The following is a 56,892-nucleotide window of genomic DNA, read 5'->3' on the forward strand; positions in this document are numbered from 1 at the left end:
CCGGGCAGTACGCCAAGCCGCGCTCGGCCGATACCGAAACCCGCGATGGGGTGACGCTGCCCAGCTACCGCGGCGACGTCATCAATGCACCGGAGTTCACCGAAGCGGCGCGCCTGCCCGATCCGCGGCGGATGCTGCAGGCCCACGCGCATTCGGCGATGACGATGAACTTCGTGCGGGCGCTGATCGACGGCGGCTTCGCCGACCTGCACCACCCCGAGTACTGGAACCTGGACTGGGTGCGCCACTCGCCGCTGGCCAGCGACTACCAGCAGATGGTGTCCTCGATCGGTGATGCGGTGCGCTTCATGGAAACCCTGTCCGGTTCGCAGGTATACAACCTCAACCGGATCGATTTCTACACCTCGCACGAAGCGCTGCTGTTGCCCTACGAGCAGGCGCTGACCCGGCAGGTGCCGCGCCAGCACGGCTGGTTGAACCTGAGCACGCACTACCCCTGGATCGGCATGCGTACCGCTGCGCTCGATGGCGCGCATGTGGAATATCTGCGCGGGGTGCGCAACCCGATCGCGATCAAGGTGGGGCCGTCGGTGCAGCCGGACCAGCTGCTGCGCCTGATCGATGTGCTCAACCCGGAAGACGAACCCGGCCGCCTGAGTTTCATCCATCGCATGGGCGCGGCGCAGATCGCCGAGAAGCTGCCGCCGCTGCTGGACGCGGTCAAGCGCGATGGTCGCCGCGTACTGTGGGTGTGCGATGCGATGCATGGCAATACCGAAAGCACCAGCAACGGCTACAAGACCCGCCGCTTCGACAACGTGCGCGGTGAAGTGGAGATGTCCTTCGACCTGCACGCCGCAGCGGGCACCCGCCTGGGCGGTGTGCACCTGGAGCTGACCGGTGAGGACGTGACCGAATGCACCGGCGGCGCACGCGAGCTGACCGAGCGCGATCTCGAGCGTGCGTACCGTTCTTCGGTGGATCCGCGTCTGAACTATGACCAGTCGCTGGAGATCGCCATGGCGATCGTGCGCAAGCAGCAGCTCTACGCCGGTTGATCCCGGTCGCGCCCGGCCAGCAGGGGTCGGGCGCTAACGGTGTGGCCTGCCGTGCTTACGGTGGGCTGGTGTGCTGCAGCAGGGTGTCGGTCTTGAAGCGCGGCGGACGGCGCGCACGCGTGCGCTGCTCGTAGGCGTAGGCCAGTTCGATCAGCCGTGGTTCGCTCCACGCCGTGCCCATGAACAACAGGCCCAGTGGCAGGCCGTCCACATGGGCCATCGGCACGGTCAGGCTGGGGTAGCCGGCTACCGCGGCGGCGCTGTAGCTCTCGCCGGGGAAATCGTCCGGCGCACCGCTGCGGATCGGCCAGGCGGTACCAGTGGTTGGCCCCACCAGCGCGTCCAGCTGGTAGGCCCGCAGCACCGCATCGATGCCTTCCGGGCCGGCCAGGCGGCGCGCTTCGCTGCGCGCGCTGATGTATTCCGGGGTCCCCAGTCCGCCCACCGCGGCGGCGGTTTCCATCAGGTCCTGGTCGAACAGGGGCATTTCCTTGCCGGCGTGTGCGCGGTTGAACGCGATCACCTCGTCCAGGTCGCGCACCGGCGCCTTGTAGGTGGCGAAGTAACGCTGCAGGCCGGCCTTGAACTCGTGCAGCAGCACGATGCGTTCGGCATCCTGCCACTGGCCCTGGGTGGGAAGCGCGACCGGTACCACTACCGCACCGGCCTCCTTGAGCACCTGCAGCGCGTGCTGCAGCGCCGGCGCCACGCCCGGCACCTGCTCCAGCGGACCATGCAGGACGCCGATCCTGGCGCCGCGCAGGCCGTCCAGGTTCAATCGCGAGGTGTAGTCGTAGACCGCGCGCCCGGGCATGGTCGCCGTGGCCGGGTCGGCGTCGTCGCGGCCCGCCATCGCGGTCAGTAGTGCCGCCGCGTCGGCGACGCTGCGGGTCATCGGGCCGGCGGTGTCCTGGCTGAAGGAGATCGGGATGATGCCTTCGCGGCTGACCAGCCCGACCGTCGGCTTGAGCCCGACCACACCGTTGATCGCGGCCGGGCAGACGATGCTGCCGTCGGTCTCGGTGCCGACCGCGCCCGCGGCCAGGTTGGCGGCCACCGCCACGGCACTGCCGCTGCTGGAGCCGCAGGGGTTGTGGCTGAGCCGGTACGGGTTGCGGGTCTGGCCGCCGCGCGCGCTCCAGCCGGAGATTGAGCGGCTGGCGCGGAAATTGGCCCATTCGCTGAGGTTGGTCTTGCCCAGGATCAGCGCGCCGGCCGCGCGCAGCCGGGTGACCAGGTAGGCATCGTCCGGGCGGAATTTGGCCAGCGCCAGCGAGCCGGCACTGTTGCTCATCGGCCGTGCGCCGATGTTGTCCTTGAGCAGCAGCGGGATGCCATGCAGCGGCCCGCGCAGTTGCCCGCGCTTGCGCTCGGCATCCAGGGCGGCCGCTTCCTTGAGTGCATCCGGGTTGAGTTCGATCACCGCGTTCAGGCGCGGACCGGCCCGATCGAGCTGCGTGATGCGCTGCAGGTAGGCACGGGTGAGGGTGACACTGTCCAGCGCGCCGCTCGCCATCTGCGCCTGCAGGTCGGCGATGTCGGTCTCGGCATAGATGAAGGGGGTATCCAGGGGCTGTGCAGGTGACGCGGCGCGTGCCTCACTGGCATGCACGGGCGCCGGAGCGGGCGCGCAGCCGGACAACGTGATGACGCACACCAGCGAAGTCAGGGTCAGGCGCATCAGGGTGTTCCGGAAACCGGTGCTCAGGCTAACCAGCAGGGACCGCGCTTGGCAACTCAGGCCGACGGGTGGATCTTGCCGTGGCGCTTGCGGATATCGCGGGCGAGCACGCCGACCACGATCAGATTGATCACCAGCACCGACCACGAGGCCCAGCCAGGGTGGCGGATGATGGCGTAGATATCGAACGGCAGGTAGATGCCGGCGGTGACGCAGCCCAGCCAGGAGGCCCAGGCCTTGGCGCGCCACAGGCCCCAGGCTTCAAACAGATGCAGAACGCCGTAGGCGAGCATGGCCACGGCGGCCAGGTGCACCGCATCGGGGCTGATCATGTTCAGCAGCGAGGGCAGGGTGCCGTGATCCGGGTCCAGACTGAAACGCCGGATCAGGGCATTGACCCAATCGCGTAGCGGCTGCGGACCGAGAATTTCCAGTCCGGTGGCCGCCAACAACGCCAGTGCCGCCTTGCTGGCTTCCAGCAAGGCGATCACATGGAGACCCGGATGCTTGTGCGGATCCGGGTTGTAGGGCTTGTCGGTCACGACAAAGGTCCGATCAGCCGCCGCGCGATGCCTTCTTGCGGTCGCTTTCGGTCAGCCCCTTCTTGCGCAGGCGGATTTCCTTCGGGGTGATTTCGACCAGCTCGTCGTCTTCGATGAAGTCCAGGGCCTGTTCCAGCGAGTACTTGATCGCCGGGGTCAGCTGGATCGCATCGTCCTTGCCCGAAGCGCGCATGTTGGTCAGCGGCTTGGTCTTGATCGCGTTGACGGTCAGGTCGTTGTCCTTGGAGTGGATGCCGACCAGCTGGCCTTCATACACGTTGTCGCCTTCAGCAGCGAACAGCTTGCCGCGTTCCTGCAGCGGCCCCAGGGAGTACGCCGGGGTGGCACCCGGCGCATTGGCGATCATCACACCGTTCTGACGCTTGGCGATCGAACCCTGTTCCTTCGGGCCGTAATGGTCGAACACGTGGAACAGCAGGCCCGAACCCTGGGTCAGGGTCTTGAACTCGTTCTGGAAGCCGATCAGGCCACGGGCCGGGATCTGGTATTCCAGGCGCACACGGCCCTTGCCGTCCGGCTCCATGTTCTTCAGGGCGCCCTTGCGGGAGCCCAGCTTTTCCATCACGCCGCCCTGGTGCTGCTCTTCGATGTCCACCACCAGCTGCTCGATCGGCTCCATGGCCTGGCCGTCGATCTGCTTGATGATGACTTCCGGGCGCGACACGGCCAGCTCGTAGCCTTCACGACGCATGTTTTCGATCAGCACCGACAGGTGCAGTTCGCCACGGCCGGAGACCAGGAACTTGTCGGCGTCTTCAAGCTGCTCGACCTTCAGGGCCACGTTGTGGACCTGCTCGCGGTCCAGACGGTCCTTGATCTGGCGGCTGGTCAGGAACTTGCCACCGGACAGGTCCTTGTTGCCGGCGAACGGCGAGTTGTTGACCTGGAAGGTCATCGAGATGGTCGGCTCGTCGACGGTCAGCGCCGGCAGGGCTTCCGGGGTGTCCGGGTGGCACAGGGTGTCGGAGATGGTCAGCTCGGCGATGCCGGAGATGGCGACGATGTCACCGGCCTCGGCAGTGTCCTGCTCGATGCGCTCCAGGCCGAGGAAGCCCAGCACCTGGGCAACCTTGCCGTTACGCTTCTTGCCTTCACGGTCGATCACCGCAACCTGCATGCCCTTCTTCAGGGTGCCGCGCTGGATGCGGCCGATGCCGATCACGCCGACGAAATTGTTGTAGTCCAGCTGGCTGATGCGCATCTGGAACGGGCCTTCCGGGTCCACTTCCGGGCGCGGCGCGTGCTGCATGATCGCTTCGTACAGCGGGGTCATGTCGCCATCGCGCACGCTGTCTTCCAGGCCGGCATAGCCGTTCAGGGCCGAGGCGTAGACGATCGGGAAGTCGAGCTGTTCATTGGTGGCGCCGAGCTTGTCGAACAGGTCGAAGACCTGGTCGATCACCCACTCCGGACGCGAGCCCGGGCGGTCGACCTTGTTGACCACCACGATCGGCTTGAAGCCCATCGCGAAGGCCTTCTGGGTGACGAAGCGGGTCTGCGGCATCGGGCCGTCCATCGCATCGACCAGGATCAGCACGGTGTCGACCATCGACAGTACGCGCTCCACTTCGCCGCCGAAGTCGGCGTGTCCCGGGGTGTCGACAATGTTGATCCGGTTCTTGATACCGGTCTTCTTGTCTTCCCAGGTGATGGCCGTGTTCTTGGCCAGGATGGTGATGCCGCGTTCCTTTTCCTGATCATTGCTGTCCATCACGCGCTCGGCGAGCACGGTGCGCTCGGAGAGGGTGCCGGACTGCTTGAGCAGCTGGTCGACGAGGGTGGTCTTACCGTGGTCGACGTGGGCGACGATGGCGATGTTGCGAAGATTTTCGATAGACATGCGAAAGGGGGCCAGTCGGCGCCGGATTTGGAAAAAGAAGTCCAACATTATACGGCCAACATGACCAATCGCGAAAACGGCTGTTCGGGCCGGGCCGGGAGCCCATTCAGGAACGGGGTCGGAGGCACGCCGCGCGCCACCCGGGTGTATCCTATGCAACTACCGACAAACCCCCGTACCCCAAGGATTTGCATGTCCCTCATCGCCACTTTCGACACCACCCAGGGCCCGATCAAGGTCGAGCTGTTCGCCGACAAGGCCCCGCTGACGGTCGCCAACTTCGTGAACCTGGTCAAGCGCGGCTTCTATGACGGCCTGATCTTCCACCGCGTGATCCCCGACTTCATGATCCAGGGCGGTTGCCCCAAGGGCCAGGGCACCGGCGGCCCGGGCTACAAGTTCGAGGACGAGAAGAACGGCGTGAAGCACCAGGTCGGTTCGTTGTCGATGGCCAATGCCGGCCCGGCCACCAACGGCAGCCAGTTCTTCATCACCCACATCAAGACCGACTGGCTGGATGGCAAGCACACCGTGTTCGGCCAGGTGCTGGACGGCCAGGCCATCGTCGACTCGGTCAAGCAGGGCGACGTGATCCATTCGATCACCCTGGAAGGCGACACCGACGCCGTGCTGGCCGCCCAGGCCGAGCGCGTGGCGGAGTGGAACAAGATCCTCGCCGCCTGATCCAACACTCGAACGGCCCCCTGTAAAGGGGGCCGTTTCTGCGTTCCGGCCGCCCCGCCAGGTCTGTCCCCGCCCGCGCGGCCATCTCCCACACAGCTACTTATCCGGCCAGCGGCCGGCACTACGCTTCTTAGCAGAGGAAATCCCCATGAAAGCACCTGTTCGTGTTGCCGTGACCGGCGCCGCCGGCCAGATCGGCTACGCCCTGCTGTTCCGCATCGCCTCCGGCGAAATGCTGGGCAAGGACCAGCCGGTCATCCTGCAGCTGCTCGAGCTGCCGGTCGACAAGGCCCAGGCCGCCCTGCGCGGCGTGATGATGGAACTGGAAGACTGCGCCTTCCCGCTGCTGGCCGGCATGGTCGGCACCGATGACGCCGAAGTGGCCTTCAAGGATGCCGACGTCGCCCTGCTGGTCGGCGCGCGTCCGCGCGGCCCGGGCATGGAGCGCAAGGACCTGCTGCTGGAAAACGCCAAGATCTTCACCGCGCAGGGCGCGGCGCTGAACAAGGTGGCCAGCCGCAACGTGAAGGTGCTGGTGGTCGGCAACCCGGCCAACACCAATGCCTACATCGCCATGAAGTCGGCCCCGGATCTGAACCCGCGCAACTTCACCGCCATGCTGCGCCTGGACCACAACCGTGCGCTGAGCCAGCTGTCGTCCAAGCTGGGCAAGCCGGTCGGTGCCCTGGAGAAGCTGGTGGTGTGGGGCAACCACAGCCCGACCATGTACCCGGACTACCGGTTCGCCACCGTCGATGGCGCGTCCGTCGGCGATGCGATCAACGACCAGGAATGGAACGCCAACACCTTCATCCCGACCGTGGGCAAGCGTGGCGCGGCGATCATCGAAGCCCGTGGTTCGTCCTCGGCTGCCTCGGCCGCCAATGCCGCCATCGACCACGTGCGCGACTGGGTGCTGGGCAGCAACGGCAAGTGGGTCACCATGGGCGTGCCGTCCGACGGTTCCTACGGCATTCCGGAAGGCGTGATCTTCGGCTTCGCGGTGACCACCGAAAACGGTGAGTACACCCTGGTCAAGGACCTGCCGGTGGACGACTTCAGCCAGAAGTACATCGACAAGACCCTGGCCGAGCTGGAAGAAGAGCGCGCTGGCGTGGCCCACCTGCTGGGTTGATCCAACGCGGGCACAGGTGCCGACTGATGGTCGGTCACTGATCAAAAGAACGCCGGGCATTGCCCGGCGTTTTTTTTGCGCCTTCTCCCCAGTGGCTCCGCAAGCCGAGCCCCGTGGTGGCCGGCAGGCGCGCAGGTACCTGCCGGCCATCACGGGGCCCCGGACGCACGCGACGGCCGTGAACGAAGACACGTGTCCGGTGCAGCGGTGCCGCGCCTACGACCAAGGTCGGGCGGTTTGCGCGTCGCCGTCGGACTATGCTCGAAGCCATGGCTTTGTCTGGGAGGGCTGTCATGCGCTACGAAGAAATGTACCAACGCTCGGTGGATGAGCCCGAGGCGTTCTGGGGCGAAGAAGCCAAACGCATCTACTGGCATAAACCGCCGCAGCAGATCCTCGACTACAGCAACCCGCCGTTCCGGCGCTGGTTCGTCGGCGGTGAAACCAATCTCTGCTACAACGCCGTCGACCGCCATCTGAGCGACCGCCCCGACCAGCTGGCGCTGGTGGCGATCTCCAGCGAAACCGGCATCACCCGCGAAATCACCTACCGCCAGCTGTACCGCGAAGTGAATGCCTTCGCCGCCGTACTGCAGCGGCTGGATGTGCAGCGTGGCGACCGCGTCGTCATCTACATGCCCAACATGGCCGAAGCGGTGTTTGCGATGCTCGCCTGCGCACGCATCGGCGCGATCCATTCGGTGGTGTTCGGCGGCTTCGCCGCGCACAACCTGGCGCTGCGCATCGATGATGCCGAACCCAAACTGCTGATCACCGCCGACGCGGGCAAGCGCGGTGGCAAGGTGATTCCATACAAGGCGATGGTCGATGCGGCCTGCGCCGAAGCACACTCGCCGCCGCCGCACGTGCTGATCGTCTCGCGCGGCCTGGACCCGGCCGAACCGAAGGTGACCGGCCGTGATGTCGACTACGCCACCCTGCGCGACGAGGTGGGCGAGCAGGACGTGCCGGTGGTCTGGCTGGAATCCAGCGAGCCCAGCTACCTGCTGTATACCTCCGGCACCACCGGCAAGCCCAAGGGCGTGCAGCGTGATGTGGGCGGCTATGCGGTGGCGATGGCGCAGTCGATGCAGACCGTGTTCGACTGCCAGCCCGGCCAGGTGATGTTCTCCACCTCCGATGTCGGCTGGGCGGTCGGGCATTCCTACAACGTGTACGGCCCGCTGATCGGCGGCTGCACGTCACTGCTCTACGAAGGGTTGCCTACGAATCCCGACCCGGGCATCTGGTGGGCGCTGTGCGAGCAGTACGGCGTGCGCACGCTGTTCTCTTCGCCCACCGCGATCCGCGTGCTGAAAAAGCACGACACCGACTTCATCACCCGCCATGACCTGGACGCGCTCAAGTACGTGTTCCTGGCCGGCGAGCCGCTTGACGAACCCACCGCGCACTGGATCAACGATGCGCTGGGCAAGCCGATCATCGACAACTACTGGCAGACCGAAACCGGCTGGCCGGCGCTGACCCTGCTGCCTGGCGTGGACATGAAGCCGGTGCGTTTTGGCTCGCCCGGCTTCCCCAACCTCGGCTACAGGATGAAGGTGATCGACGAGAACACCGGCGAGGAAGTCGCACCCGGGCAGAAGGGCGTGCTGGTGATGACGCCGCCGCTGCCGCCGGGCTGCATGAGCACGGTGTGGAAGGACGACGACCGCTTCATCCAGAGTTATTTCAGCCATTTCAAGGAGCTGCTGTACAGCTCGCTGGACTGGGCCATCCGCGATGCGGATGGCTACACCTTCATCCTCGGCCGCACCGATGATGTGATCAACGTGGCCGGGCATCGGTTGGGCACGCGCGAAATCGAAGAGTGCATCTCCGGCCACCCCTTGGTTGCCGAGGCTGCGGTGATCGGGGTCAAGGACGAACTCAAGGGCCAGGTGCCGCTGGTGTTCGTCACCCTGCGCCAGGCGGTGGAGGGCGACGGCAGTGCGGTGATCACCGAGATGCTGCAGCGGGTGACCCAATCGCTGGGTGCGCTGGCCCGACCGGCGCATATCCACATCGTCAACGCGCTGCCCAAGACACGCTCGGGCAAGCTGCTGCGGCGCTCGCTGCAGGCGCTGGCCGAAGATCGCGATCCGGGCGATCTGTCGACCCTGGATGATCCGGCGGCGTTGGATGAGATCCGGCGCGCGCTGGGGAGCTGAGCCGCGGAACGGCCGATGTCGGTGCGTGTATGGCGTCCGCCGGGTGCGGCGCCATGCACCACGGTTGATTCTTCAACGGGCGTCACGCCGATTCGGAAATTTCATTTGCATGTGTCGCATCTGGATATGGAGCCTGCTGGTCGATTGCTCCAGGATCCACGGATGGAACGCCACAACATGACGGCGTTCGAGATCAGGAGCCGACATGAAGCGCGAACCCCGATGGATGTTGTGGCTGTGCAAGGCACTGGGCGTGGCGCTGCCGACGGATGGTGCCAAGCGCTCGTTCGGCCTCAATTGGGCGCTGTACGGCATTGAGTTCGGTGTCGTCTGGGGGGCTTTGATGGTGTTGCTGGACGCGGCCATGGGTGTCGAGCGGAGCGCTGCAACGGTCGTGCTGACGGCGCTGCTGGGCGGCCTGTCATTTGGCCTGCTGATGGCGTGGGCAAGGCGCCGATCGTAGCCAAGGGTGGGGCGACCTCTCGTCTGAGGAGCGCCGAAGGCCGTTGCTGCAGCGCATTATCGGCCGCCGGAATCGTCAGGTAAGCTGCGGAGGCAATCGTTTCAGGCTCATGGCCAATCGCCACGCGTCGGGGGACAGGGCGGAACGGTTGCAAGGGGGCACACGAGTACCCGTTCACTACGGCGGCCGTGTGTGGCATTGCACCAGGTGAGGGGGACACATGGCGTACATCCATGCCAAGACGGCTGCGGGCCGTCAGGAAATCGAAGACCGTGCGCGGCGGCTGCCGCCGGGACTGCGTTCCATTCTGCTGATGGTCGATGGTCAGCGCGATGACGATGCGTTGACCGCCTTGTTGCCGGGGCTGCGTGCGCCAGAGGATGCGCTCGCACAGTTGGTGCAGATGGCACTGATCGAAGTGGTCGGGGGCGCGCTCGCACCGCCCGCCGCGCGCGCGCTCACGGCCGGACGCGAGCAGGATCCGGATCTGTACAAGCGGTTGTACGACTGGATGAGTGAATCGGTGCGCCGGTATCTGGGCTTGAAGGGCTACTTCCTGCAACTGAAAATCGAACGCTGCACCGATGCGGCCGGGTTGGAGAAGCTGTGGCCGGACATGGCGGCGGCGGTGTCCAAGGCGAAGAGCCCGGCGTTGGCAAGCCGCTGGTTGAGCGATACGCATGCGCTGCTCGATGCACCCGCGTCCGCGGCAACACCGCGGGAGGACACGGCTGCCGCGGTTCCTGGCTGAATCATGGCGTTCGGGAAGGGTGGTGGTCGCCGCGCACCGGCGTTACCTTGCCTGGCTATACCCGCAGGAGCCACGCGATGGACCCCACGAAGGACGATGACGGCACCCCGGGCTGGGATGCCATCAACGCAGCCCTGACCGCGATCTACCCCGGCCAGGAACCGAAGCACTACGGCACGGCGCTGCCCTACACGCTGGGCGGCAAGGACCCGCTGGACGGCATCAGCGTGTACTGGGCCGACACCCCGCGCCCGCACTGGCACTACGTCACCTACGGTTTCTCGGAGCTGTACGACAAGCAGAGCGACGATGCGGCCGACAGCGGCTACGGCTTCGAGTTGACCTTCCGCCTGGCCGCCGCGCCGGGGCAGGGCGCAGACGACGCGCCGCCGGTGTGGCCGATGAGCCTGCTGCAGAACCTGGCGCGCTATGTCTTCAGCAGCGGCAATGTGTTCGAGGCCGGCCACCACCTGGATGCCAATGGCCCGATCGCGCTGGACACCGATACCGTGCTGCGCCACCTGGCGCTGGTCGAGGATCCACAGCTGCCGGCGCGCGACACCGCCAACGGCCGCGTGCGCTTCCTGCAGGTGGTGGGCTTGAGCGATGAAGAAATGGCGGCCGTGCGCCGCTGGTCGACCCAGGGCGTGCTGGACGTGCTGGCACCGGCCATGCCGCTGTGGGTCACCGACCTGCAGCGTGGCTCGCTGCTAGCCGATCCGGCGCTGGCGGCGGCGGTCGAAGCGGGCAGTGCCCGCGACGGGTCGACCACCGGCATGCTGTTTGTCGAGACCCTGGGCTGGGACACCGCAGGTGAGACCGTCGAGCTGGTGCTCGGCGCCGGCCAGGTGCCGGGTGTGCTGGAGCTGTTGCCACTGCGGCTGGACCACGGCCGTGCACTGACCCTGGCGGACCGCGAGCGAAGCTGGCGCTTCGAGCCGGGCGACGTCGATCATGTCGCGCTCGAGCAGGACAGCGCGCGCTGCGTACTGAGCCCGGCCACCCTGCGCGCGCTGCTGGCCCACGTGCATGCTCAGCGCGGCACCTACCCGCTGCCCGGTGGCCGGTTGCGCATCCGGGTGGAGCCCACCGAACTGCGCGATGCGCAGGGCAACGTGGTGCGAACCCTAGGGTAGCGCCACGCCACGCGTGGCTGCGCGCTGCAGGATCGGAATGCAGCCACGCATGGCGTGGCTGCACCCTTGGGCATACCGCCTCGAACGCCTCAGCTCAGGCCTTCGGCCTTCAGCGTGGCCTGCACGCCGGGATCGGCGTCCATGCGGGTCTTGAACGCGGCGATGTTGTCCAGGCCGCTCAGGTCGACCTTGGTGCCGGCCGCCCAGCGCAGGGTGATGTAGAAGTACGGGTCGGCGAAGCTGCGGAAGCCGGCCAGCCAGGGGCGGTCGGCGAGCTGCTTGTCGGCGCGCTCGAACAGCCCGCGCAGGCGCTTTTGCGCGGCGGCGCGCACGGCGTCGTACTGGCTGGGATCACCGATGAAGGCGCCCGGCCCGAACAGCGGGGTGAACGCGGGGTGCAGGTCCGAGTTGACGAAGGACAGCCAGCGGGTGGCCTCGGCGCGCTGCTGGGCGCTGCCGTCGCCGGCCAGGCCCGCCTGCGGGTAGGTGTCGGCGATGTAGCCCATGATCGCCGCGTTCTGGGTCAGGGTGAAATCACCGTCGACCACCGCCGGGACCGAGCCGGCCGGGTTGATCTTCAGGAACGCCGGCGCCTTCAAGGTGTCCTTGTCGAGCAGTTCCACCTCGAACGGCTGGCCGGTCCACTGCAGGGCGATGTGGTCGGCGGTGGAGCAGGCACCGGGCTTGCTGTACAGCTTCATGGGAACTCCATTGCGGATGGCGAGGGGAACAATCGCTCACTATTCCAGAGCGGCCCCCGCATCCTCAACGGTATTGCCGTAACAGACCGTTACGACGCGCGTGGCTTGAGTTTCTGCACGCGATAGAAGGTGTGGTCGCCGATCGTGGCCACCTGGTAGGCATTGCGCCAGCTCGGGTTGGCAATGGCCAACGCGGCGAAGTGGCTTGCACCCGGCACGATTTCCTTGCGCTCGCCCACCGGCAGCGCCCAGTTGCGCTCGGCATCGAAGGCCACGGTCATCGCTTCCTGCCACGCGTCGGCGTTGCCCAGCTGGGTGCCGGGGGCCACGATGGTCGGGGCGAACTGCTTGCGCGCGGTGACCACCTGGCACATCGAGTCGCCCCACAGGCCGCTGTCCAGGCGGCGCAGGGCCACCTCGGCAACGGCTTGCTGGCCGCGCAGGGTCTGGTCACGCGCTTCGAGGTAGACCGTCGTGCTCAGGCACAACGAATCGGCGGCCGGCTGCGGCAACAACTGCGACAGCCAGAGAATCCAGGCCAGTTTCATGTATCTCCTTGCTCCGTGTGGGCCGCACCTGGCTGTGCATCCGATCATTCGGACGACGGCGGGGCACGACTTGGCGTCATGGGGAGGCGACCATCGGGGTCGCCCCGGGGGCGGTCCCAAACAAGAAGGGGGGACCGCGCGCTCACTCGAACTGGGTGGTGAGCGGGAAAGTTGGCGCACGATAGGGGGCCATTTCCCAATGCGTCCTGAACCCGGAAGCTTGACATTCAGCTTCGGGGTAGGGGCCGGATCAGTGATCTGGACCCCTATTCATGTTGTCATCGGCCGGGTTCAGAGCCCAGCGGCGAGGGTGCTGCCCTGCTTGATGGCGCGCTTGGCGTCCAGTTCCGCGGCCACGTCGGCACCGCCGATCAGGTGCGCGTTGATGCCGGCGGCCAGCAGTGCGGCGTGCAGGTCGCGGCGCGGTTCCTGGCCCGCACAGACCACCACATGGCTGACCGTCAGGGTCTGTTCCTGGCCATCGATGCGGATGCGCAGCCCCTGCGCGTCCACGCCCAGGTACTCCACGCCGCCGAGCATCTTCACGCCCTTGGCCTTGAGCGTGGCGCGATGGATCCAGCCGGTGGTCTTGCCCAGGCGGGCGCCCGGCTTGCCCGGGCTGCGCTGCAGCAGCCAGACCTTGCGTGCGGGGGCTTCCGGGGCCGCCTTGGCCAGCGCGCCACGGCTTTCGAAGCTGGGGTCCACGCCCCATTCGGCCATCCAGCGCGCCGGGTCCAGCGCGGAGGAGTCGCCGCCTGCGTGGACCAGGAATTCGCCGACGTCGAAGCCGATGCCGCCGGCACCGATGATCGCCACCTCGGCGCCCACCTGCACCTTGCCCAGCAGCACGTCCAGGTAGCTGACCACCATCGGATGGTCGGCGCCGGGGAAGTCGACCCGGCGCGGGGAGATGCCGGTGGCCACCACCACTTCGTCGAAGCCGGCCAGGCTGGCGACGTCGGCGACGGTGTCCAGCTTCACCTCCACCCCGGTCTGCGCCAGCTGGTGGCGGAAGTAACGCAGGGTCTCGTGGAACTCTTCCTTGCCCGGGATGCGCTTGGCGACGTTGAACTGGCCACCGATCTCGCTGCCCGCATCGAACAGGGTGACGGTGTGGCCGCGTTCGGCGGCGACCGTGGCGCAGGCCAGCCCCGCCGGCCCCGCGCCCACCACGGCGATGCGCTTGGCGCTGGCAACCGGGCGGTAGACCAGTTCGGTTTCATGCACGGCGCGCGGGTTGACCAGACAGCTGGCGGTCTTGTTCTCGAACACGTGGTCCAGGCAGGCCTGGTTGCAGGCGATGCAGGTGTTGATCGCCTGCGGCCGCCCGGCGCGGGATTTGTTGGCCCATTCCGGGTCGGCCAGCAGCGGCCGCGCCAGCGACACCATGTCCGCGCCACCGCTGGCCAGGATGCGTTCGGCGACGTCGGGCATGTTGATGCGGTTGGTGGCGATCACCGGCACCTGCACATGCGGTTTGAGCTTGGCGGTGACCCCGGCGAAGGCGGCACGCGGCACCGAGGTGGCGATGGTCGGGATGCGCGCCTCATGCCAGCCGATACCGGCGTTGATCAGGGTGGCACCGGCAGCTTCGATCGCCTTGGCCTGCTGCACGATCTCGTCCCAGTTGCTGCCGTCCTCGACCAGGTCGACCAGCGACAACCGGTAGATGATGATGAAATCCGGCCCGCACGCCTCGCGGATGCGGCGCACGATCTCCACCGCAAAGCGCATCCGCTGCGCGGCATCGCCGCCCCAGCGGTCGCTGCGCTTGTTGGTGCGCGGGGCGATGAACTCGTTGATCAGATAGCCTTCCGAGCCCATCACCTCGACGCCGTCGTAGCCGGCCTCACGGGCCAGCCGCGCGCTGCGCGCGTAGTCGGCAATGTGGCGCTCGACGCCAGCGGCCGACAGCGCGCGCGGCGTGAACGGGTTGATCGGCGCCTTGCGCTTGGATGGCGCCACCGACAAGGGGTGGTAGGCGTAGCGGCCGGCATGCAGCAACTGCAGGCAGATCTTGGCGCCGTGTTCGTGCACCGCCGCGGTCACCTGGCGGTGCGGGCGCACTTCCCAGGGCCAGGACAGCTTGCCGCCGAACGGCTTGAGCCAGCCGACCACGTTCGGTGCGAAGCCGCCGGTGACGATCAACCCGACCCCGCCGGCGGCACGCTCGGCGAAGTACGCGGCCAGACGCGGGAAATCGCGGGCGCGGTCCTCCAGGCCGGTGTGCATGGACCCCATCAGCACGCGGTTGCGCAGCTGGGTGAAGCCCAGGTCGAGCGGGGCGAACAGATGGGGGTAGGCGGAGGATTCGGCGGCTGGCGACATGTCGATACGCTTGCGTACGGAAGCGCGAAGGGTGCCGCGAATGCCCCCTGCACGCAAGGGGGGGGCATTCGCGGCACCCTTCGCGCTTGCCCAAGGTTTGCGCCGCAAACCTTGGGCCCCATCCTTCTCTTCCAGACCCCCGCCGCTGCGCGGCGCCCCCCTGACTCAGGGGGGCTCCTGGTCTGATGGATGCGGGGTGTCTGATGGACGAGCGGTGGGTGCCGACCGTTGGTCGGCACACGCTCTACGGGGTGGCCGGCCGCGGCGCTTGCACCGCCTTGCGGATCCCGAACAAGGGCAGGGTGTAGCCGCACAGCGGCCCGATCAACAGGGCGAAGGCCAGGGTGCCGACGCCGACGTTGCCGCCGAGCTGCCAGCCGATCAGCAGCACGGTGCCTTCGATCAGGCTGCGCACGATCCAGATCGGCCAACCGGTACGGGCGTGCAGCCCGGTCATCAAGCCATCGCGTGGGCCGGGGCCGAGCCGCGCGCCGATGTACAGGCCGGTGGCCAGGGCCACCATCAGCAGGCCGAGCACGAACACCGGTACCTGCCAGGCCAGCCCCTGCACCTCCGGCAGCAGCCACAGCCCGAACTGCGCACTGGGGCCGATCAGCAGCACGTTGAGCACGGTACCCACGCCGGGCTTCTGCCGGATCGGCCACCACAGCAGCAGCACCAGCGCACCGATCACGTTGGTGGCCAGCCCGAACGACAGCGGCGTCTGTGCGGCGATGCCCTGCGAGAGCACATCCCACGGTGCCACCCCGATCGCGGCACGGATCATCACCGCCGCGCCGAAGCCGTACAGGAACAGACCAAGCAGCAGTTGCAACAGGCGCAGGGGCAGGGAGGTGGGCATGTCGGATTCATCGGAAGGGGCCATCGACTGTAGGCCGCCCCGGAGCACGCCGACAGATACAGATGCAGGCCAATGCTCGCCTACAATCCGGGCTCGTTCGATCCTGCAGGAATGACCGCAATGCGCTTCAGCGACGATGTCTGGCAACACAACCTCGGGCTGTACGAGCGCATCCGCACGATGCCGTTCAACCAAGGCCTGGCCGATGGATCGCTGGCTCCGGCGCGTTTCCGCCAGTACATGATCCAGGATGCGCACTATCTGATCGCGTTCGGCCGCGCGCTGGCGCTGGCGGCGGCCAAGGCCGACCATCCCGATGCGATCGTGCAGTTCGCCGAGGGCGCCAAAGTGGCCATCGTGGTCGAGCGCAGCCTGCACGACGGCTTCATGCGCGACTTCGGCATCGATGCCGCCACCTTCAGTGCCACGCCGCTGTCGCCGGCCTGCCACCACTACGTGCACTACCTGCAATCGACTGCCTGGAGCGCGCCGTATCCGGTGGTGCTGGCGGCACTGCTGCCGTGCTTCTGGATCTATGCCGAAGTGGGGCGTGACATCCATGCACGGGCGAGCGCGGGCAACCCGTACCAGGCCTGGATCGATACCTATGCCGGTGAGGACTTCCACCGCGCGGTGCGGGCGATGATCGCCACCCTGGATGCAACCGCAGAACGGGTCGATGCCGACACGCGTGACCGCATGCAGCAGGCCTACACCACGGCGGCAACGCTGGAGTGGATGTTCTGGGATTCGGCGTGGCGGCTGGAGCAATGGCCGGTGTGATGTGCCCCGGCCCGGTTCCGCGGCCGCCTACGCCCAGCCGGACAGCACCAGCTTGCCCACCACGCCGCCGCTTTCCAGCTGCCGGTGGGCCTCGCGCAGTGTGGCGGCAGAGATCGGCCCGAGATGCGCACTGACCGTGCTGCGCAGTTCGCCGGCGTCGACCAGGCTGCCGGCGCGGTTGAGGATGCGGTGTTGTTCGATCCGGTCCGCGGTACGGAAGCGCGCCCGGGCGAACATGAATTCCCAATGGATGCCGATGCACTTGGCTTTGTAGGGATCGCCGATGCGCAGTGCGCCACGCGGCTCCACGATCAACCCGACATGCCCCTGCGGGGCCAGCAGCTCGCCGAGCACGTCCCAATACTGGTCGGTGTCGGCCAGGTTCAGGGCCACCTGCACCTCGCTGATGCCCAGCGCCTGCAACTGCGCCGGCAAGGGCTGGCGATGATCGATCACGTGGTCGGCCCCCATCTGCCGGCACCACTGCTGCGAGGCCGCGCGTGAGGCGGTGGCCACCACCGTGAAGCCGGCGTGGCGGGCGAGCTGGATCGCGATCGAGCCGACGCCGCCGGCCGCGCCGATGATCAGCAGCGTCTGCCCGACATGACGGCGGTCATCAAACTGTAGTGGCATGCGCTGGAACAGCAGTTCCCAGGCGGTAAGCGTGGTCAGTGGCAGTGCGGCGGCCTCGGCGAAATCCAGCGTGGCCGGCTTGCGCCCGACCAGCCGCGCATCCACCCAGTGCCACTGCGCGTTGCAGCCTGGCCGGGTCACATCACCGGCGTAATACACCTCATCGCCCGGTGCGAATGCGGTGACGTCCGGCCCCACGGCTTCCACCACGCCGGCGGCGTCATAGCCCAGTATCCGCGGCGGATCTTCGCGGTGCGCGCGCGGCGCCCGCTGCTTGGTGTCCACCGGATTGACCGAGATGGCCTCCACCCGAACCCGCAGGTCGAACCCCTGTGGTGGGCCGGGATCGGCGACGTTCAGATCCAGCAGCGCGGCGGGGTCGTCGATCGGCAGGTAATGCGTCAAACCCACGGCTTTCATGGCAGCTCCGGTGGTGGATACACCTTCATCATACGGGTGCTGACAAACCTGTTCTTGCGCTGAATCAAGGTGTGGGAGCGTTTTCGCGTGAATACCGTCGCAGGCCGCTGAAAACCCGGCAAAAACCGCAAAAGCCTTGCCATTGCTGGGTCTTGCGCATTTTCATCAACCTGTATAGGGTGCCACCAGCTGGAGCGGGTAGGGGTCTGGCGCTCGCCTTCACATGTTACGGGACTGTTAACATCACCTTCACCCGCCTGAGCATAATGTTCGCGGCGGTGGCGTGCTGAATCGGCAGTCTGAAAATGACGCAGTAGTGCTGGCCCATGCCTCTACCGGTTTCATACCCCCGAAATAGGAGCTGTACTCAATGAACAAGAAGATCCTTACTGCCGCGCTGCTGGGCGGTCTGGCTTTCGCCCAGGCTGCATCGGCGCAGGATTTTGACGACCGCTGGTACCTGACCGGTTCGGCCGGCTTCAACTTCCAGGATAACGACCGTCTGACCAACGACGCTCCGTTCGTGACCCTGGGTCTCGGTAAGTTCATCAGCCCCAACTGGTCGCTGGACGGTGAGCTGAACTACCAGAATCCGAACTTCGATGCCAACCAGGATCTGAACTGGAGCCAGTACGGCGTCTCGGTCGACCTGCGTCGCCACTTCATCTCCGAAGGCCGTGGCTGGAACCCGTACCTGCTGGCAGGCCTGGGCTACCAGAAGTCGGAAGAGGAATACCTCTTCGACGCCAGCGGTCCGCGTGACCGCAAGGACGGCAACTTCGCCGCCAAGGTCGGCGTCGGCCTGCAGACCACCTTCGAAAAGCGCGTTGCTGTCCGCGCCGAAGTGGCCTACCGCGCTGATTTCGACGACCAGAGCCGCGCTGCCCGTGACGAAAGCTGGTTCGGCGACGTGCTGGCTTCGGTCGGCGTCGTGATCCCGCTGGGCCCGGCCCCGGTCGCTGCTGCCGTTGCTCCGGCTCCGGTTGCGCCGAGCTGCGCCGATCTGGATGACGACGGTGACGGCGTCAACAACTGCGACGACAAGTGCCCGAACTCGCAGCCGGGTCAGACCATCGGTCCGGACGGTTGCCCGGTTCCGGTCTCCATCGATCTGAAGGGCGTGAACTTCGACTTCGACAAGGCGACCCTGCGTCCGGACGCCGTGGCGATCCTGAGCGAAGCCACCGAGATCCTGAAGCGTTACCCGGATCTGCGCGTTGAAGTTGCCGGTCACACCGATTCCAAGGGTACCGACGCTTACAACCAGAAGCTGTCGGAGCGTCGCGCCACCACCGTGTATGACTACCTGACCAAGAACGGCGTGTCCGCTTCGCGTCTGGTGGGCCCGATCGGCTACGGCGAGAGCCGTCCGATTGCGCCGAACACCAACCCGGATGGCTCGGACAACCCGGAAGGTCGTGCAAAGAACCGTCGTACCGAGCTGAACGTCCAGAACTAATCCTTCTGGTAGTACAGCCTCAGAAGAGGGCCCGGCATTGCCGGGCCCTTTTTTTTGCGCTTCTCCCCCTGGGGTGTCTCACTCCCAGGTCAACAACAACAGCAGCGGTGGCTTCTCAGCACCGTCCGACCCAGCCGCCTTGTGCTCCCCAGTAGAAAATCAGCAATAAATTCAATAAATTGCCGTATTCATTGAATGTGGGATCTTGAAAGCCGTTGTGGCGCTGTTAAACTCGCCGCGTCGACCCCTTTCCTGGATGCATCCCATGCTGCGTATCGCACTGGCCGCCACGCTTGGCCTGGCCCTGGTTCCCTCCGCCTACGCAGCCGTGGATTGCTCGGCCCACGCCATCAGCGCCTCCCCGTTGCCGTTGCCGGCCACCGCGATCGCGCCGGTTGCCGAAGAGCTGTACATCCGCAACGTGCAGCTCGGCATGCCCGCAGGCGTGCTGACCTCCAACTTCGATCAGCAGCAGTCGCTGGACCGCGTGCTGCAGCGCCTGCGCATCGATGGCTGCCAGAACATCGCCAAGGCGATGCCGGGCGCACCGGCGATCAAGCCGAATGATCCGGCCGCCTACAAGCCGCAGACCGAGTTCGACAACACGCCGTGGCGCTTTGACATGAGCCAGAACGGCAAGCGCATGACCGCCGAGGAATTCGACGCCTGGATGAAGGCGCGCGGTGTGCGCGTGGTCAAGGCGCGCCCGGCCCCGGCCGCGGTGCCCGCCGCCGCTGAAGCACCGGCTGAAACCAAGCCGGGCGAGAAGAAGTAAGCCGCCCTGCGCGGACCACGATGAGCACACGCCGGCCCCCCGCCGCGCCTGCATCACGACCACGCCGCCCCGAGCGGCGTGCGTCGCCGGCAAACCCCGTTGGCACCGCGCCGGCCGCTCCGCGGCATGGGCTGGCCCGCGTGCTGTCCAAGGCCGGGCTGTGTTCGCGCACCGAGGCCGCGCGCTGGATCCTGGACGGCCGGGTCACGGTCGATGGCCGGGTGATCCACAACCCCGAATTTCCGATCGTCGAAGGGCGCCACCACGTGCGCGTCGACGGCCACGCGCTGGATGCACCGGCGCGCCGTTACCTGATGCTCAACAAGCCACGCGGGCTGGTCACCACCGCCCACGACGAGCGCGGGCGCGACACGGTCTACCGCTGCTTCGATGGCACCGCGCTGCCGTGGCTGGCGCCGGTGGGGCGGCTGGACAAGGCCAGTGAAGGCCTGTTGCTGTTCAGTAACGACCCGCAGTGGGCCGCGCGCCTGACCGATCCCGCCAGTGGCCCGGACAAGACCTACCACGTGCAGATCGATGTCGTTCCCGATGCCGACCAGCTGCTGGCGTTGTGCGAAGGCATCACCGATGACGGTGAATTCCTGCGCGCGCGCCGCGCCGCGCTGCTGCGCAGCGGTGAGCGCACCGCCTGGCTGGAAGTGGTGCTGGAGGAAGGACGCAACCGGCATATCCGGCGCCTGCTGGCGGCCTTTGACATCAACGTGCTGCGGCTGGTGCGCGTTGCCATTGGCCAGCTGCCGCTGGGCACGCTGGAAAAAGGCGCCTGGCGCGAACTGACCGCGCAGGATCTGGACCTGCTCAACGCCGCGGCCGATGGCGCTGCGGCCACCCTGTGATGCCGTGGCCTGCCGCTGACGCGCAGGCCGACCGACCCAGGCAATGGATGGCCTTGAACCCGACGTTCCATTCACTACCGGGAGATTCCCCCATGCATGCCAACCTGCTCACCCGTTCCCTGTTCCGCGGCGCCTGCCTGTTGTTGCCGGCCGTGCTGCTGACCGCCTGCGGCGGCCACAAACAGGCCTCCAAGGCGACGCCGCCGGCGAGCGACAAAGTGGTGGAAGTAAAGACGCCCGAGCTCGACGGCCGCGGCAGCTATCGCTTCATGATGAGCGAAGGCGACAAGCGCATGAGCGCCGATGAATTCGATGCCTGGATGAAGGCCAACGGTATCCGCGTGGCCAAGGGCAACGGCCAGGATCGCCCGGTGGCCGCACCGGTGGTGGTGGCCAGCAAGGACCAGGCCAAGGACAAGAAGAAAAAGAAAAAATAACCCGGCAAAGGTAGTGCCGAGCCATGCTCGGCACCCCCAGCCAGGCAACCCCGATCCGCCGAGCATGGCTCGGCGCTACCGGGGGCATTCCTCAGCCCTTGATCACACCCAGTTCCACGCCAATCCGGGTGAACGCATCAATGGCGCGGTCCAGATGGGCGCGGCTGTGCGCGGCGCTGATCTGGGTGCGGATGCGGGCCTGGCCCTTGGGCACCACCGGGAAGAAGAAGCCGATCGCGTAGATGCCTTCCTCGAGCAGGCGCTCGGCGAACTTCTGCGCCAGCGGCGCGTCGTACAGCATCACCGGGCTGATCGGATGCACGCCCGGCTTCACATCGAAACCGGCGGCGGTCATCTTCTCGCGGAAGTAGGCGGTGTTGTCGGCCAGCGTGCTGCGCAGGTCATCGGCGGCGGCCAGCATGTCGAAGGCCTTGATCCCGGCAGCGACCACGTGCGGCGGCAGCGAGTTGGAGAACAGGTACGGGCGCGAACGCTGGCGCAGCAGCTCGACCACCTCGGCGCTGGCGCAGGTGAAGCCGCCCAGCGCGCCGCCCATGGCCTTGCCCAGGGTGCCGGTGATGATGTCGATCTTTTCCAGCACGCCCTTGACCTCGGCCGAGCCGCGGCCGGTCGCGCCGAGGAAGCCGGTGGCATGGCATTCGTCGATGTGCACCAGCGCGTTGTACTTCCTGGCCAGGGCGGTGATTTCATCCAGCGGCGCGATGAAACCGTCCATCGAGAACACGCCGTCGGTGGTGATCAGCTTGGTCCGGCAACCGGCGGCATCGGCGGCCTGCAGCTGGGCTTCCAGGTCGGCCATGTCGCAGTTGGCGTAGCGGAAGCGCTTGGCCTTGCACAGGCGCACGCCGTCGATGATCGAGGCGTGGTTGAGCGCGTCGGAAATGATCGCGTCGTTCTCGCCCAGCAGCGGCTCGAACAGGCCGCCGTTGGCATCGAAGCAGGCCGCGTACAGGATGGTGTCCTGCTTGCCGAAGAAGCCGGCGATCTGCGCTTCCAGCTGCTTGTGCAGGTCCTGGGTGCCGCAGATGAAGCGCACCGAGGCCATGCCGAAGCCGTGGGTATCCAGCGCGTCCTTGGCGGCCTGGATCAGGTCGGGGTGGTCGGCCAAGCCCAGGTAGTTGTTGGCGCAGAAGTTGAGCACCGTGCGGCCATCGTCCAGGGTGATCTCGGCCGACTGCGGGCTGGTGATGATGCGCTCGGACTTGAACAGGCCCTGGGCGCGGATCGCCTCCAGTTCCTCAACGTAGTGCTGGGTCAGCGGGGCGGTCGTGGCATCGGTCATGGCAGGCAGTCATCAGCACGGGGAACCCGGGATTTTACCTGCCGCCGCCGCCGCCGGGGCTGTCCCGGCGCGGCCGGTTGGCGGAGCGGGCCATGCACGTGATTGTTGCATCGCAATATCAATCAGGTTAAAAATCTGTAAACCGCGCCGTTCCGCCCACCCCCACCGCCCCGGAGAGACCCCGCATGAACCACGCCACGCGCTGTACCGCCGCCGCTGTGCTCTGCGCCGCCCTGTTTGCCCCGTTCGCCGCCAGTGCCCAGGACGAGGCCGAATCTCCGTTCAGCTGGAACGTCACCGCCGTCTCCGACTACGTGTTCCGCGGCATTTCGCAGACCGACGAGGACCCGACCCTGCAGGCCGGTTTCACCTACACCTCGCCGGTGGGCCTGTATGCCGGTGTCTGGGGTTCGGGCGTGGACTTCGGGCCGGGCGACCCGAGTACCGAGATCGACTACCTGATCGGCTACGGCGTGGATGTCAGCGACAAGGTCAATTTCGACGTGCTGCTCAACCGCTACACCTATCCCGGTGCCAGCGAACTGAACTACAACGAGCTGATCACCACCACCACGTTCGCCGAGCAGTACAAGCTCACTGTGGCCTACACCAACGATATCTCCGGTTCGGACACCAAGAGCTGGTACTACGCCGTGGGCGGCGAATGGGGCCTGCCGCAGGAATTCACGCTGAACGCCAACGTCGGCCGCACCACGCTGGAGACCGCGACGGGCAAGGACTACACCGATTTCAGCGTCGGCGTCAGCCGCCAGTTCGGTCTGTTCAACCTGGGCCTGGGCTACCACGGCACCGATGGCGCCGGCCGCGACAACAATGGCAAGCTCGCCGACAACCGCGTGGTATTCACTGTCGCCGTGGGCAAATGACCTGACGCTTCAGCGGGCATGAAAAAGGCGCCGTAAGGCGCCTTTTTCGTTTGCGGGGAGCGTACCGACCAACGGTCGGTACCTACCGGTGCCGCGCCGGATCAATTCCAGCTCAGAACGACCTTGCCGGCCTTGCCCTGTTCCATCAGGTCGAAGCCCTTCTGGAAATCGTCGATCGGCAGCTGGTGGGTCATCACCTTGCCGAGCGGGAAGCCGGACAGCACCAGCTGGGTCATCTTGTACCAGGTCTCGTACATCTTGCGGCCGTAGATGCCCTGCACGGTCAGGCCCTTGAAGATGATCTTGTCCCAGTCGCAGCCAGCGCCCTTGGGCATGATGCCGAGCATGGCGATCTTGCCGCCGTGGTACATGCAGTCGAGCATGTCGTTGAAGGCGCGCGGGTTGCCGCTCATTTCCAGGCCCACGTCGAAGCCCTCCATGTGCAGTTCCTTCATCACGTCCTTGAGCGAGGTGTTGGACACGTTGACCACGCGGGTGGCGCCCATGTCGGCGGCCAGTTTCAGGCGGAAGTCGTTGACGTCGGTGACCACCACGTTGCGCGCACCGATGTGCTTGCAGATGCCGGCGGCGATGATGCCGATCGGGCCGGCGCCGGTGATCAGCACGTCCTCGCCGATCACGTTGAACTCCAGCGCGCAATGCGCGGCGTTGCCGTAGGGATCGAAGAAGGCGGCCAGTTCGGACGGAATCTGGTCGGGGATCGGCCACAGGTTGCTGGCCGGCATCACCATGTATTCGGCGAAGGCGCCGTTGACGTTGACGCCGATGCCCACCGTGTTCGGGCACAGGTGCTGGCGGCCGCCACGGCAGTTGCGGCAGTGGCCGCAGACGATGTGGCCTTCGGCGGAGACGCGCTGGCCGATCTCGTAGCCGGTCACGCCCGGGCCGATCTCGGCGATGCGGCCGACGAACTCGTGGCCGATGGTCAAACCCGGCTTGATCGTGCGCTGGCTCCACTCGTCCCACAGGTAGATGTGCAGGTCGGTACCGCAGATGGCGGTCTTTTCCAGCTTGATCAGGACTTCATTCGGGCCGGGGGTGGGAACCGGGACTTCTTCCAGCCAGATGCCCTTGGCGGCTTCGCGCTTGACCAGGGCCTTCATCGTTTGCTGCGCCATCGGGTGGAACTCATCAGGGGGAAAACGCGGATTATAGAGCCGGACGCAGTTTCCCTATGTTGCAGCGCGGGTGGTTTGGCGCGCACGGCCGCCCATGACTTCCGGGGTTCGGGCCGGGGCAGGGGGCTGGGCTACACTCGGCGGTTCTTTCACCAGGGGCTGCCCAATGCGCTCGAATCTGCTCGCTTTCTCCGTCGTCGCCAGCCTCGGGCTGGTCCAGCTCGCCCATGCCGCCGAAGGCATGTGGGTGCCGCAGCAGCTGCCGGAGATTGCCGGCCCGCTCAAGCAGGCTGGCCTGAAGCTGTCCCCGGAGCAGATCTCCAACCTGACCGGCGACCCGATGGGCGCCGTGGTCGCACTCGGCGGCTGCACCGCCAGCTTCGTGTCCCCGCAGGGCCTGGTGGTCACCAACCACCACTGCGCCTACGGGGCGATCCAGCTCAATTCCACCGCCGAGAAGAACCTGATCAAGGATGGCTTCAACGCGCCGACCCTGAAGGACGAGCTCAGCGCCGGCCCGAACGCCCGTGTGTTCGTGCTCGACCAGATCACCGACGTGACCGACCAGGCCAAGGCCGCCATCGCCTCGGCCGGCAAGGACCCGCTGGCCCGCACCCGCGCGCTGGAGGCCTTCGACAAGGCCCAGACCGCCGCCTGCGAGGCCGACGCCGGCTTCCGCTGCCGCCTGTACAGCTTCTCCGGCGGCAACACCTACCGCCTGTTCCGCAACCTGGAAATCAAGGACGTGCGCCTGGTCTACGCGCCCCCGGGCAGCGTGGGCAAGTTCGGCGGCGATATCGACAACTGGATGTGGCCGCGCCACACCGGCGACTTCTCGTTCTACCGCGCCTACGTTGGCAAGGACGGCAAGCCGGCCGCATTCGCCGCCGACAACGTGCCCTACCAGCCCAAGCATTTCCTGAAGTTCGCCGACAAACCGCTCGGCGCCGATGACTTCGTGATGGTGGCCGGCTACCCGGGCCGCACCAACCGCTATGCCCTGGCCGGTGAGTTCAACGAAACCGCCAGCTGGACCTATCCGACCATCGCCCGCCACTACAACGCCGTGATCGACCTGATCGGCAAGGCCGGCCAGCGCGATGCCGACATCAAGGTGAAGTACGCCGCCACCATGGCCGGCCTCAACAACACGGCCAAGAACTACCAGGGCCAGCTGGACGGCTTCAAGCGCATCGATGCGGCCGGCCAGAAGCAGGCCGAAGAAGCCGCCGTGCTGGCCTGGCTGAAGCAGCAGGGCGCGGCCGGCAAGCCGGCGCTGGCTGCGCATGCGCAACTGGTCAAGCACCTGGATACCAGCAAATCCACGCGTGAGCGCGACATGTTCGTCGCACAGTTCAACAACACCGCCGCGGTGAACGCCGCGCTGACCCTGTACCGCCTGTCGATCGAGCGCAGCAAGGCCGACGCCGCCCGGGAAGCCGGCTACCAGGAGCGCGACCTGCCGACCATCGAAGGCAGCCTGCGCCAGATGGACCGCCGCTACGTGGCCGCCATGGACCAGCAGTTGCAGCAGTACTGGCTGGGCCAGTACGTCGCCCTGCCGGCCGCACAGCGCGACAACGCGGTGTTGAACCAGTGGCTGGCCGGCAGCGACAAGGCCGCCGTGGATGCGCTGGTGGGCAAGCTGGCCGGCACGCAGCTGGGCAGCCTGGACGAGCGCCTGAAGTGGTTCAAGGCCGACCGTGCCGCCTTCGAAGCGAGCACCGATCCGGCGATCCAGTACGCCGTGGCGATGACGCCGGCGCTGCTCAAGCTCGAAGAGCAGAAGAAGACCCGCGAAGGCGAGTCGCTGCTGGCCCGTCCGTTGTATCTGCAGGCCCTGGCCGACTACAAGAAGAGCAAGGGCGAGTTCGTCTATCCGGACGCCAACCTGTCGCTGCGCATCACCTTCGGCAACGTGATGGGTTACAGCCCCAAGGACGGCGTGGCCTACACCCCGTTCACCACGCTGGAAGGGATCGTCGCCAAGGAAACCGGTGCCGATCCGTTCGACTCGCCCAAGGCGCTGCTGGATGCGGTCAAGGCCAAGCGCTATGGCGGCCTGGAAGACAAGCGCATCGGCTCGGTGCCGGTGAACTTCCTGTCCAACCTGGACATCACCGGCGGCAATTCCGGCTCGCCGGTGCTCGACGCCAACGGCAAGCTGGTGGGCCTGGCCTTCGATGGCAACTGGGAGTCGGTCAGCTCCAACTGGGTGTTCGACCCGGTGATGACCCGCATGATCACCGTCGACAGCCGCTACATGCAGTGGATCATGCAGGAAGTGGCGCCCGCGCCGCAGCTGCTGAAAGAGCTGAACCTGGCCAAGTAAGTCCTTCAAACCCCGCGGCGAAAGCCGCGGGGTTTTTCGTTGCGGCCGCCACCACCGCCTCAGCGTCCGCCCGGCCCGCACGGGGTATCATGCGGATCCCCCTCGATCGTTCACATCGTGTGAACGATCGCGACAGCAGTACGCCTCCCCCCAAGGACCCCTTGTTCGCATGCGCATCCTGCTTGCCCGTCACGGCGAAACGCCGTGGAATGCCGAAGGCCGCTACCAAGGCCAGATCGATATCCCGTTGTCGCCGATCGGCGAAGCCCAGGCCCAGGCCTTGGGCGAACGCCTGAAGTCGGTCGACATCGCCCGTGCCGTGGCCTCGCCGCTGTCACGTGCGCAACGCACCGCGCAGCTGGCGCTCGGCGCCGAGCGTGCCCCGATGCTGCTGACCGAGCCGGACCTGCAGGAAATCGCCCATGGCGAGTGGGAAGGGCTGCTGGCCAGTGAAATCAATGAAAAGGACCCCTCGCGCCTGCAGGCCTGGCGCGACGAACCCGACACCGTGCTGATGCCCGGTGGCGAATCGCTGCGACTGGTGCTGGAGCGCAGCTGGCGCGGCCTGGCCCGCGCCGCCGAGGGCCTGGGCGAACACGACACCCTGCTGGTGGTCGCGCACGACGCGGTCAACCGGGTGATCCTGTGCCGCATCCTCGGCCTGCCGCTGTCGCGGCTGTGGACCTTCCGCCAGGCCCCGACCACGCTGAACCTGCTCGAAGGCGTGGAGATCGACCAGCTCGAAGTGGTGCGCCTGAACGACTGCGCGCACCACACCCCGTTCTTCGGCGAAGCCAAGCACCGCGCGCTGTAAATGCGGCAGGGGTGGATGCTGCGGCTCAGCTGTTGGCTGACCCGCCATGCGGGCCCGCCGGCCGCACGACCTGGCTGGCTGCCGTGGGTGGCCGCCAGCCTGGCGGGGTTGGCGGCATTCGGTCTATGGGTCGAGTTCCTGCCACGCCCAGTGCTTGCCGGCCCCTGCAGCATGGCGCTCTTCCTGGTGCTGGGAACCGTCATCGCGCTTTGGCTCTGGCGCGGCGCGCTGAACACCGAAGCGGGCAGGCGGGGCATTCATGCCGAACCTGCACGCTATCTGTTCGCGATGGCGATCATGCCGCTGCTGGTCGGGGTAGTCAGTTGGAGCATCGCCACGCGCACGCTGCCCTGGCTGTTCACCCAGTGGGCCGGGGCGCCGTACACGCAGGTGCATCCGGTTCACACCCGTAGCGGAGCCCGCGGATGCGCATCGATCACCGGGCCGTCGCTCAAGCAGGGCTTAAGCAGCCGTGTGTGCATCGAGCGCAGGCTTTATCATCGATACCCCCATCAACCCGTCACCGCCCATCTGGCCGGCAAGCGCTCCTGGTTTGGAGCCACGGTCATGCACGTTCATCTGGAATCCACGCCGTGTCCCACCGCCCATTGACCCTTTCCCACTGGCTTACCTACATCGAGCAGCAGCACCCGGTCACCATCGACATGGGGCTGGACCGCGTGCGCCGCGTCGCGCAGGCGATGGGGTTGGCGCAGCCGGCCGCGCACTGCATCGTGGTCGGTGGCACCAATGGCAAGGGCTCCACAGTGGCCTTCATCGAGGCGATCGCGCGCGCCGCCGGCTGGAAGGTGGGCGCATACACCTCGCCGCACCTGCTGCACTACAACGAGCGGGTGCGCATTGATGGTGAGGATGCTTCGGATGAGGCGCTGATCGCGGCCTTCAATGCCATCGAGGATGCGCGCGGTGACACCACGCTGACCTACTTCGAATACGGCACGCTGGCCGCGTTGCAGCTGTTCACCCAGGCCGGGCTGGATCTGGCGGTGCTGGAAGTCGGCCTGGGCGGGCGCCTGGACGCGGTCAACCTGGTCGATGCCGATGTGGCGGTGATCACCACCGTGGACATCGACCACAGCGATTGGCTGGGCGAAGACCGCGAGGCGATCGGTACCGAGAAGGCCGGCATCATCCGTGGCTGGAAGCCGGTGATCCTGGGCGAGACCGACCCGCCGTCCAGCGTGCTGGCGCGTGCCTACGTGCTGGGCGCCAATGCGATCCGCGGCGGCAGTGATTTCTTTGTTGATGAGATCGATGCCCAGCGCTGGCGCTGGCGCGATGTCGGCTTCCGCATCGAGCTGCCGGTGCCGGCGCTGCGTGGCCCGATCCAGCTGCGCAATGCCGCCTCGGCGATTGCCGCGCTGCGCGCGCTGGACAAGCCGTTGCCGCGCGCGGCGATTGCCGACGGTGTTGCCGCCGCGCGTATCCGCGGGCGTCTGCAGGCGTTCGATCGCGACGGCGTGGAGGTGCTGGTCGATGTCGGCCACAACCCGCAGGCCGCGCGTGAACTGGCGAACTCGTTGAAGGCCACCCCGGTAGCTGGGCGCACCCTGGCGGTGTTTGCCGCGCTGCCGGACAAGGATGCCGCAGGCGTGGTCGAGGCCTTGGCCGAGCGGGTCGATGTCTGGCACCTGGCGGGCCTGGACGGCGCGCGCGCGCAAAGCGCGCAGGCGCTGCAGGCTCGGTTGCAGGCCACTGCTGCGGCCAGCGCAACCTGTCATGCCAGTGTCGAGCAGGCCCTGCAGCAGACCCTGGCGGGCGCGCAGGCCGGTGACCGCGTGCTGGTATTCGGCTCGTTCCACACCGCCGCACAAGCGCTGCACTGGCTGCAGGCATCGCCCTGAGCCGCGCCGTGCATCACACCGGGTGTGCCGTTCAGCCGCAGCAGACGCCGCTCACGCGTACACCCGTATAATCGCCGTGGCATTCCGCCGCGCCGCCCTGCCTGCCTTCCGTGGATACTCCTCTGAAACAGCGACTGATTGGTGCCATCGTTCTGGTGGCTTTGGCTGTGATCTTCCTGCCCATGCTGGTCAAAGGCCCTGCGCCGGACAGCGGGGTGGCCAATGTGCCGATCGATGCGCCGGCAACGCCGTCGGATGGTCAGTTCCAGACCCGTGAGCTGCCGCTGGTCGCCCCGACCGGGGGCGCCACCGGGCTGCAGAGCGGGGCCTCCAGCACCCAGCCGTTGCAGGACAACGGCGCCGCTGCCGCCATGGCAACGGTGGATACCTCACCGGCGGTCGCCGCCGGCAACTACGCGGTGAGCTTCGGCGCCTATGGCAGCCAGGCCGACGCCGCGGCGGTCATCGCCTTCCTGAAGAAGTCGCAGCTGCCCGGATTCAGCGAACCGGCCACGGTCAATGGCCGCCCGGCGTGGCGGGTGCGGGTGGGTCCGTACGCCGACCGTGCCCAGGCCGAGGCCGCGCGCCTGGAAGCGGTGAAGGTGCGCAACGACGTCAAGGCCGAAGTGGTGACCCTGGACGCGCGCGCCGATACGGCCGTCGCTACGGCACCGGCCACGCCTGCCGCGACCGCGCCAAGCGCGTCCAGCGCCAGCGCCGCGGCTGCTGCCGGCAACACCGTCAAGACCGAAGCGCTGCCCGCCGAGCCGGTGGCCGCCGCCAAACCGGTGGTCAAGCCGGCCGACCCCAAGCCCGAACCCAAGCCGACCCCGGCCAAGCCTGATCCGGCCGCAGCCACGGCGGCCAAGCCGGTCGCCACCCCGGCGGCTCCGGCGGCCAGCAGCATCGGCTTTGCCGTGCAGCTGGGTGCCTTCGGCCAGCCGGCCGAGGCCAACGCGCTGCGCGACAAGGTCCGCGCCGCCGGTTTCAGCGCCTTCGTGGAGCAGGTACGCACCGACAAGGGCACGCTCAACCGCGTGCGCGTCGGCCCGGTCGCCAACCGTGCCGAGGCGGAGAACCTCAAGGCCCAGGTTGCGTCCAAGGTCGGCGTGGCCGGCATGGTCCGGCCGCATCCCTGATGCGCGCCATGCGCCCGTGCCCTGAGGCCGGAAAGCCCTTCAATGGAGGGTGCGCATGATCGATTTCGTGCTGCTGGCGGTGATCGGCATCTCGACCCTGCTCGGGGTGATGCGCGGCTTCGTCAGCATTGTCATCAGCACGTTCTCCTGGCTGCTCGGCGGCTGGGCGGCGCTGATGTTCGGCCAGACCGCGGCCCGCTGGTGGTCGGCCCCGGCCGCACCGGGCACCGGGCACTTCTTCGCTGGCTACCTCAGTGTGTTCCTGCTGGTGATGGTCTCGGTGTGGGCGATCGGCCTGGTGATCCGCCAGGCGGTGCGCTCGACCAGCCTCAATGGCGCCGACCGGGCCATGGGTGGGGCGCTGGGCGTGGCCCGCGGGGCCCTGATCGGCTGCGCGCTGCTGCTGGTGGCGTCCTACACCCCGTTGCCGCGCGAGGCGGCCTGGCGCGATTCCAACCTGCGCGCCATGCTCAGCCCCGGGGTGAACTGGATGCAGGCCAAGATGCCGGCGATGCCCGACATGCCGCAGATGCCCAACCTTCAGCAGATGCCGATGGCCCTGCCGGAGGTGAATATGGCGCAACTGCCCGGCGCGGAGTTGGGCAAGCCGCTGCTGACAGGCGATAATGGGGTGCTTGGCGACCTGCTGGCCGGGCGCGGATGGCCGCGACCGCTGGATGAGGCGCCGCAGCAGGTGGTCGACCCCGCCGATGTATCGGCGAGTGGGTCCCATATGCGCTCCCCCGACACTTTCGATCCGGCGCTCGTGCGCCCGGATCCCACCGATCCGGCACGGAAAGGTTCCCCAGGCCAGGCACGGCCACCTTCACAGTAAATGGGCATCGCCCAGCGGAGATTCGCACCATGTGTGGCATCGTCGGAATCGTCGGCAACCAGAACGTCGCCGGGCAGTTGTATGACGGCTTGACCGTCCTTCAGCATCGTGGCCAGGATGCGGCCGGCATCGCCACCGCCGATGGCACCCGCCTGCGCGTGCAGAAGGCCAACGGCCTGGTCCGCGATGTGTTCGATGCCAAGCGGATGTCCACCCTGGAAGGCCGCGTCGGTATCGCGCACGTGCGCTATCCCACCGCCGGTTCGGAAGGCATGGATGAGGCGCAGCCGTTCTACGTGAACTCGCCGTACGGCATCGCGCTGGCCCACAACGGCAATCTGATCAATACCGAAGCCCTGCGCCAGCAGGTGTTCGAGCAGGACCGCCGCAACGTCAACACCGACTCGGACAGCGAAGTGCTGCTGAACGTGTTCGCCTATGAACTGGACGCGCAGCGCCAGCTGACCCCGGAAGCGGCGATCCGCGCCGTGGCCGGTGTGCACCGCCGCTGCAAGGGTGGCTATGCGGTGATCAGCGTGGTGCTGGGCCTGGGCCTGGTGGCGTTCCGCGATCCGCACGGCATCCGTCCGCTGGTGCTGGGCAAGCGTGCCCACGCCGAGGGCGATGAATACATCGTGGCTTCCGAATCGGCTGCGCTGGACGTGCTGGGTTTCACCCGCGTGCGCGATGTGCGCCCGGGCGAAGCACTGGTGATCACCGCGCGTGGCGAACTGTTCTCCGAAGTCTGCGCCGAGCCCGCCGAGCACAGCCCGTGCATCTTCGAGTACGTGTACTTCGCGCGCCCGGATTCGATGATCGACAACGTCTCGGTGCACAAGGCGCGCATGCGCATGGGCATCAAGCTGGGCGAGAAGATCCTGCGCCTGCGCCCGGACCACGACATCGACACCATCATCCCGATCCCGGATACCTCGCGCGATGCCGCGCTGGAAATCTCCAACACGCTTGGGGTGAAGTACCGCGAAGGCTTCATCAAGAACCGCTACATCGGCCGCACCTTCATCATGCCGGGGCAGGGCGAGCGCGTTAAGTCGGTGCGTCGCAAGCTCAACCCGATCCACCTGGAGTTCCGCAACCGCGTGGTGCTGCTGGTCGATGACTCGATCGTGCGCGGCACCACCAGCCAGCAGATCGTGCAGATGGCGCGCGACGCCGGTGCGCGCAAGGTGTACCTGGCCAGCGCCGCGCCGCCGGTGCGTTACCCGAACATCTACGGCATCGACATGCCGGCTGCCGAGGAACTGGTCGCGCACAACCGCAGCATCGAGGAAATCGAAGCACACCTGGGCTGCGACTGGTTGATCTACCAGGACATCGAGGACATGGAAGCGGCGGTGCGCGAGGGCAACCCGGAGCTGAAGGCATTCGATTCCTCGTGCTTCAACGGTGTCTATCCGACCGGCATCGAGCCGGGCTACTTCGAGCGCATCCAGCAGCTGCGTTCGGACGATGCCAAGCACAAGCGTCGCGCCTGAGGCCAGCGTGATGGGCGAGCCCTTGCCGCTGGAGGCGGCCGGTGACCTGCTGCGCGCCGCGCAGCAGTGCCTGGCCGCTGCCGACCCGCTGCAGAAGGTCGCGTTGACCCAGGCCTATGCCGCGCAGTTCCGCGCCGGCCAGCTGAAGGTGCGTGCCGATGCGCCGCCGCCGGAACCCATCCGCATGCCGGGCCGGCCGCAGAAGCCGACCCTGGTGCATCCGCGCGACCTGCCGCGGCGCGGGCTGGGCAGTGCGGAAGGACGCGCGGCCTTCATCCATGCCATCGCGCATATCGAACTCAATGCCATCGACCTGGCGTGGGACGCGGTGTACCGCTTCCGCGGACTGCCCGGCTCGTTCCATGCCGACTGGGTCAGCGTGGCCGATGACGAGTCGCGCCATTTCATGCTGCTGCACGGACGGCTGCGCGCGACCGGTTTCGACTACGGCGATTTCGACGCGCACAACGGGCTGTGGGAAATGTGCGAAAAGACCGCACACGACGGCCTGGCGCGAATGGCGCTGGTGCCGCGCGTGCTGGAAGCGCGTGGGCTGGATGTCACCCCGGGCATGATCATCAAACTGCGCTCGGCCAATGATCACGCCACCGCCGATGTGCTGGAGATCATCCTGCGCGAGGAAGTGGCGCATGTCGCGGCCGGTTCGCGCTGGTACCACTGGTATTGCCAGCGCGCCGGGGTGGAACCGCGCGCGCGTTTCATCGCGCTGTTGAACGACTACGCCGGTGGTTTCCTGTACGGCCCGTTCAACCTGGAGGCGCGCCTGCTGGCAGGGTTCGATGAAGAAGAGATCGCCAACCTGATCGAACAGGCCGGCCGCAGCAGCGGCCCCACCGGCACCGCGCCGCGCGCGTAAGCCGGGCGCGCGCACCGTCCGCACGCCGTCACGCGTTGGGCAGCACCACGCGTCTGCCGTCTTCGGTTGGCCGGTTGATATAGAACAGACCCGGCCCGGGCCGGTACGGCAATTCGCGGGTGGCTTCATCGGTGGCGTAGAGCAGGGCGGTATCGCCGAGCGCGTCGAAATTCCAATGCGCCGACTGCATCAGGTAGCGCTGGCGCAACGCCAGTTCCTGGGCCTCGCTCAGCGGCTGGCCGGCGATCATGCGGGCGGTGATCGGCTGCAGTTCGTCGGGTAGCGCCAACGTGGGCACATCGTCCGGCGCGGCGGTCCAGCGCACGCCACTGGCTGCGGCACGCCGATGCATCAGGCGCAGCGCCAGCAACTGGTAGCGCCAGTCGATCTCCCGGCGCAGCACCACGGCGGCGTGCGCGAACAAGGTCCAGGTCGGCAGCACGCTGGCGCTGCCGGCCACACGCAGGGACTGCCAGCGGTGCCACACATCCACCCACACCGCCTCTTCCCCCAGACCGAGCTGTGCCTGCCAACGCCGGCAGGCCGCCTGCGCGCGCAGATAGACCTGGGTGCTGCGCAGCAGGGCCAGCGGCGGCACCTGGCCATCGGCCAGAGCATGCGTGCGGATGCGCTGGCCCACGGGCCGGGTCAGCAGTTTCGGGCCTTCGATGCGCTGGTCGTAACCACCGCCGATATTGGCGTGCACGCCCGGCACGACGATTTCCTCGTGCAGCGGGGCCACCGTGGTCAGCGCGAAGTGCTCGCGGTGTTCGTCACGGGCGGCCAGCTGCAGCACCTTGTCGGCACAGTCCGCGGCCAGCCCGACGTCGGGCAGCTCGTCGCGCTGCTGCGGATTGATTGCCACCACGGTGTCGAACAGGCCGACGAAGCGCACCGGTCGCGGCGCGGCGATGGCGTCGCTGGCCAGCTGCCAGCCGGTGCGGCGCAACTGCTCCCGCAGCCACCCCTGGCCGGCATCGCGGGCAAGCCGGTTGACCGCATCGCGGGCCGAGGCGGCACCGCGCGAGAAACCAAACAGGTCCACGCGTACCTGTGACAGGACACGCCCGTGCTGCAGGGCGGCCAAGGCGCGCAGTGCCTCGGGCAGCCGCTCATCCAGCGCCCGGCGGACCTTGGCACGCACGCCACTGCGTCCGATCCCGAACGCCAGGCCCATCAGGTCGTCATCTTCACCGGTGCGGGTGCCGGCGCCTTCGATATAGATCGCCAGCGACAGCGCGGTGCCCGCTGCGGGCTGCTGCCGATGGTCCGGATACAACGCGTGCAGCCGCGCGATGTTGGTCAGCCCGTTGCTGTAGCTGCTGGTCAGCCGGCTCTGATAGGGCGAGGCGTCATTGAGCTGCACCCGGGCCGGCGGCCGCGGCACCGGGGTGGTGCTGCCGGGCGGGCGCGAGGCATGCAGCAGGTTGTCGGCGTTGTTGCGGGTGCCATCGAAGAACAGGCCGATCTGCAGCGTGGTGGCTGCGCTGGTTGCCGGATTGGGCGGTCCTGCCATGGCCTCGGTCCTGGTCCCCGGATGCACGGTCACGTTAACGCGAATGAAGACCGGACGCGACGTTACTGAACCGGCCTGCGCTGGATCACAGTTCTGATAATCAATCTTCGGAGTCTATTGAATTCACGCGATCAATTGGCGCCATATGGATCTGCCCGCCCGTACGGGCCGCACGACAACCCCGCAACACTCCCGTTTTTCACTCAAAGAGAGGCGACATGATGTCCAGTTCGATGAGCAAGACCGCAGGTGTGATCGCGTTGTGCCTGTTGGGTAGCGGGGCCGCCAGCGCGGCGTCCCTGTTTGAACCGGTCACGGTGCTCAGCCGCGCCGGTGCGGCCAATCAGCCGGCGCTGCAGGCCGTGCTGGCGGCGCCGTCCACGGCGACCGTGCAGCAGGTCAAGGTGGATGCGGCGGCGGTGACGGGCAGCCAGCGTCAGCTGGAGTTTGAACTGCTCGGTCAGTCGGTGCAGGCGCTGCGCAGCCGGGTGGAGGCGCTGCCGGATGGCGGCAGCATCTGGTACGGGCAGATCGCCAGCCCGTCGGCCAAGCTGGACGCGCGCGCGGCCGCCACGGACCCGGCCAATTCGGTGATCCTGGTGCGCTCGGGCGACACCATCACCGGCTCGATCCGCAAGGATGGCCAGCTGTACCGCCTGCGCCCGGTCAGCGATGGCCGCCACGTGCTGGTGGAAGTCGATGAAACCCGCATGCCGGCCGACCATCCGGCCGATTACAACAGCCTGCCGACGGTGGCGATGCCGGTCAACGAGCGCCTCGGTGCGGCCGCGGCGGGCTCGGGTACGCCGGCCACCATCCGCGTACTGGTGGTCGCCACCAACGGTGCGGTCACCGCGTACGGCGGCAACATGCAGTCGCTGGTGCAGCTGGCCGTGGCCGAATCGAACCAGGGCTACGTCAACAGCAACGTCGGCATCACCCTGCAGCTGGCCGGCTACGAGACGGCCAACTACACCGAGTCCAGCAGCTTCTCCACCGACCTGTCGCGCTTCCGTGGCACCACCGATGGCTACATGGACAGCATCCACACCAGCCGCAACACCACGCGTGCCGACGTCGCCGTGCTGGTGATCAACAACGCCAGTTCGTGCGGCCTGGCCTCGAGCATCGGCTCGACCGCGGCCACCGCGTTCGCCGCCGTGCATTGGGATTGCGCGACCGGCTATTACTCCTTCGCGCATGAAATCGGCCACCTGCAGAGCGCGCGGCATGACATCGCCACCGACCCGAGCACCTCGCCCTATGCCTATGGTCATGGCTACCGCTACGAGCCGTCCACCGGTTCGCGCTGGCGCACGATCATGTCCTATGCGTGCAGTGCCGGGTGCCCGCGGTTGAACTTCTGGTCCAACCCGAACATCAACTACAACGGCATCCCGATGGGCATTGCCGCCAGTGCCGACAACCAGCGCGTGCTGGTCAACACCAAGGCCACTGTCGCCGCATTCCGCTGAGTGTGGCTGCCCGCGACCGTGTCATGCGGTCGCGGGTTCCGGTGTTGCGCGAGGTGCTGCCGGCTCAGCGCGCCAGCGCATCCAGCGTCCAGCCCTGAGCGGTAACCCGCAGCACCGAGCCCTGTTCGTACCAGTCACCCAGCACGATGCGGGTGCAGTCGCGCGCGCCGGCCTTCAGCGTGTGGATCGCCGGGCGATGGGTGTGGCCATGGATCATGGTGTCCACGCCGTGCCGTGCGAAGGTCGCGATCACTTCGTCCGGGGCCACGTCGGTGACGGTCTCGAACGTGGAGTGGTCGCCCTGCTTCATCTCCGACTGACGCGCCTGGCTGGCATCGCGGGCCTTCTGTGCGAAGGCGATCCGCGCGGCCAGCGGCTGCGACAGGAACTGTGCCTGGAACTGCGGATCGCGGGTCTGCGCGCGGAACTGCTGGTAGGCCACATCGTCGGTGCACAGCAGGTCGCCGTGCTGCAGCAGTACCGGCCGGCCGTACAGGTCGATCACGCTGGGGTCGGGCAGGATGCGGAATCCGGCGCGCGTGGCGTAGTCGTTGCCGACCAGGAAATCGCGGTTGCCGCGGATGAAGTACACCGGGACCCCCGCATCGGCCACCGCATGCAGTGCGTCGGCTACGGCATCGGCTGCGGTCGAGGGAGTGTCGTCGCCGATCCAGGCCTCGAACAGGTCGCCCAGGATGTACAGCGCGTCGGCCTGCATGGCCTCGCCGCGCAGGAAGTCCAGGAACAGGTCGGTGATGGCTGGACGGCTCGGGTCCAGGTGCAGATCGGAAATGAACAGCGTGGTCATGGGCGCATTGTAAAACGTCGCGCCGACCGGTGAGTGATCCGGCCCGGCGGTCGTCGGCTATACCGGCAGCGGCAACCAGCGCAGGCTGGCCCCGGCCAGCGCGGTGGCGATCGCGGTCGCCGCCAGCACGTCGCTGGGGTAGTGCAGGCCGAGCACCACCCGCGACAGCCCGACCGCAGCGGTGAACGGCACCAGCAGCGGCGCCAGCCACGGGTAATAGGCCAGCGCCACGATGGTGAACGACACCGCATGCAGGGTGTGCCCGGAGGGGAAGCTGAACTCGTCCAGCGGCGCCACCCAGGCGCGGATGCGCAGGTCGGCCGCATACGGGCGCGGGCGTCGGGTCCAGCGCTTCAGGCCCTTGTACAACAGCAGCGCCATCAGCCCGGTGGCGGCCATGTGCAGCGAGGCGCGCAGCCCGTCAAAGCCGTCCAGCAGGACCAGCGCGCCCATCAGTGCATACCAGAACACACCGTCGCCCAGCCGGCTGATCACCGCGAACGCGCGGCGCACCCGGCGTCGGCGACAGTAGTGGTTGGCGCGACGGCACCAGCGTGTTTCGCGACCGCGCAGAGCCTCAAGCGGCGTGGTCGGCATGCGGCCTCCGCGCCAGCGCCAGCTCGGCCAGCAACGCGTCGAACTCGGCCACCACCTGCTGTGGATGCAGCCGCTTCATGGCGCTGGCGGCGTTGCGGCCGAGCCGGGCGCGCAGCAGGTCATCGCCGCTCAGCTGCAGTGCCGCGGTAACAAAGGCGTCGTCGTCGTTCACGGCCATGCCATTTTCGTCCGAGCGCAGGTATTCGCGCGCGGCGCCATAGTCGAAGGCCACCGTGGCCACGCCACTGGCCATGGCTTCCAGGGTGACATTGCCGAAGGTCTCGCTGCGGCTGGGAAACAGGAACAGATCGCCGCTGGCGAAGTGGCGGGCCAGCGCATCGCCGCGCTGCACGCCGCAGAAAATGAAATCCGGGTTGTCGTGCGCCAGCTTGGCGCGCGCCGGGCCGTCACCCACCCAGATGAAGCGCGCCTTCGGGCGCATCTGCTGCAGCCGGCGGAAGGCCTTCACCGCCAGCCCCAGGTTCTTCTCGGCGGCAATGCGGCCGACATAGATCGCCGCGAAGCCGTTGCCGTCGATGCCCCATTCCTCGCGCAGCGCCGGGTCGCGACGTTCGGGCTCGAACTGGCTGCTGTCCACGGCGCGGGCAAGCAGGCGCACGCGGTCGAAGCCCTGTTCGCCGAGGAACTGCTGCAGTTCCCGGGTCGGCACCAGGGTGGCGTCGGCCTGGTTGTGGAAGCGTCGCATCCAGCGCAGCGCGGTTGCCTGCAGCCACGCTACGCCGTAGTCGGGCAGGTATTCGTCGAAGCGGGTATGGAAGCCGGTGGCGACCGGAATGCCAAGTCGCCGCGCGGTGCGCAGCGCCGACCAGCCCAGTGGGCCCTCGGTGGCGATGTAGACCGCGTCCGGGCGTTGCTGCTGCCAGTGCCGAGCCAGCCGCTTGGGTGCGGGCAGGCCGAAGCGCAGGCCGGGGTAGCGCGGCAGGTTGGCACCGGTGACCAGCAACGTGTCAGCCGCCGTGTCGCCCTCGCCATCGCTGGCCTGGCGCGGGCGCACCAGGTCGACCTGGTGGCCGCTGGCGCGCAGTCCCTGTTCCAAGCCCTGCACGGTTAGCGCAACGCCGTTGACCTCGGGGGGATACGTTTCAGTGACGATGGCATAGCGCATGGCGGGCCTCCGGTATGCCACGCATGCTGGGGCTGGGCGATGTAGCCGACATGACGTTTGCATGACCGCGCGATGACGCCGTCGACCTTGGCGATGTTGTCTTCGCTCTGGGTGTGAGGCGAGCGCCGGGGGACATTCGCCCGCAAGGGCAGCGTGGACCGCGCCCCAGCCCTCTGCACCGCGGTGCCTTACACGGGGAAAATACGCCGTGAGAATTTCCTGCAGATGGGAAAAGAACTCCAAAAAAAAACCACGGCCCCGAAGGGCCGTGGTCAGGTGCAGCGGGATTACCCGACAGCGATCAGAAGCGCTGCTGGTACTTCATGTAGACAAAGCGGCCGATGTCGAAGGCGCCGTAGTACGAGAACACCGAGCGCGGCTTGGTGTACATGACCGGGCCCTGCTTGTCGAACACGTTGTTGGCACCCAGCGAGACGGTCGCATCCCACGGCAGGTTGTAGCGGAACTGCAGGTCGTGGAAGGTCACCGAACCACGTTCGTTGTAGTTGCGCGTGCCCTTGTACCACGGCGCGGGAACGTTCGGATCCGAGCACTCATCCGCGTACTTGGTCGGGTTGACGCACTGTTCCTTCACGCTGGAGTAGTAGCGCGCCGTCCAGCTGACGCCGAAGTTCTCCACGTCCCAACCGACGGTCAGGTTGGAGCGCACGCGGAAGCCGATGCCGGTGTTGGTGGCGATACCGTTGTTGACGGTCGGCACGATCGTGCTGTCGTTGGACGAACGGAACACGTCCTTGGCCACGTAGGTGGTCGACCAGTTGGTGCTGAGCTTGCCGTAGTCGGTATCCAACCGGTACGTCAGGTCCATGTCATACCCTTCGGTCTCCATGAAGCCGGCGTTGCGGTTGCCGAACTTCAGGCCGGTGACGATACCGGTGGTCGGGTTGCGGGTGAAACGTGCGCAACGCTCGGCCAGGCCCTGCTCGTAGCAGTCGATCAGGATCTGGTTCGGGCTGTCTTCGACGATGGTGTCGTCGATGCGGATCTTCCACCAGTCCAGCGAGACGTTGAAATTGCTGATGAAGGTCGGGCTCCAGACCACGCCCAGGGTGCGGCTGGTCGAGGTTTCCGGCTTCAGGTTCGGGTTCGAGCCGGACGTGAACGGAGTCGGGGTGGGAGCGACGGAGCCTTCGGTCGGCTGGTTGCGGTTGTCCAGCTGGCGGAAGTTGGCCACGTCGGCGATATCACGTGCGCAACGGGCGCGGACTTCGGCGCTGCTGCGTGCCGAGCCGTACTTGCTGTCGCAGGGATCGGAGAAGTTCGCGAACGTTTCCGAACCACCGCCGTACAGGTCGGAAATGGTCGGGGCACGGAAGCCTTCAGCCCAGGTACCACGCACCAGCAGCTGGTCGATCGGCTTCCACTTGAAACCGAACTTGCTGTTGAGCGTATTGCCGAAGGTGTTGTAGTCGGAGAAGCGGGTGGCTGCGTTCAAGCTCAGCTCACGTGCGCCCGGCAGGTCGGCCAGGATCGGCACGTTCAACTCCAGGTACGCTTCCTTGACCTTGTACGAGCCACCGGTCGGGCCAGCGGCCAGGTTGGTGGTGGCGCCGGTCTGCGCGAGCGGGTCCGGCACGAACTTACCGGTTTCCTCGCGGTTTTCCACGCCGAAGGCAAAGCCCAGGTCGCCGGCCGGCAAGGTGAACAGGCTGCCGCTGATGTTGGCGAAGGCGTTCTTGGAGGTGGTGCGGCCGGTGGCGTTCTCGGCCGGGAACAGCCAGTCCTGCAGGGCCTGGTTGTTGGTCATGCCGTACGGGCTTTCCACGCCGTACGGAACCAGCGGATTCCAGACCTGGCAGTTGGCGATCGGCGCGCCCGGCGCACCGCACTCCACCTTGCCCGTTGCCGGGTTCAGGTAGGACTTGCCGGTGGCCTGCTCAACACGACCCTTGTGCAGGTTGCCGGTGGTGTGCTGAGTCAGTTCGTTCTTGTTGTACTGGTAGCCCACTTCCCAATCGAAGTAACGCTCACCGATGTCGAACGAACCGTCGAACGCGGCGACCGCACGGTAGGTCTTCAGCTCGCTGGTGCTCGTACGCGGAACTTCCCACAGACGGCGGTTCCAGTTCACATCGGTCGGATTGGCGAAGTTGTTCTGGGTGCCGAAGGGGTTGAAGTAGCTGTCCTTGGACATGCCCTTGATCTTGGCCTGCGCGCTGTCGAACGGATAGCCGGCAGTGACGCGGGTCGAGGAGCGCTTGTTGTAGCCGAGCTCGGTCTTGAAGCGGACGTTGTCGGTGATGTTGACCTGGCCCGAGAAGTACAGCGAATCCCGCTTGATCGGGTAGCTCAGGTGCATCTGTTCGTTGGTGTTGCTGACGTCACCGGTGAACGCGGTCGGGTCGGTGAAGTGGTAGTTGCCGGCCTTGGTGGGATCGGCGCCGCGGTTGAGCGCGTAGTCGCAGCCGGCGGCCTTGGTGCAGCCCGGGCCCTTCACGCCGAGGAACTGGCCCCACTGGCTGTTGGTGGTCCAGCCGTCGGTCGGGTGGCGGTCGGTGTTGCCGTACTGGCTGAAGCCGCGATCACGCGCCCACACGGCCTTTTCTTCCGAATGTTCGGCAGCGAAGGTGGCGGAGAAGCGATCGTTGGACCAACCTGCCACGACGTCGACACGGTCACGTGCACCGTCGCCTTCGCTGTACTGGCCGTGGTAGACGTTGGCGGTGACGCCGTTGACGTTGGTGCGGGTGATGATGTTGATCACGCCGGCCATGGCGTCGGAGCCGTAGATGGCCGAGGCGCCATCCTTCAGCACTTCGATGCGCTCGACCGCCGAAACCGGCAGGGACGACACGTCCTGGTAGCCGGAGGTGCTGATGCCCAGGCGCTTGCCGTTGACCAGCACCAGGGTGCGCTGGGTACCCAGGTTACGCATGTTGACGTAGGTGCCACCGGCATCTTCACCGGCCGACAGCACGTTGGCGCGGCTGATGGTCGGGCTGCCCATTGCAGTCACGTTCTGCAGGATGTCCGACACCGAGCTGAAGCCCTGGCGTTCGATATCCAGGCGGGTCAGTGCCAGCACCGGCTGCGCGGTCTCGACGTCAACCTGACGGATGCGCGAACCGGTGATCTCGATGCGGTCCAGATTGGTGGTGCTCGGCGCGTCCTGTGCCATCGCCGGTGCGGCGACCAGGCCGACAGTGCCGGCGACCAGGGCGTGGCGGATCGCCAACCCCAGTACGTTGATGCGTGACTTCATAAGGCTCTCTCTCTCTTGTTCGGAACTGCATCAAAAAGAGTTGGCGGGCCCAAGTTCCCGCCTTCCCAAAAAAACCAGCCTGTGAAGACCGGTGTTCTGGATCATAGTCTCGGTAGTTAAGGTCTTGTAAAGTCGGTGTGTACGATTTCTCACGAAAATCTAACTGGCTGGACGCATGTTCATTAAAAACAATGACTTGAAAGGCCGTCCCATTCGCGATGAATGTGTCGTTATATGTCGATCTGTAGCTTTTTGATGCAATGCGACATGTTTTCCGCCTGACAGCAGGCGGCGCGGCCGGCGCGCGCACGCGGCAGCGGGCCCATTGCGGGCCCGTCTGGAAGGGGGATTTGGAAAAGGCCCGCGCGTGGCGCGCAGGCGCGTGGCTCAGGCCACGAACGGCCGGAAGGTCAGCCCCAGCCCGGCCATGCTTTCGGTTTCGCCGATCAGGTCGGCGCGCAGCAACGGGCGGGCATCGATGTAGGCCTGCGGCAGGATCAGCGAGAGCTGGCTGTCGTCGGCGCTGAGTTCCAACGCGGGCACAGGGGCATCTTCATGGGCACGGTTGAGCAGTACCGCCAGGCGCAGCAGCGCGGTCATGCGCCGTGCCGGTTGCAGCAGGCGCTCGGGCAGGGCATCGAAGGCGGACTTGGAGACGTTGCGGCGGTGGCTGCGTACCAGCGCCGCCAGCAGCTGTTGTTCCTGGCGTGAGAAGCCGGCGATGTCCGAGTTCTCCAGCACGTAGCTGCCATGCACGTGGTAGCCGCTGTGCGCGATCATCAGGCCCAGCTCGTGCAGGCGCGCGGCCCAGCCGAGCATGCGCGCATCGTCGGGATCCAGCTGCCAGCTGTCTTCGACCTGGCTGAGCAGGTCCATCGCGGTACGCTCCACGCGATCGGCCTGGGCGATTTCGATGCCGTAGCGCTGGGTCAGTGCGGCCACCGATTCATCACGCAGGTCGTTCTCGCTGGCACGGCCGAGGATGTCGTAGAGGATGCCTTCACGCATCGCCGCCTTGCTGACCAGCAGCTTCTGCAGGCCCAGCGCCTGGAAGGCCGCCTCCAGCACCAGGATGCCGCCGGCGATGATCGGCCGGCGGTCGGCCGACAGTCCGGGCAGGTTGATGTCTTCGATGCGCTTGGCCTTGAGCAGCTCATCGCGCAGCTGCGGCAGGGCTTCGGCGGTGATCGCGCCCTTGCTCAGCTTCATGGTCGCGCAGATTTCGCTGATCGCCTTGTGCGTGCCCGACGAGCCCAGCGCTTCATGCCAGCCCAGCGCGCGGTACTTGGTGGCGAACTGCTGGAACTCGGCGCCGATCTCGGTCAGCGCGTCCTTCCAGCGCTTCTTGCTGAGCTTGCCGCCCGGGAAGAAGCGGCGGGTGCTGGCGATGCAGCCAGCCTGCAGGCTTTCGCGCTCCAGGGTCTGCATGCCCTGGCCGATGATGAACTCGGTGGAGCCGCCGCCGATGTCGATCACCAGCCGGCGCTGGTCCGGCTTGGGCGGCTGCGCGTGGGCCACGCCCAGGTAGATCAGGCGCGCCTCCTCGCGGCCGCTGACCACTTCGATGGCATGCCCCAGCGCGGTTTCGGCCGGCATCAGGAAGGCCTGCGGCGAACGCAGCTGGCGCACGGTGTTGGTGGCCAGGGCACGCACCCGCACCGTGGGGATGGCGCGGATGCGCTGGCCGAACCGGGCCAGGCACTCCAGCGCGCGCTGGCGCGCCTCCGAGGACAGGCCACCTTTGCCATCCAGGCCATCGGCCATGCGTACGGTTTCGCGCAGGCGGTCGACCACCCGCAGTTGCCCGAGGGTGTAGCGCGCGATGACCATGTGGAAACTGTTGGATCCCAGGTCGATGGCGGCGAGCAGGTCGCCATCCTGCAATGCGGGCGGAGTCGTGGTGGTTTGCGGCATGGGCGAATGTTAGCCGAAGGGCGGTGCGCGGCGTCACCGCACGGTCTTCACATGGGGTGCGACAAAAGGTCCACCGACCAACGGTCGGTAGCCCCGGGGCCTGGATGCAGGGGCTACAAGCCCTGCATCAAGGCCATCTGCGCGGCGTGCGGCGGCTCGTCATGGCGCGGTGTGCACTTGTGGTACTCGCCGTCGGCCTGGAGTTCCCAGGCATTGAGGTTGTCGTCGAGGTAGTTCTGCAGCACGTCGCGGTACACCTTGCGCGCCAGTTCCGCATCCAGGATCGGGAAGCAGGTTTCCACCCGCCGCAGCAGGTTGCGTTCCAGCCAGTCGGCGCTGGCGCAGTAAAGCTCCGAGGCCCCGTCGTTGCCGAACCAGTAGACCCGGCTGTGTTCCAGGAAGCGGCCGACGATCGAGCGCACCCGGATGTTGTCCGACACGCCCGGCACGCCGGGGCGCAGCGTGCACGCGCCGCGCACGATCAGGTCGATCTGCACGCCGGCCTGCGAGGCGGCGTACAGCGCGCGGATCATCTGCGGTTCGTTGAGGGCGTTCATCTTGGCGATGATCCGGCCGGGCCGGCCGCTCTTGGCCAGCCGGGTTTCGCGTTCGATCCGCTGCAGCAGGCCCGGGTGCAGGGTGAACGGTGACTGCAGCAGGCGCTTGAGCTTGGTCCGCGGCGCCAACCCGGAGAGCTGCTGAAACAGCAGGTTCACGTCGTTGCCGATATCGGCATCGGCGGTGATCAGGCTCAGGTCGGTGTAGGCCCGCGCGGTGCCGCTGTGATAGTTGCCGGTGCCCAGATGCACGTAGCGGCGCAGCTTGCGACCTTCGCGGCGCACGATCAGCAGCATCTTGGCGTGGGTCTTGAAGCCCACCACGCCGTACACCACCTGCACGCCGGCTTCCTGCAGGCGGTCGGCCAGGCCCAGGTTGGCTTCCTCGTCGAAACGCGCGCGCAGCTCCACCACCACGGTCACGTCCTTGCCGTTGCGCGCGGCCTGGATCAGCGCATCGACGATCTGGGAATCCTTGCCGGTGCGGTACAGGGTCTGTTTGATCGCCAGCGCATTGGGATCCACCGCGGCCTGCTTGATCAGGTCCAGCACCGGGGTGAAGGCATCGAAGGGGTGGTGCAGCAGCACGTCGCGGCGGGCGACCACGTCAAAGATACCGTCGCCGTCGCGCAGCACCCGCGGGCTCATCGCCGGGTACTTCAGTTCCGGGCGCGCCAGCAGGTCATACAGCTGGATCACGCGGTTGAGGTTGACCGGGCCGTCGATGCGGTACACCGCGTTCTCGGTCAGGCCGAAATTCTGCAGCAGGGTGCGCACGATATCGCGCGGGCAGTCCTGGGCGATCTCCAGCCGCACGGCCGGGCGATAGCCGCGGTCGACCAGCTCATCGCGCAGGGCCAGCGCCAAGTTCTCCACTTCTTCCTCGTCCACCACCAGCTCGGAATTGCGGGTGACGCGGAACTGGTAGGCGCCCTGGACTTCCATGCCCGGGAACAGCTCGTCGACGAAGGTCGACAGCACCGAGGACAGGAATACATAGGTCTGCGGCCCGCCGAGTTTTTCCGGCAACTGGATGATGCGCGGCAGCGAGCGCGGTGCGCGCACGATCGCCAGATGGCCGGCGCGGCCGAACGCGTCGGTGCCCTTGAGCACCACCACGATGTTCAGCGACTTGTTGAGGATCTTCGGGAACGGGTGCGACGGATCCAGACCGAGCGGTGACAGCACCGGCATGATCTCGTTGCGGAAATAGGCGCGCAGCCAGCGCTTCTGGCGATGGTTCCAGGAGTGCCGGCCGAGCACGTCGATGCCGCTTTCATGCAGCGCCGGGCGCAGGGTTTCATTCCAGCAGCGGTACTGCTGGTCGACCAGCTGCGCGGCACGGTCATGGATGGCGTTGAGGATGGTCTGCGGGCTCATTCCGTCCGGCGCCGGCGGCAGCCCGAACTCCTGCGCGTGGCGTACGGCCGCGGCGCGGATCTCGAAGAACTCGTCCAGGTTGGTGCATGAGATGCACAGGAAACGCAGCCGTTCCAGCAGCGGCACCTGCGCGTCCATGGCCTGGGCCAGCACCCGGAAGTTGAAGTCCAGCTGCGACAGCTCACGGTTGATGTACAGCGCCGGATCACGCAGTGGATCGTTGTCCACAGGCACGGCGATGGGAACGAGAGTGCTCATGCGGAAAAGTCTTCGGAAGAGGGAAGGGTGGCGACGTCGGTGCGCGCACGCACGTGGTCGGCATCGAAGTGGCAGGAGAACACACTTCCCTTGCCAACCTCGCTCTGGATCTCCAGGCGTGCGTGGTGCAGGCCCAGGATGTGCTTGACGATGGACAGGCCCAGCCCGGTGCCGCCGCTTTCGCGCGAACGGCTGCTGGAGACCCGGTAGAAACGTTCGGTCAGGCGCGGCAGGTGGGCGGCGGGAATGCCGTAGCCGGTGTCGCGCACCGACAGCATCACACCCTGGCCTTCGCGCTCCAGAACGACCTCGACCTTGCCGCCGGCCGGGGTATAGCGCACCGCGTTGGTGACCAGGTTGGAGAAGGCGCTGTGCAGTTCCTTGTTGGAGCCCTGCAGGTCCACCCCGGCCTGGTCGATCACGTTGATCTGGTGGCGGCCCTGGCTGTGCGCCTCGGCCTCGCGGCGCAGGGTGGCCAGCATCGGCGCCATCGCCACGGTTTCCTGTTCGGTGTTTTCCTGCGACTCCAGCCGCGACAGGGTCAGCAGGTCTTCGACCAGCTGGGCCATGCGCTGGGACTGCTTGCGCATCTCTTCCAGCATCGGGCCGGTGCCGGGGAAGTCCTCCGGGTCCATCATGTCCAGGTAGCCATGCACCACGGTCAGCGGCGTGCGCAGTTCGTGGGAGACGTTGGCGACAAAATCGCGGCGGACCTGTTCCAGCCGCAGCAGCTTGCTGACATCGCGGGCGATCAGCAGCCAGTAGTCCGGCGAATACGGGATCAGGCGCAGGTTGAGACGGATCGCCGGATCGACCGGCGAGGGTACGTCCAGGATCGGTTCGGCGTTGCGGCCACCGGCCAGCCAATGCGCCAGCGGCATCGGCTGCAGGCGTTCCACCAGCGCCTCGCCGAGGTCGCCGGGGTGGTGCAGGCCGAGCAGCGAGGTCGCCGCTTCGTTGAACCACTGCACACGCTGGCTGTTGCGGTCGACCACCACCACCGCATCGGGCAGCGCCGCGGCCGCGGCCCGGTAGCTGCGCAGCATGTCGAGCAGGCGCCGTTTGCGGGTGCGCATCTCCAACTGGTTGCGGTACAGCAGCCGGTCCAGTTCATTCCATACGCCGGTGCCATCGCCCATGTCCCAGCGATGGCGGGCGGTCAGCCGGCGCAGCACCCGCCGTAGCCGCCAGTAATGCCACGCCAGGGCGCCGATCGCGGCCAGCGCGATGCTCATCCACAGGTGGCCGCTGAGGTGGCCGAGCACGCCGGCCACGATCAGTAGGGCGGTGAGGGTGGCCAGAGTTTTCAACCAGGCGGAGCGGATGTGGCGCGGCATTGCGGTCTCGCGGAAAGTGCGGCGGTCCCCGGAAGTGATCCAAGGTTATAGCAGGTGGTGCCGAAGGCAATCAGGTTGAAGTGGAGAAGCGGTACCCGGCACCGCGCACGGTCTGCACCATGTTCTCCGCCGCGAACGGCTCCAGCGTCTTGCGCAGGCGGCGGATGTGCACGTCGATGGTGCGCTCCTCCACGTAGACGCTGCCGCCCCACACATGGTCCAGCAGCTGCGCGCGGGTGTAGACGCGCTCGGGGTGGGTCATGAAGAAGTGCAGCAGGCGGTACTCGGTCGGGCCGATCGACACTGGCTGATCACCGGCGAACACGCGGTGCGCGGCGCCATCGATGCGGATCGTGCCGACTGCCACGCTGCCGTCTTCGTCGTCGTCGCGGGCGCGGCGCATCACCGCACGGATGCGGGCCAGCAGTTCGCGTGCCGAGAACGGCTTGACCACGTAGTCGTCGACGCCGGCTTCCAGGCCGCCGACGCGGTCGTTTTCTTCGCCGCGCGCGGTCAGCATGATGATCGGCACCTCACGGGTGAGGGCCTCCTTGCGCCAGCGCCGCGCCAGGTCCAGGCCGCTGGTGCCGGGCAGCATCCAGTCCAGCAGGATGAGGTCCGGCACCCGGTCGGCGATGGCCGTCTGGGCTTCGCGGGCATCGCCCGCATGGATCGGGTCGTAGTCACCCTTGCGCAGGGCAAAGGCGACCATTTCGCGGATGGCGGGTTCGTCGTCGACGATCAGGATGCGTTTCTGCACGTGGCACCGTATTGCTTATCAGACCGGGATTGAACCCAGTAGACTACGGTTTCATGACATGTTTGTGACGACGGCGGCCATGCCCCGTCGTTGTTGCCATCCCGCGGTCATCTGCGGTGGGGCGGCGGCGCCCTCAACGGCGCTCCAACTCGGGGTCTTCGATGCCTTGCCGGCGCATCTCCAGCACCATCGGGGTGATGGTCTCGATCCGCGCATCGACCCGCGCCCGGCCGACATAGTCCAGCCCTGGCTGCTTCTTCAATGCCTGCAGCTGGATCAGGGCCTGCTCGGGCCGGCCATTGAGGTAGGCCGCTTCGGCGTAGGCCTCGCTGGCACGGATGCTGTCCCCGGCCAGTTCGCTGGCACGGGCGTAACGCTGCTGGAACACCGGATCATTGCCACTTTGCGACAGCAGTGGGCGCAGCATGGCCTGCGCGCGCTGGCCGGCCTCGCGTCCGCCCTGTTCATTGAGCAGGGCTGCGTAGGTCAGTGCCACCGGACGGCTGCCCGGATGCTGGCGCAGCAGGGTCTCCAGGCGGGCGTTGGCCTGCGCCGGCTGGCCGGCGCGCGACTCGGCCTCGCTCAGCGCGAGCGCGATCCACAGGTTGTCCGGGTAGTCCTTGAGCAGTTCGCCCAGGTCGCGGCGGGCCTCGGTGGCGCCACTGTTGCGCAGCCGGGCCAGGGCCAACCCGTAGCGCTGCGGGTCGGTCAGCCCGGCCTTCTGGCTGCGTTGCAGGTTCTCGTACTCGCGGGTCAGCTCGCCCGGGGTATCGGCGCTGAGCACCCGCAGGCGCTCGCGCGCCCACTCGAACTGGCCGCTGGCGCCGCGGCTGAGCGCGTTCACCGACAACTGCATCGAGGCCGGCAGCAACGGATTGGTACGCCGCATGATCGGCTCCGACAGCGCCGGGTCGGCCGGGTTGACCCGCTCCTGGCGGACCCCGCCGGGCACCTCGGTGGTCAGCAGCACCGTGTCCTTCTTCATCTGCTCGGCGCGGGCCTTGGCTTCGCTGATACGGGTGGTGTTGACCGGGTGGGTCTGCAGGAAGTCCGGCACCGAATAGCCGCCCGCATTGCCGCGCATCGAGGCCGACATGCGTTCGAAGAAGCCGGCCATGGCATCCACGTCATAGCCGCTGCGGGCCAGGGTGCGGATGCCGAGCCGATCGGCTTCGGACTCGTTGCTGCGCGTGTAGTTGATCTGGCGCTGCTGCATCAGCCCCATGCCGGAGGTGATCGCGGCCATGGTCGCATCGCCGGACGAATTGCCACCGGCCTGCTGCGCGGCTACCACCGCAGCGAGCATGCCCAGCAGGATCGGGATCTGGTCGCGCTGGGCGCGTTCCACCCCGCGCAGCACGTGCTGCTGGGTGACGTGGGCGATTTCGTGGGACAGCACCGCGGCCACCTCGTCCTCGCGCTCGGCGGTCAGCACCAGCCCGGCATTCACCCCGACGTAGCCGCCCAGGGTGGCAAAGGCGTTGATCTGCCGGTCCTTCAGCATGAAGAACGTATAGGGCTGGCGTGGCTGGGCGCTATTGGCGCCAAGCCGGGTGCCCATGGTCTGCAACCACTCGTCCACCAGCGGGTCGTCGAGCAGGAAGCCGTAGTTGCGCAGTTCGCGCAGCATCATCCCGCCGTATTCGGCCTGGCGTGCCGGGGTCAGCAGTTCCCCGGCCGAGGAGCCGATGTCCGGCAGCTTGTCCTGGGCCGACGCGAGCGGCACGGACAGGGCCAGGGTCAACGCGGCAGAGAGCAGCAGAGGGCGCAAACAGGGCTCCAGGTGGGGCAAGGGGGCGGACGGGCGTCAGCGTGACAGGCCATGTGCAAATCTGCGGTTAATCCACAGTGTTGCGGTGATGACGTGGAAAATCCAGCGGACGGCTACCATATACAGACACTCGTTGCGCTGTGGAGTTTCCCGTGAGCCAAGATGTCGCCACCACCCCGGGTGGGGTACCCGCCATCACCATCTATTCGACCGCGATCTGCCCGTACTGCGTGGCCGCCAAGAATTTCCTGAAGAGCAAGGGCCGTGACTGGACCGAGGTCCGCATCGACCTGGACCCGGTCGAGCGCGAGAAGATGATGGCCAAGACCCGGCGCACCAGCGTGCCGCAGATCTTCGTCGGCGACGTCCACGTGGGCGGCTATGACGACATGATGGCGCTGCACCGCGCCGGCAAGCTGGAGCCGTTGCTGGCCGGGCAGGACCCGGCATGAGCGGGTCCGACGACACCAGCAAGGACCGCATCGCCGAATTCACCGAGTTCCGCCAGCGCATGAACCAGCGCATCCTCGGCGAGCCGAACCAGGTGGTGCGGCGCTTCTTCGCGCTGGACACCCAGACCTACCAGGCCGGCGCGCTGGATGTGAAGACCAAGGAGCTGCTGGGCCTGGTCGCCTCGATGGTGCTGCGCTGCGACGACTGCATCAGCTACCACGTGGCCCAGTGCAAGGACGCCGGGGTCACCCGTGAGGAGTTCTTCGAGACCTTCTCGGTCGGCCTGGTGGTCGGCGGCTCCATCGTCATCCCGCACCTGCGCCGCGCGGTCGACTTCCTCGACCAGCTCGAAGGCGGCGCCGAAGCCCCGGCCCAGCACGATCACTGAGCGTGGTTGACCCCAGGGTAGTGCCGGCCGCTGGCCGGCATGCACCCATCGGCAACCTGAACGCGCGCATGATCGCCGGGTTGCCGGCCAACGGGCTGTATTGCCGTTGATTCAGCACCGCTTGGTTGCCGGCCAGCGGCCGGCACTACCGTTGAAGGTCTGGGGGAGAGCCCCCTTCTGTTGAAAGGGGCGCGCCGACAGGCGCGGGCAATTCTGCCTTACCCGCCTCCGACCAATGTCCAATTTGGGGTCTCTTGGGCGGGTAAGGCATAATTGCGGGTGAAACTTCCCTTGCGCCCGCGCTCCGCGTACCTGACGGACGGCGCTCCCCCTCGGTTCGGAATACACATCAATGACGCAGAAAATCACGGTCATCCGCGGTGACGGCATCGGCCCGGAGATCATGGACGCTACCCTGTTCGTGCTCGGCAAGCTGGACACCGGCTTTGAATACGAAGACGCCGACGCTGGCCTGGTCGCACTGGAAAAGCACGGCGACCTGATGCCGGCCTCCACGCTGGAATCGATCGCGCGCAACAAGATCGCCCTGAAGAGCCCGCTGACCACGCCGGTCGGTGGCGGCTTCACCTCGATCAACGTCAGCCTGCGCCGTCATTTCGACCTGTACGCCAACGTCCGCCCGGCCGTCTCGTTCCCGAACACCAAGTCGCGTTTCGGCGACGGCGTGGACCTGATCACCGTGCGTGAGAACACCGAAGGCGCCTACCTGGCCGAAGGCCAGGAAGTGTCGGCCGATGGCGAGACCGCCTTCTCCGGCACCCGCATCACCCGCAAGGGCTCCGAGCGCATCGTGCGCTACGCCTTCGAGCTGGCCCGCAGCACCGGCCGCAAGAAGGTCACCGCGGTGCACAAGGCCAACATCATCAAGTCGACCTCGGGCCTGTTCCTGGCCGTGGCGCGTGAAGTCGCCGCCAAGTACCCGGAGATCGAGTTCCAGGAAATGATCGTCGACAACTGCTGCATGCAGCTGGTGATGCGTCCGGAACAGTTCGACATCATCGTCACCACCAACCTGTTCGGCGACATCATCTCCGACCTGTGCGCCGGTCTGGTCGGCGGCCTGGGCCTGGCCCCGGGTGCCAACATCGGTGAGAACGCGGCGATCTTCGAAGCCGTGCACGGTACCGCGCCGGACATCGCCGGCCAGGGCAAGGCCAATCCGTGCGCGCTGCTGCTGGCCGCCGCGCAGATGCTGGACCACGTCGGCCAGGCGGAGAACGCCGAGCGCCTGCGCAAGGCCATCGTTGCCACGCTGGAAGCCAAGGATTCGCTGACCGGCGACCTGGGCGGCACCGGCAACACCATGGGCTTTGCCCAGGCCATCGCCAGCCGCCTGTAAGCGGTCGCGCGATCGCTGTGCACCACCACGGGGCGCCTTCGGGCGCCCCGTTGCGTTCTGTGCGCAGGCCGCACAGATCGTGTGCGCTTTCCTGGCTGGTGGGTGCGCGCTGCGTTCCGCATCCTGTGCCCACTTTCCACCGCACAGGAGCGCGACCATGAACCTCAACACCTTTGGCCTGGCCAGTCTGATCGGCATGGCGACCCTCGCCCCGCTGGCCACCGCCGCGCCGGCCCATCCCACCATCCGCCACATGGCCGGTGCCCCGGCCACCGCCACGCTGGATGCGGCCAGGACCGCGGTGCTGGTGATCGACTTCCAGAACGAGTACTTCGCCGCCGGTGCAGCCCCGGGTTTCAGCGGGGGGCGCATGGTCATTCCCGACGGTGTCGCCGCGCTGCGCCAGACGCGACGCGTGGTCGATTTCGCCGACGCCCACGGCATCCGCGTCATCCATGTGCAGCATGTGCTGCCGGCGGGTGCGCCGCTGTTCGCGCAGGGCAGTGTCAATGCCGACTTCCATCGCGACATGCAGCCGCGCCGCGGCGAGACCGTGGTGCAGAAGGACAACGTGAGCGTGTTCGCCGGCGCCTCGGCGGCAGTGCTGGACACGGTGCTCAAGGAGGCCGGCATCGACACGCTGATCGTCACCGGGCTGCAGACCCATGCCTGCGTCGTGGGCGCGGCACGTGATGCCGCGGCCGCGCCGCGCGGCTATCGGGTGATCGTGTCCGCCGATGCCAGCGCCAGCCGCGACCTGGATCTGGCCGGTGGCCACCGCATCGACCACCGCGCGCTGCATGCCGCATCGCTCGCGCAGATCGAAGATGCCTTCGGTGAGGTGATGAACACCGACGCGATCCTGGCCCTGCCGGTACGCAAGGCCGGCGACGACGCTTGATAAGCTGACGGGGCCCGCAACCGGCGGGTCCCGTCAACCGGAGCTGCCTGCCGATGGATCACGTCGCTGCCCTGCGTGCGTTGTGCGCGATTGTCGAAGCGGGCAGTTTCACCGCGGCCGCCGAGCGGCAGGGCACCACCCACTCGGCGATGTCGCGGCAATTGCGCCAGTTGGAAGAGCACCTGCAGGTGCGCCTGCTCGATCGCAACAGCCGGCGCCTGTCGTTGACCGAAGCCGGGCGCGGCTACTACCGCGACGCGCTCACCCTTCTGGAACGGCTGGAGCAGGCCGATGATCGCGTCCGTGCCGGCCAGGCGACGCCCAGCGGGCGGCTGCGCATCAGCGTGCCGCAGGTGGTGGCCAGCCAGGAGCTGCCGCACTGGCTGCCGGGCTTTCTCGCCCGCTATCCGCAGGTGGCGCTGGATCTGTCGGCCGACGATCAGGTGGTGGATGTGGTCGGCGGCGGTTTCGATCTGGCCTTGCGGATCGCCGCGGCGTTGCCGGACAGCCAGCTGGTCGCCCGCGAACTGGCCTGTTGCCCGCGCATTCTGGTGGCTGCACCGGCCTATCTGGCCACGCATGGCCTGCCACGTCAGGTGGCCGATCTGGGCCGGCACACGCTGCTGGGGTTCACTCCGACGGCGGCCATCACGCCGTGGCCGCTGCAGGGGCCGCGCGGTGCCACGGCCAGTGTGGACGCGGGCCAGCGCCTGCGCGTGGATGCCACCCCGGCACTGTATGCGGCTGTGCTCGCGGGCATGGGGATCAGCTTGTTTACCGCATTGACGGTGCAGGAGGATCTGCGCAGCGGCCGCCTGATCCGGGTGCTGCCGGACTGGCATGCCGGGCAGCGCCGCTACTTCGCGCTGTATCCGCATGCACGTGCGTTGGCCCCCAAGGTGCGCGCGCTGGTGGATTACCTGGCCGAGCATTACGCAGGCTCGGCGCGCGTGGCGGGGTAGTCGGGCGCGGCGCGGGCCCCAACGCTCGCCTCACACCCGGAGCGAAGAGCGCTGTGCTCTTGAAGCAACCACCCGACCAGGCCCATTGAGGCGCCCCCTCAAGCGGGTGAAGAAACAAAAAAAAAGGCGCCCAAGGGCGCCCTTCTTCCGTTTGCTTCGGTGCGATCAGCGCTGCTGGATCTTCGACAGCAGGCGCAGGAATTCCACGTACAGCCACACCAGGGTCACCATCAGGCCGAACGCGCCGTACCACTCCATGTACTTCGGCGCGCGCGCGGCGGCGCCGGTTTCGATGAAGTCGAAATCCAGCACCAGGTTCAACGCCGCCACCACCACCACGAACAGGCTGAAGGCAATGCCGATCCAGCCGCCCTGGTGGATCATCGGGATGTTGATGTTGAAGAAGCTCAGCACGAACGATGCCAGGTACAGCAGCGCGATGCCGCCGGTGGCCGCGACCACGCCCAGCTTGAAGTTCTCGGTGACCTTGATCAGGCCACTGCGGTAGGCCACCAGCATCACGAACAGCGTGCCGAAGGTCAGCATCACCGCCTGCATCACGATGCCCGGGAATTTGGCGTTGAACACCGCCGAGATCGCGCCCAGGAACAGGCCTTCGACCAGTGCATAGAGCGGGGCGGTGACCGGCGACCACTCTTTCTTGAAGACCGTCACCAGCGCCAGCACCAGGCCGCCGATGGCACCGCCGATGGCGTACATCATCGCGCCGGGCACGGGCAGGCCGGAGGCGTCCAGCGTCTGGCTCCAGGCGAAGGCCGCGGTGAGCACGGTCAACAGCAACAGGATGCCGGTCTTGTTGACGGTGCCGTTGATGGTCATCGCCTGGTCGGGCGAGGTCACCACCGAGCCGCTGGCCAGGTCGAGGAAGGTCGACTCGGAAAGTGCGGGATTGCCGCTGCGCATTGCCAATCTCCTTGAAGGGGTAGGGTTCTGGCCATCCGGCCACTGCGTCGAGAATAGCCGATCACACGGCATTGAACCGGGGCATGCACGACAATGTGAAATAAGCGTTGACAGAAGCCTCGCCGATTCCCACAATAGCCGACTCTTTCGGGGGAAACCTCGGGGGCAACCACCGGGGTATAGCGCAGTCTGGTAGCGCGCCTGCTTTGGGAGCAGGATGTCGGGGGTTCGAATCCCTCTACCCCGACCAAACCTGCTCAAAACAGGATTGGAATGCGATAATCCAGCCAGGGCGCCCGTAGCTCAACTGGATAGAGCACCGGCCTTCTAAGCCGGCGGTTACAGGTTCGATTCCTGTCGGGCGCACCATCGGGTGCATGCGTCAGGAAGCAAAGGTTTCAGTGGTGGCTGTAGCTCAGTTGGTTAGAGTACCGGATTGTGATTCCGGTGGTCGGGGGTTCGAATCCCCTCAGCCACCCCACTGATAAAAACTGGTTCATCGAAAGTGAATCAGGGTTGCAAAAGGTGACACGCACGCTACACTGTGCACCTGCGTTTTCAGGGCTGTTAGCTCAGTTGGTAGAGCAGTTGACTCTTAATCAATAGGTCCAAGGTTCGAATCCTTGACAGCCCACCAAGACAGAAGCCACCTGCTAAAACAGGTGGCTTTTTTCTTGCCGGTAGTGCCGAGCCACGCTCGGCAATCGCGCACCCACCCAGCACGTACCCACGTACCCGCTGGTGCACGACCCACTCCCGCGTTACCTCCCGTTAAAACAAAACGCTTGCAACACCCGGCAGAATTCCTGCATAATTCGCCTCCCGATTTTCGGGCTGTTAGCTCAGTTGGTAGAGCAGTTGACTCTTAATCAATAGGTCCAAGGTTCGAATCCTTGACAGCCCACCAAGACAGAAGCCGCCTGGTCCGCCAGGCGGCTTTTTTCTTGCCTGCGATCTGGCCGGTGCGGCCTGTTCCGCCGCCAACCTGTGCACATCGCCTGTGCGGGTGGGGTGGGAAAATAGCCGGATGGAATCGCCAACGCCCCCCTCTTCGCCCGGCTGGCTGGGCTCGCGTCGACAGTGGTTGGAGCGCGTGGCGCTCTGGGGCGGGGCGGTGGCCGTCGCGCTCGCCGCGATCCTGTTCGCCAAGGCCAGTGACGCCGCGTTCGCGCTGTTCCGCCGCATCTACGACGCTTCGCCCTGGTGGCCGCTGCTGCTGACCCCGGCGGTGTTCGCGCTGTTGGCGTGG

49 protein-coding genes and 5 tRNA genes (2 of these 54 only partly in view) are annotated in these 56,892 nt (G+C 66.9%); 33 read left to right on the forward strand and 21 right to left on the reverse strand.

Features of this window, described 5'->3' with window-relative positions; genetic code table 11:
• On the forward strand, positions 1-1,019 hold the 3' portion of the coding sequence (locus tag AC3IPM_RS04155; RefSeq protein ID WP_489302668.1) for a class II 3-deoxy-7-phosphoheptulonate synthase. 373 nt of this gene lie to the left of the window's left edge; only the last 1,019 of its 1,392 coding nucleotides appear in the window; its start codon lies beyond the left edge, outside the window; its stop codon occupies positions 1,017-1,019.
• Between the two features lie 55 nt (positions 1,020-1,074).
• Here the strand turns inward: AC3IPM_RS04155 and AC3IPM_RS04160 are convergent, their stop codons facing one another.
• From AC3IPM_RS04160 to typA, 3 genes are read right to left on the reverse strand one after another with little or no spacing between them, the layout of a single operon-like run.
• Entirely contained in the window at positions 1,075-2,700 is a 1,626-nt protein-coding gene (locus tag AC3IPM_RS04160) for an amidase (protein WP_489302669.1), read from the reverse strand.
• Between the two features lie 56 nt (positions 2,701-2,756).
• Positions 2,757-3,242, reverse strand: coding sequence for a DUF2127 domain-containing protein (locus AC3IPM_RS04165; protein WP_489302670.1), 486 nt, complete (start codon positions 3,240-3,242; stop codon positions 2,757-2,759).
• Positions 3,243-3,255: 13 nt separating this feature from the next.
• Entirely contained in the window at positions 3,256-5,103 is a 1,848-nt protein-coding gene (gene typA / locus AC3IPM_RS04170; RefSeq protein ID WP_489302672.1) for a translational GTPase TypA, read from the reverse strand.
• Between the two features lie 192 nt (positions 5,104-5,295).
• Between typA and AC3IPM_RS04175 the strand changes: the two genes are divergently transcribed.
• From AC3IPM_RS04175 to AC3IPM_RS04200, 6 genes are all read left to right on the forward strand, one after another.
• Positions 5,296-5,787 (forward strand): peptidylprolyl isomerase, encoded by a 492-nt coding sequence (locus AC3IPM_RS04175; protein WP_489302673.1) that lies wholly within the window; start codon positions 5,296-5,298, stop codon positions 5,785-5,787.
• A 148-nt stretch (positions 5,788-5,935) separates the two neighbouring features.
• Complete coding sequence (locus tag AC3IPM_RS04180) at positions 5,936-6,922, forward strand: malate dehydrogenase (RefSeq protein ID WP_489302674.1); 987 nt, start codon at positions 5,936-5,938, stop codon at positions 6,920-6,922.
• Positions 6,923-7,215: 293 nt separating this feature from the next.
• Positions 7,216-9,093, forward strand: a complete 1,878-nt coding sequence (gene prpE / locus AC3IPM_RS04185; RefSeq protein ID WP_489302675.1) for a propionate--CoA ligase — start codon at positions 7,216-7,218, stop codon at positions 9,091-9,093.
• A 205-nt stretch (positions 9,094-9,298) separates the two neighbouring features.
• Positions 9,299-9,556 (forward strand): DUF6404 family protein, encoded by a 258-nt coding sequence (locus AC3IPM_RS04190; RefSeq protein WP_489302676.1) that lies wholly within the window; start codon positions 9,299-9,301, stop codon positions 9,554-9,556.
• A gap of 220 nt (positions 9,557-9,776) precedes the next feature.
• Positions 9,777-10,307, forward strand: coding sequence for a hypothetical protein (locus tag AC3IPM_RS04195; protein ID WP_489302677.1), 531 nt, complete (start codon positions 9,777-9,779; stop codon positions 10,305-10,307).
• 77 nt (positions 10,308-10,384) lie between these two features.
• Positions 10,385-11,443, forward strand: a complete 1,059-nt coding sequence (locus tag AC3IPM_RS04200; RefSeq protein WP_489302678.1) for a suppressor of fused domain protein — start codon at positions 10,385-10,387, stop codon at positions 11,441-11,443.
• Positions 11,444-11,532: 89 nt separating this feature from the next.
• On the opposite strand, the gene AC3IPM_RS04205 is transcribed toward AC3IPM_RS04200, so the two are convergent.
• From AC3IPM_RS04205 to yczE, 4 genes are all read right to left on the reverse strand, one after another.
• Positions 11,533-12,144, reverse strand: coding sequence for a glutathione S-transferase N-terminal domain-containing protein (locus AC3IPM_RS04205; protein ID WP_489302679.1), 612 nt, complete (start codon positions 12,142-12,144; stop codon positions 11,533-11,535).
• An 89-nt stretch (positions 12,145-12,233) separates the two neighbouring features.
• The gene (locus AC3IPM_RS04210; protein ID WP_411850035.1) at positions 12,234-12,692 is read right to left on the reverse strand and encodes a cell wall hydrolase; all 459 of its coding nucleotides are present in this window, start codon (positions 12,690-12,692) and stop codon (positions 12,234-12,236) included.
• 291 nt (positions 12,693-12,983) lie between these two features.
• A complete protein-coding gene (locus tag AC3IPM_RS04215; RefSeq protein WP_489302680.1) occupies positions 12,984-15,020 on the reverse strand; it encodes an oxidoreductase in 2,037 nt (678 codons plus the stop codon).
• 244 nt (positions 15,021-15,264) lie between these two features.
• A complete protein-coding gene (gene yczE, locus AC3IPM_RS04220; RefSeq protein ID WP_489302681.1) occupies positions 15,265-15,882 on the reverse strand; it encodes a membrane protein YczE in 618 nt (205 codons plus the stop codon).
• Positions 15,883-16,002: 120 nt separating this feature from the next.
• Here yczE and tenA point away from each other — a divergent pair, with 120 nt between their 5' ends.
• The gene (gene tenA / locus AC3IPM_RS04225; RefSeq protein ID WP_489302682.1) at positions 16,003-16,665 is read left to right on the forward strand and encodes a thiaminase II; all 663 of its coding nucleotides are present in this window, start codon (positions 16,003-16,005) and stop codon (positions 16,663-16,665) included.
• Positions 16,666-16,692: 27 nt separating this feature from the next.
• On the opposite strand, the gene AC3IPM_RS04230 is transcribed toward tenA, so the two are convergent.
• Complete coding sequence (locus tag AC3IPM_RS04230) at positions 16,693-17,718, reverse strand: zinc-binding alcohol dehydrogenase family protein (RefSeq protein WP_489302683.1); 1,026 nt, start codon at positions 17,716-17,718, stop codon at positions 16,693-16,695.
• Positions 17,719-18,088: 370 nt separating this feature from the next.
• Between AC3IPM_RS04230 and AC3IPM_RS04235 the strand changes: the two genes are divergently transcribed.
• From AC3IPM_RS04235 to AC3IPM_RS04250, 4 genes are all read left to right on the forward strand, one after another.
• A complete protein-coding gene (locus AC3IPM_RS04235) occupies positions 18,089-19,177 on the forward strand; it encodes an OmpA family protein (RefSeq protein WP_489302684.1) in 1,089 nt (362 codons plus the stop codon).
• A 265-nt stretch (positions 19,178-19,442) separates the two neighbouring features.
• Positions 19,443-19,952, forward strand: coding sequence for a hypothetical protein (locus tag AC3IPM_RS04240; protein WP_489302685.1), 510 nt, complete (start codon positions 19,443-19,445; stop codon positions 19,950-19,952).
• A 20-nt stretch (positions 19,953-19,972) separates the two neighbouring features.
• Entirely contained in the window at positions 19,973-20,809 is an 837-nt protein-coding gene (locus tag AC3IPM_RS04245) for a pseudouridine synthase (protein ID WP_489302686.1), read from the forward strand.
• A 92-nt stretch (positions 20,810-20,901) separates the two neighbouring features.
• Positions 20,902-21,246 carry a hypothetical protein gene (locus AC3IPM_RS04250; RefSeq protein ID WP_489302687.1) on the forward strand — a complete coding sequence of 115 codons (345 nt, stop codon included), beginning with the start codon at positions 20,902-20,904 and terminating at the stop codon, positions 21,244-21,246.
• 91 nt (positions 21,247-21,337) lie between these two features.
• On the opposite strand, the gene kbl is transcribed toward AC3IPM_RS04250, so the two are convergent.
• Entirely contained in the window at positions 21,338-22,549 is a 1,212-nt protein-coding gene (kbl, locus tag AC3IPM_RS04255) for a glycine C-acetyltransferase (protein ID WP_489302688.1), read from the reverse strand.
• Positions 22,550-22,734: 185 nt separating this feature from the next.
• Between kbl and AC3IPM_RS04260 the strand changes: the two genes are divergently transcribed.
• Positions 22,735-23,436 (forward strand): TorF family putative porin, encoded by a 702-nt coding sequence (locus AC3IPM_RS04260; protein WP_489302690.1) that lies wholly within the window; start codon positions 22,735-22,737, stop codon positions 23,434-23,436.
• Positions 23,437-23,537: 101 nt separating this feature from the next.
• Here AC3IPM_RS04260 and tdh read toward each other — a convergent pair whose 3' ends face one another.
• Entirely contained in the window at positions 23,538-24,560 is a 1,023-nt protein-coding gene (tdh, locus tag AC3IPM_RS04265) for an L-threonine 3-dehydrogenase (RefSeq protein ID WP_489304010.1), read from the reverse strand.
• 181 nt (positions 24,561-24,741) lie between these two features.
• On the opposite strand from tdh, the gene AC3IPM_RS04270 reads away from it, so the two are divergent.
• The 8 genes from AC3IPM_RS04270 (at position 24,742) to AC3IPM_RS04305 (ending at position 33,933) form a co-directional block, all read left to right on the forward strand.
• Positions 24,742-26,907, forward strand: a complete 2,166-nt coding sequence (locus AC3IPM_RS04270; protein WP_489302691.1) for a S46 family peptidase — start codon at positions 24,742-24,744, stop codon at positions 26,905-26,907.
• A gap of 169 nt (positions 26,908-27,076) precedes the next feature.
• Positions 27,077-27,721, forward strand: a complete 645-nt coding sequence (locus tag AC3IPM_RS04275) for a histidine phosphatase family protein (RefSeq protein WP_489302692.1) — start codon at positions 27,077-27,079, stop codon at positions 27,719-27,721.
• Positions 27,722-27,892: 171 nt separating this feature from the next.
• Entirely contained in the window at positions 27,893-28,333 is a 441-nt protein-coding gene (locus AC3IPM_RS04280) for a hypothetical protein (protein ID WP_489302693.1), read from the forward strand.
• Positions 28,315-29,586 carry a bifunctional tetrahydrofolate synthase/dihydrofolate synthase gene (gene folC, locus AC3IPM_RS04285; protein WP_489302694.1) on the forward strand — a complete coding sequence of 424 codons (1,272 nt, stop codon included), beginning with the start codon at positions 28,315-28,317 and terminating at the stop codon, positions 29,584-29,586. The genes AC3IPM_RS04280 and folC overlap by 19 nt, the downstream gene beginning before the upstream one ends.
• Before the next feature lie 110 nt (positions 29,587-29,696).
• Complete coding sequence (locus AC3IPM_RS04290; RefSeq protein ID WP_489302695.1) at positions 29,697-30,725, forward strand: SPOR domain-containing protein; 1,029 nt, start codon at positions 29,697-29,699, stop codon at positions 30,723-30,725.
• A 55-nt stretch (positions 30,726-30,780) separates the two neighbouring features.
• Entirely contained in the window at positions 30,781-31,560 is a 780-nt protein-coding gene (locus AC3IPM_RS04295; protein WP_489302696.1) for a CvpA family protein, read from the forward strand.
• Between the two features lie 29 nt (positions 31,561-31,589).
• Positions 31,590-33,056 (forward strand): amidophosphoribosyltransferase, encoded by a 1,467-nt coding sequence (gene purF / locus AC3IPM_RS04300; protein WP_489302697.1) that lies wholly within the window; start codon positions 31,590-31,592, stop codon positions 33,054-33,056.
• 10 nt (positions 33,057-33,066) lie between these two features.
• Positions 33,067-33,933: a ferritin-like domain-containing protein gene (locus AC3IPM_RS04305; RefSeq protein WP_489302698.1), complete on the forward strand. Its 867-nt coding sequence runs from the start codon at positions 33,067-33,069 to the stop codon at positions 33,931-33,933.
• A gap of 28 nt (positions 33,934-33,961) precedes the next feature.
• Here AC3IPM_RS04305 and AC3IPM_RS04310 read toward each other — a convergent pair whose 3' ends face one another.
• Positions 33,962-35,449, reverse strand: a complete 1,488-nt coding sequence (locus tag AC3IPM_RS04310; protein ID WP_489302699.1) for a T6SS phospholipase effector Tle1-like catalytic domain-containing protein — start codon at positions 35,447-35,449, stop codon at positions 33,962-33,964.
• A 218-nt stretch (positions 35,450-35,667) separates the two neighbouring features.
• On the opposite strand from AC3IPM_RS04310, the gene AC3IPM_RS04315 reads away from it, so the two are divergent.
• Positions 35,668-36,924: a zinc-dependent metalloprotease gene (locus AC3IPM_RS04315; protein WP_489302701.1), complete on the forward strand. Its 1,257-nt coding sequence runs from the start codon at positions 35,668-35,670 to the stop codon at positions 36,922-36,924.
• A gap of 64 nt (positions 36,925-36,988) precedes the next feature.
• Here the strand turns inward: AC3IPM_RS04315 and lpxH are convergent, their stop codons facing one another.
• The 9 genes from lpxH to AC3IPM_RS04360 all read right to left on the reverse strand — a co-directional run bounded on the left by lpxH (position 36,989) and on the right by AC3IPM_RS04360 (position 50,655).
• Positions 36,989-37,732: a UDP-2,3-diacylglucosamine diphosphatase gene (gene lpxH / locus AC3IPM_RS04320; protein WP_489302702.1), complete on the reverse strand. Its 744-nt coding sequence runs from the start codon at positions 37,730-37,732 to the stop codon at positions 36,989-36,991.
• 57 nt (positions 37,733-37,789) lie between these two features.
• Positions 37,790-38,329 carry a phosphatase PAP2 family protein gene (locus AC3IPM_RS04325; protein ID WP_489302703.1) on the reverse strand — a complete coding sequence of 180 codons (540 nt, stop codon included), beginning with the start codon at positions 38,327-38,329 and terminating at the stop codon, positions 37,790-37,792.
• The gene (locus tag AC3IPM_RS04330; protein ID WP_489302704.1) at positions 38,310-39,455 is read right to left on the reverse strand and encodes a glycosyltransferase family 4 protein; all 1,146 of its coding nucleotides are present in this window, start codon (positions 39,453-39,455) and stop codon (positions 38,310-38,312) included. The genes AC3IPM_RS04325 and AC3IPM_RS04330 overlap by 20 nt, the downstream gene beginning before the upstream one ends.
• Positions 39,456-39,756: 301 nt before the next feature.
• Positions 39,757-42,678, reverse strand: a complete 2,922-nt coding sequence (locus AC3IPM_RS04335) for a TonB-dependent receptor domain-containing protein (RefSeq protein ID WP_489302705.1) — start codon at positions 42,676-42,678, stop codon at positions 39,757-39,759.
• Between the two features lie 387 nt (positions 42,679-43,065).
• Positions 43,066-44,592, reverse strand: a complete 1,527-nt coding sequence (gene ppx / locus AC3IPM_RS04340; RefSeq protein ID WP_489302706.1) for an exopolyphosphatase — start codon at positions 44,590-44,592, stop codon at positions 43,066-43,068.
• Between the two features lie 113 nt (positions 44,593-44,705).
• On the reverse strand, positions 44,706-46,787 hold the full coding sequence (gene ppk1 / locus AC3IPM_RS04345) for a polyphosphate kinase 1 (RefSeq protein ID WP_489302708.1): 2,082 nt from the start codon (positions 46,785-46,787) through the stop codon (positions 44,706-44,708).
• The gene (gene phoR / locus AC3IPM_RS04350) at positions 46,784-48,124 is read right to left on the reverse strand and encodes a phosphate regulon sensor histidine kinase PhoR (RefSeq protein WP_489302709.1); all 1,341 of its coding nucleotides are present in this window, start codon (positions 48,122-48,124) and stop codon (positions 46,784-46,786) included. The genes ppk1 and phoR overlap by 4 nt, the downstream gene beginning before the upstream one ends.
• A gap of 70 nt (positions 48,125-48,194) precedes the next feature.
• The gene (gene phoB, locus AC3IPM_RS04355; protein WP_489302710.1) at positions 48,195-48,884 is read right to left on the reverse strand and encodes a phosphate regulon transcriptional regulator PhoB; all 690 of its coding nucleotides are present in this window, start codon (positions 48,882-48,884) and stop codon (positions 48,195-48,197) included.
• Between the two features lie 133 nt (positions 48,885-49,017).
• Positions 49,018-50,655, reverse strand: coding sequence for a M48 family metalloprotease (locus AC3IPM_RS04360; protein WP_489302711.1), 1,638 nt, complete (start codon positions 50,653-50,655; stop codon positions 49,018-49,020).
• A gap of 152 nt (positions 50,656-50,807) precedes the next feature.
• Between AC3IPM_RS04360 and grxC the strand changes: the two genes are divergently transcribed.
• The 5 genes from grxC (at position 50,808) to AC3IPM_RS04385 (ending at position 54,719) form a co-directional block, all read left to right on the forward strand.
• Positions 50,808-51,107 carry a glutaredoxin 3 gene (grxC, locus tag AC3IPM_RS04365; RefSeq protein ID WP_489302712.1) on the forward strand — a complete coding sequence of 100 codons (300 nt, stop codon included), beginning with the start codon at positions 50,808-50,810 and terminating at the stop codon, positions 51,105-51,107.
• Positions 51,104-51,496, forward strand: coding sequence for a carboxymuconolactone decarboxylase family protein (locus AC3IPM_RS04370; protein ID WP_489302713.1), 393 nt, complete (start codon positions 51,104-51,106; stop codon positions 51,494-51,496). The genes grxC and AC3IPM_RS04370 overlap by 4 nt, the downstream gene beginning before the upstream one ends.
• Positions 51,497-51,848: 352 nt before the next feature.
• A complete protein-coding gene (locus AC3IPM_RS04375; protein ID WP_489302714.1) occupies positions 51,849-52,856 on the forward strand; it encodes an isocitrate dehydrogenase in 1,008 nt (335 codons plus the stop codon).
• 157 nt (positions 52,857-53,013) lie between these two features.
• A complete protein-coding gene (locus tag AC3IPM_RS04380; protein WP_489302715.1) occupies positions 53,014-53,757 on the forward strand; it encodes a cysteine hydrolase family protein in 744 nt (247 codons plus the stop codon).
• Positions 53,758-53,810: 53 nt separating this feature from the next.
• Positions 53,811-54,719, forward strand: coding sequence for a LysR family transcriptional regulator (locus AC3IPM_RS04385; protein WP_489302717.1), 909 nt, complete (start codon positions 53,811-53,813; stop codon positions 54,717-54,719).
• A 165-nt stretch (positions 54,720-54,884) separates the two neighbouring features.
• Here AC3IPM_RS04385 and AC3IPM_RS04390 read toward each other — a convergent pair whose 3' ends face one another.
• A complete protein-coding gene (locus AC3IPM_RS04390) occupies positions 54,885-55,643 on the reverse strand; it encodes a Bax inhibitor-1/YccA family protein (RefSeq protein ID WP_489302718.1) in 759 nt (252 codons plus the stop codon).
• 173 nt (positions 55,644-55,816) lie between these two features.
• On the opposite strand from AC3IPM_RS04390, the gene AC3IPM_RS04395 reads away from it, so the two are divergent.
• From AC3IPM_RS04395 to AC3IPM_RS04420, 6 genes are all read left to right on the forward strand, one after another.
• Positions 55,817-55,893, forward strand: a tRNA-Pro gene (locus AC3IPM_RS04395).
• Between the two features lie 42 nt (positions 55,894-55,935).
• Positions 55,936-56,012 (forward strand) — tRNA-Arg (locus tag AC3IPM_RS04400).
• A 35-nt stretch (positions 56,013-56,047) separates the two neighbouring features.
• A tRNA-His gene (locus AC3IPM_RS04405) sits at positions 56,048-56,124 on the forward strand.
• A gap of 80 nt (positions 56,125-56,204) precedes the next feature.
• Positions 56,205-56,280, forward strand: a tRNA-Lys gene (locus AC3IPM_RS04410).
• Between the two features lie 194 nt (positions 56,281-56,474).
• Positions 56,475-56,550: transfer RNA gene (locus tag AC3IPM_RS04415), tRNA-Lys, on the forward strand.
• Positions 56,551-56,670: 120 nt separating this feature from the next.
• Positions 56,671-56,892, forward strand: the beginning of a protein-coding gene (locus AC3IPM_RS04420) for a chloride channel protein (RefSeq protein ID WP_489302719.1). Its footprint extends 1,122 nt past the window's final position; 222 of the gene's 1,344 nt are visible here — the first part of the coding sequence; its start codon is at positions 56,671-56,673; its stop codon lies off the right edge, out of view.

It is taken from the genome of Stenotrophomonas sp. GL_111 (assembly GCF_057835245.1).

Coding starts and splice junctions, on each gene's coding strand:
- AC3IPM_RS04325 (WP_489302703.1), bottom strand. CDS start 38,329: ATGCCGACCACGCCGCTTGAGGCTCTGCGCGGTCGCGAAACACGCTGG.
- AC3IPM_RS04330 (WP_489302704.1), bottom strand. CDS start 39,455: ATGCGCTATGCCATCGTCACTGAAACGTATCCCCCCGAGGTCAACGGC.
- purF (WP_489302697.1), top strand. CDS start 31,590: ATGTGTGGCATCGTCGGAATCGTCGGCAACCAGAACGTCGCCGGGCAG.
- AC3IPM_RS04335 (WP_489302705.1), bottom strand. CDS start 42,678: ATGAAGTCACGCATCAACGTACTGGGGTTGGCGATCCGCCACGCCCTG.
- lpxH (WP_489302702.1), bottom strand. CDS start 37,732: ATGACCACGCTGTTCATTTCCGATCTGCACCTGGACCCGAGCCGTCCA.
- AC3IPM_RS04245 (WP_489302686.1), top strand. CDS start 19,973: ATGAGCACACGCCGGCCCCCCGCCGCGCCTGCATCACGACCACGCCGC.
- AC3IPM_RS04210 (WP_411850035.1), bottom strand. CDS start 12,692: ATGAAACTGGCCTGGATTCTCTGGCTGTCGCAGTTGTTGCCGCAGCCG.
- AC3IPM_RS04215 (WP_489302680.1), bottom strand. CDS start 15,020: ATGTCGCCAGCCGCCGAATCCTCCGCCTACCCCCATCTGTTCGCCCCG.
- AC3IPM_RS04385 (WP_489302717.1), top strand. CDS start 53,811: ATGGATCACGTCGCTGCCCTGCGTGCGTTGTGCGCGATTGTCGAAGCG.
- AC3IPM_RS04270 (WP_489302691.1), top strand. CDS start 24,742: ATGCGCTCGAATCTGCTCGCTTTCTCCGTCGTCGCCAGCCTCGGGCTG.
- tdh (WP_489304010.1), bottom strand. CDS start 24,560: ATGAAGGCCCTGGTCAAGCGCGAAGCCGCCAAGGGCATCTGGCTGGAA.
- AC3IPM_RS04260 (WP_489302690.1), top strand. CDS start 22,735: ATGAACCACGCCACGCGCTGTACCGCCGCCGCTGTGCTCTGCGCCGCC.
- AC3IPM_RS04250 (WP_489302687.1), top strand. CDS start 20,902: ATGCATGCCAACCTGCTCACCCGTTCCCTGTTCCGCGGCGCCTGCCTG.
- AC3IPM_RS04305 (WP_489302698.1), top strand. CDS start 33,067: ATGGGCGAGCCCTTGCCGCTGGAGGCGGCCGGTGACCTGCTGCGCGCC.
- AC3IPM_RS04205 (WP_489302679.1), bottom strand. CDS start 12,144: ATGAAGCTGTACAGCAAGCCCGGTGCCTGCTCCACCGCCGACCACATC.
- AC3IPM_RS04160 (WP_489302669.1), bottom strand. CDS start 2,700: ATGCGCCTGACCCTGACTTCGCTGGTGTGCGTCATCACGTTGTCCGGC.
- AC3IPM_RS04275 (WP_489302692.1), top strand. CDS start 27,077: ATGCGCATCCTGCTTGCCCGTCACGGCGAAACGCCGTGGAATGCCGAA.
- AC3IPM_RS04280 (WP_489302693.1), top strand. CDS start 27,893: ATGGCGCTCTTCCTGGTGCTGGGAACCGTCATCGCGCTTTGGCTCTGG.
- AC3IPM_RS04175 (WP_489302673.1), top strand. CDS start 5,296: ATGTCCCTCATCGCCACTTTCGACACCACCCAGGGCCCGATCAAGGTC.
- AC3IPM_RS04190 (WP_489302676.1), top strand. CDS start 9,299: ATGAAGCGCGAACCCCGATGGATGTTGTGGCTGTGCAAGGCACTGGGC.
- AC3IPM_RS04310 (WP_489302699.1), bottom strand. CDS start 35,449: ATGGCAGGACCGCCCAATCCGGCAACCAGCGCAGCCACCACGCTGCAG.
- ppx (WP_489302706.1), bottom strand. CDS start 44,592: ATGCCGCAAACCACCACGACTCCGCCCGCATTGCAGGATGGCGACCTG.
- AC3IPM_RS04375 (WP_489302714.1), top strand. CDS start 51,849: ATGACGCAGAAAATCACGGTCATCCGCGGTGACGGCATCGGCCCGGAG.
- AC3IPM_RS04200 (WP_489302678.1), top strand. CDS start 10,385: ATGGACCCCACGAAGGACGATGACGGCACCCCGGGCTGGGATGCCATC.
- kbl (WP_489302688.1), bottom strand. CDS start 22,549: ATGACCGATGCCACGACCGCCCCGCTGACCCAGCACTACGTTGAGGAA.
- yczE (WP_489302681.1), bottom strand. CDS start 15,882: ATGCCCACCTCCCTGCCCCTGCGCCTGTTGCAACTGCTGCTTGGTCTG.
- AC3IPM_RS04295 (WP_489302696.1), top strand. CDS start 30,781: ATGATCGATTTCGTGCTGCTGGCGGTGATCGGCATCTCGACCCTGCTC.
- AC3IPM_RS04180 (WP_489302674.1), top strand. CDS start 5,936: ATGAAAGCACCTGTTCGTGTTGCCGTGACCGGCGCCGCCGGCCAGATC.
- AC3IPM_RS04380 (WP_489302715.1), top strand. CDS start 53,014: ATGAACCTCAACACCTTTGGCCTGGCCAGTCTGATCGGCATGGCGACC.
- phoR (WP_489302709.1), bottom strand. CDS start 48,124: ATGCCGCGCCACATCCGCTCCGCCTGGTTGAAAACTCTGGCCACCCTC.
- tenA (WP_489302682.1), top strand. CDS start 16,003: ATGCGCTTCAGCGACGATGTCTGGCAACACAACCTCGGGCTGTACGAG.
- AC3IPM_RS04230 (WP_489302683.1), bottom strand. CDS start 17,718: ATGAAAGCCGTGGGTTTGACGCATTACCTGCCGATCGACGACCCCGCC.
- AC3IPM_RS04390 (WP_489302718.1), bottom strand. CDS start 55,643: ATGCGCAGCGGCAATCCCGCACTTTCCGAGTCGACCTTCCTCGACCTG.
- typA (WP_489302672.1), bottom strand. CDS start 5,103: ATGTCTATCGAAAATCTTCGCAACATCGCCATCGTCGCCCACGTCGAC.
- AC3IPM_RS04195 (WP_489302677.1), top strand. CDS start 9,777: ATGGCGTACATCCATGCCAAGACGGCTGCGGGCCGTCAGGAAATCGAA.
- AC3IPM_RS04315 (WP_489302701.1), top strand. CDS start 35,668: ATGATGTCCAGTTCGATGAGCAAGACCGCAGGTGTGATCGCGTTGTGC.
- AC3IPM_RS04235 (WP_489302684.1), top strand. CDS start 18,089: ATGAACAAGAAGATCCTTACTGCCGCGCTGCTGGGCGGTCTGGCTTTC.
- ppk1 (WP_489302708.1), bottom strand. CDS start 46,787: ATGAGCACTCTCGTTCCCATCGCCGTGCCTGTGGACAACGATCCACTG.
- AC3IPM_RS04240 (WP_489302685.1), top strand. CDS start 19,443: ATGCTGCGTATCGCACTGGCCGCCACGCTTGGCCTGGCCCTGGTTCCC.
- AC3IPM_RS04370 (WP_489302713.1), top strand. CDS start 51,104: ATGAGCGGGTCCGACGACACCAGCAAGGACCGCATCGCCGAATTCACC.
- prpE (WP_489302675.1), top strand. CDS start 7,216: ATGCGCTACGAAGAAATGTACCAACGCTCGGTGGATGAGCCCGAGGCG.